63 protein-coding genes and 1 riboswitch (1 of these 64 only partly in view) are annotated in these 57,671 nt (G+C 41.2%); of the genes, 7 read left to right on the top strand and 56 right to left on the bottom strand.

Going from position 1 to position 57,671, the window contains the following annotated elements; translation table 11 throughout:
* Positions 1 to 217: 217 nt before the first annotated feature.
* The 18 genes from ACFX4I_RS04670 to ACFX4I_RS04755 form a co-directional block, all read right to left on the bottom strand.
* Positions 218 to 1,399, bottom strand: coding sequence for an ABC transporter substrate-binding protein (locus ACFX4I_RS04670; protein ID WP_377419397.1), 1,182 nt, complete (start codon positions 1,397 to 1,399; stop codon positions 218 to 220).
* A 22-nt stretch (positions 1,400 to 1,421) separates the two neighbouring features.
* Positions 1,422 to 2,129, bottom strand: a complete 708-nt coding sequence (locus tag ACFX4I_RS04675) for an ABC transporter ATP-binding protein (RefSeq protein ID WP_214746594.1) — start codon at positions 2,127 to 2,129, stop codon at positions 1,422 to 1,424.
* Entirely contained in the window at positions 2,122 to 2,886 is a 765-nt protein-coding gene (locus ACFX4I_RS04680; protein WP_137018495.1) for an ABC transporter ATP-binding protein, read from the bottom strand. The genes ACFX4I_RS04675 and ACFX4I_RS04680 overlap by 8 nt, the downstream gene beginning before the upstream one ends.
* 2 nt (positions 2,887 to 2,888) lie before the next feature.
* Positions 2,889 to 3,884, bottom strand: coding sequence for a branched-chain amino acid ABC transporter permease (locus ACFX4I_RS04685; RefSeq protein WP_377419399.1), 996 nt, complete (start codon positions 3,882 to 3,884; stop codon positions 2,889 to 2,891).
* 1 nt (position 3,885) lies between these two features.
* Positions 3,886 to 4,749, bottom strand: a complete 864-nt coding sequence (locus tag ACFX4I_RS04690) for a branched-chain amino acid ABC transporter permease (RefSeq protein WP_076371380.1) — start codon at positions 4,747 to 4,749, stop codon at positions 3,886 to 3,888.
* Between the two features lie 1,197 nt (positions 4,750 to 5,946).
* Positions 5,947 to 6,177 (bottom strand): hypothetical protein, encoded by a 231-nt coding sequence (locus ACFX4I_RS04695; RefSeq protein WP_377419401.1) that lies wholly within the window; start codon positions 6,175 to 6,177, stop codon positions 5,947 to 5,949.
* 15 nt (positions 6,178 to 6,192) lie between these two features.
* Positions 6,193 to 6,909 (bottom strand): hypothetical protein, encoded by a 717-nt coding sequence (locus tag ACFX4I_RS04700; protein ID WP_377419403.1) that lies wholly within the window; start codon positions 6,907 to 6,909, stop codon positions 6,193 to 6,195.
* A gap of 696 nt (positions 6,910 to 7,605) precedes the next feature.
* Positions 7,606 to 9,303, bottom strand: coding sequence for a sigma-54 interaction domain-containing protein (locus ACFX4I_RS04705; RefSeq protein WP_377419404.1), 1,698 nt, complete (start codon positions 9,301 to 9,303; stop codon positions 7,606 to 7,608).
* 128 nt (positions 9,304 to 9,431) lie between these two features.
* The gene (locus tag ACFX4I_RS04710; protein WP_230304153.1) at positions 9,432 to 9,674 is read right to left on the bottom strand and encodes a hypothetical protein; all 243 of its coding nucleotides are present in this window, start codon (positions 9,672 to 9,674) and stop codon (positions 9,432 to 9,434) included.
* Positions 9,675 to 9,723: 49 nt separating this feature from the next.
* The gene (locus ACFX4I_RS04715; RefSeq protein WP_230304154.1) at positions 9,724 to 10,125 is read right to left on the bottom strand and encodes a MaoC/PaaZ C-terminal domain-containing protein; all 402 of its coding nucleotides are present in this window, start codon (positions 10,123 to 10,125) and stop codon (positions 9,724 to 9,726) included.
* Positions 10,122 to 10,574 carry a MaoC family dehydratase N-terminal domain-containing protein gene (locus tag ACFX4I_RS04720; protein WP_377419406.1) on the bottom strand — a complete coding sequence of 151 codons (453 nt, stop codon included), beginning with the start codon at positions 10,572 to 10,574 and terminating at the stop codon, positions 10,122 to 10,124. Before ACFX4I_RS04720 ends, ACFX4I_RS04715 begins: the two co-directional genes overlap by 4 nt.
* Positions 10,575 to 10,592: 18 nt before the next feature.
* Positions 10,593 to 11,357: an SDR family oxidoreductase gene (locus ACFX4I_RS04725; protein ID WP_377419408.1), complete on the bottom strand. Its 765-nt coding sequence runs from the start codon at positions 11,355 to 11,357 to the stop codon at positions 10,593 to 10,595.
* Between the two features lie 20 nt (positions 11,358 to 11,377).
* Complete coding sequence (locus ACFX4I_RS04730; protein ID WP_283932955.1) at positions 11,378 to 12,553, bottom strand: acyl-CoA dehydrogenase family protein; 1,176 nt, start codon at positions 12,551 to 12,553, stop codon at positions 11,378 to 11,380.
* Positions 12,554 to 12,579: 26 nt separating this feature from the next.
* A complete protein-coding gene (locus tag ACFX4I_RS04735; protein ID WP_377419410.1) occupies positions 12,580 to 13,731 on the bottom strand; it encodes an acyl-CoA dehydrogenase family protein in 1,152 nt (383 codons plus the stop codon).
* Positions 13,732 to 13,769: 38 nt separating this feature from the next.
* Positions 13,770 to 15,371, bottom strand: a complete 1,602-nt coding sequence (locus ACFX4I_RS04740; protein ID WP_230302662.1) for a long-chain-fatty-acid--CoA ligase — start codon at positions 15,369 to 15,371, stop codon at positions 13,770 to 13,772.
* A 335-nt stretch (positions 15,372 to 15,706) separates the two neighbouring features.
* Positions 15,707 to 18,151 (bottom strand): DNA topoisomerase IV subunit A, encoded by a 2,445-nt coding sequence (gene parC / locus ACFX4I_RS04745; RefSeq protein WP_098371899.1) that lies wholly within the window; start codon positions 18,149 to 18,151, stop codon positions 15,707 to 15,709.
* Positions 18,141 to 20,126, bottom strand: coding sequence for a DNA topoisomerase IV subunit B (parE, locus tag ACFX4I_RS04750; RefSeq protein WP_133345813.1), 1,986 nt, complete (start codon positions 20,124 to 20,126; stop codon positions 18,141 to 18,143). Before parE ends, parC begins: the two co-directional genes overlap by 11 nt.
* Positions 20,127 to 20,511: 385 nt before the next feature.
* Complete coding sequence (locus tag ACFX4I_RS04755) at positions 20,512 to 20,922, bottom strand: CoA-binding protein (protein WP_377419412.1); 411 nt, start codon at positions 20,920 to 20,922, stop codon at positions 20,512 to 20,514.
* 492 nt (positions 20,923 to 21,414) lie between these two features.
* Here ACFX4I_RS04755 and plsY point away from each other — a divergent pair, with 492 nt between their 5' ends.
* Positions 21,415 to 22,002, top strand: a complete 588-nt coding sequence (gene plsY / locus ACFX4I_RS04760) for a glycerol-3-phosphate 1-O-acyltransferase PlsY (protein ID WP_096338559.1) — start codon at positions 21,415 to 21,417, stop codon at positions 22,000 to 22,002.
* Here plsY and ACFX4I_RS04765 read toward each other — a convergent pair.
* Entirely contained in the window at positions 21,965 to 22,348 is a 384-nt protein-coding gene (locus ACFX4I_RS04765; RefSeq protein WP_377419414.1) for a hypothetical protein, read from the bottom strand. The genes plsY and ACFX4I_RS04765 overlap by 38 nt on opposite strands.
* A 254-nt stretch (positions 22,349 to 22,602) precedes the next feature.
* Here ACFX4I_RS04765 and ACFX4I_RS04770 point away from each other — a divergent pair, with 254 nt between their 5' ends.
* Positions 22,603 to 22,746, top strand: a complete 144-nt coding sequence (locus ACFX4I_RS04770; protein ID WP_230302660.1) for a YycC family protein — start codon at positions 22,603 to 22,605, stop codon at positions 22,744 to 22,746.
* Positions 22,747 to 23,251: 505 nt separating this feature from the next.
* Here the strand turns inward: ACFX4I_RS04770 and ACFX4I_RS04775 are convergent.
* Complete coding sequence (locus tag ACFX4I_RS04775) at positions 23,252 to 23,740, bottom strand: NUDIX hydrolase (RefSeq protein WP_230302659.1); 489 nt, start codon at positions 23,738 to 23,740, stop codon at positions 23,252 to 23,254.
* 90 nt (positions 23,741 to 23,830) lie between these two features.
* On the opposite strand from ACFX4I_RS04775, the gene ACFX4I_RS04780 reads away from it, so the two are divergent.
* The gene (locus ACFX4I_RS04780) at positions 23,831 to 24,127 is read left to right on the top strand and encodes a HesB/YadR/YfhF family protein (protein ID WP_230302658.1); all 297 of its coding nucleotides are present in this window, start codon (positions 23,831 to 23,833) and stop codon (positions 24,125 to 24,127) included.
* Positions 24,128 to 24,165: 38 nt separating this feature from the next.
* On the opposite strand, the gene ACFX4I_RS04785 is transcribed toward ACFX4I_RS04780, so the two are convergent.
* From ACFX4I_RS04785 to acnA, 7 genes are all read right to left on the bottom strand, one after another.
* A complete protein-coding gene (locus ACFX4I_RS04785; protein ID WP_230302657.1) occupies positions 24,166 to 24,459 on the bottom strand; it encodes a hypothetical protein in 294 nt (97 codons plus the stop codon).
* Between the two features lie 25 nt (positions 24,460 to 24,484).
* Positions 24,485 to 24,916 (bottom strand): acyl-CoA thioesterase, encoded by a 432-nt coding sequence (locus ACFX4I_RS04790; protein ID WP_137018482.1) that lies wholly within the window; start codon positions 24,914 to 24,916, stop codon positions 24,485 to 24,487.
* 152 nt (positions 24,917 to 25,068) lie between these two features.
* A complete protein-coding gene (gene tlp, locus ACFX4I_RS04795; RefSeq protein ID WP_377419417.1) occupies positions 25,069 to 25,314 on the bottom strand; it encodes a small acid-soluble spore protein Tlp in 246 nt (81 codons plus the stop codon).
* A 58-nt stretch (positions 25,315 to 25,372) separates the two neighbouring features.
* Positions 25,373 to 25,516 (bottom strand): acid-soluble spore protein N, encoded by a 144-nt coding sequence (locus ACFX4I_RS04800; protein ID WP_230302655.1) that lies wholly within the window; start codon positions 25,514 to 25,516, stop codon positions 25,373 to 25,375.
* Between the two features lie 138 nt (positions 25,517 to 25,654).
* On the bottom strand, positions 25,655 to 25,783 hold the full coding sequence (locus tag ACFX4I_RS04805; protein WP_230302654.1) for an FbpB family small basic protein: 129 nt from the start codon (positions 25,781 to 25,783) through the stop codon (positions 25,655 to 25,657).
* Between the two features lie 286 nt (positions 25,784 to 26,069).
* Positions 26,070 to 26,603: a TlpA disulfide reductase family protein gene (locus ACFX4I_RS04810; protein WP_230302653.1), complete on the bottom strand. Its 534-nt coding sequence runs from the start codon at positions 26,601 to 26,603 to the stop codon at positions 26,070 to 26,072.
* Between the two features lie 206 nt (positions 26,604 to 26,809).
* Positions 26,810 to 29,521 (bottom strand): aconitate hydratase AcnA, encoded by a 2,712-nt coding sequence (gene acnA, locus ACFX4I_RS04815; RefSeq protein ID WP_377419419.1) that lies wholly within the window; start codon positions 29,519 to 29,521, stop codon positions 26,810 to 26,812.
* Between the two features lie 385 nt (positions 29,522 to 29,906).
* On the opposite strand from acnA, the gene sspO reads away from it, so the two are divergent.
* The gene (sspO, locus tag ACFX4I_RS04820) at positions 29,907 to 30,059 is read left to right on the top strand and encodes a small acid-soluble spore protein O (protein ID WP_377419421.1); all 153 of its coding nucleotides are present in this window, start codon (positions 29,907 to 29,909) and stop codon (positions 30,057 to 30,059) included.
* 155 nt (positions 30,060 to 30,214) lie between these two features.
* On the opposite strand, the gene ACFX4I_RS04825 is transcribed toward sspO, so the two are convergent.
* Positions 30,215 to 30,478: a hypothetical protein gene (locus ACFX4I_RS04825; protein ID WP_063593346.1), complete on the bottom strand. Its 264-nt coding sequence runs from the start codon at positions 30,476 to 30,478 to the stop codon at positions 30,215 to 30,217.
* Positions 30,479 to 30,591: 113 nt separating this feature from the next.
* Here ACFX4I_RS04825 and ACFX4I_RS04830 point away from each other — a divergent pair, with 113 nt between their 5' ends.
* Positions 30,592 to 30,735 (top strand): small acid-soluble spore protein P, encoded by a 144-nt coding sequence (locus ACFX4I_RS04830; RefSeq protein ID WP_083450736.1) that lies wholly within the window; start codon positions 30,592 to 30,594, stop codon positions 30,733 to 30,735.
* 169 nt (positions 30,736 to 30,904) lie between these two features.
* On the opposite strand, the gene ACFX4I_RS04835 is transcribed toward ACFX4I_RS04830, so the two are convergent.
* The 9 genes from ACFX4I_RS04835 to tenA are packed head-to-tail and all read right to left on the bottom strand — an operon-like array spanning position 30,905 to position 38,231.
* Positions 30,905 to 31,924, bottom strand: a complete 1,020-nt coding sequence (locus ACFX4I_RS04835; protein ID WP_377419423.1) for a thiazole biosynthesis adenylyltransferase ThiF — start codon at positions 31,922 to 31,924, stop codon at positions 30,905 to 30,907.
* Positions 31,921 to 32,688, bottom strand: a complete 768-nt coding sequence (locus tag ACFX4I_RS04840) for a thiazole synthase (RefSeq protein ID WP_230302648.1) — start codon at positions 32,686 to 32,688, stop codon at positions 31,921 to 31,923. Before ACFX4I_RS04840 ends, ACFX4I_RS04835 begins: the two co-directional genes overlap by 4 nt.
* 1 nt (position 32,689) lies before the next feature.
* The gene (thiS, locus tag ACFX4I_RS04845) at positions 32,690 to 32,893 is read right to left on the bottom strand and encodes a sulfur carrier protein ThiS (RefSeq protein WP_230302647.1); all 204 of its coding nucleotides are present in this window, start codon (positions 32,891 to 32,893) and stop codon (positions 32,690 to 32,692) included.
* Between the two features lie 14 nt (positions 32,894 to 32,907).
* Entirely contained in the window at positions 32,908 to 34,032 is a 1,125-nt protein-coding gene (gene thiO / locus ACFX4I_RS04850; protein WP_230302646.1) for a glycine oxidase ThiO, read from the bottom strand.
* Position 34,033: 1 nt separating this feature from the next.
* Positions 34,034 to 34,645 carry a thiamine phosphate synthase gene (locus ACFX4I_RS04855; RefSeq protein ID WP_230302645.1) on the bottom strand — a complete coding sequence of 204 codons (612 nt, stop codon included), beginning with the start codon at positions 34,643 to 34,645 and terminating at the stop codon, positions 34,034 to 34,036.
* A gap of 40 nt (positions 34,646 to 34,685) precedes the next feature.
* Positions 34,686 to 35,462, bottom strand: coding sequence for an energy-coupling factor transporter transmembrane component T family protein (locus ACFX4I_RS04860; RefSeq protein ID WP_230302644.1), 777 nt, complete (start codon positions 35,460 to 35,462; stop codon positions 34,686 to 34,688).
* Positions 35,463 to 35,478: 16 nt separating this feature from the next.
* A complete protein-coding gene (locus tag ACFX4I_RS04865; protein WP_377419426.1) occupies positions 35,479 to 36,936 on the bottom strand; it encodes an ABC transporter ATP-binding protein in 1,458 nt (485 codons plus the stop codon).
* A 12-nt stretch (positions 36,937 to 36,948) separates the two neighbouring features.
* Positions 36,949 to 37,533 carry an ECF transporter S component gene (locus ACFX4I_RS04870; protein ID WP_230176404.1) on the bottom strand — a complete coding sequence of 195 codons (585 nt, stop codon included), beginning with the start codon at positions 37,531 to 37,533 and terminating at the stop codon, positions 36,949 to 36,951.
* A gap of 14 nt (positions 37,534 to 37,547) precedes the next feature.
* Positions 37,548 to 38,231 carry a thiaminase II gene (gene tenA, locus ACFX4I_RS04875; protein WP_377419428.1) on the bottom strand — a complete coding sequence of 228 codons (684 nt, stop codon included), beginning with the start codon at positions 38,229 to 38,231 and terminating at the stop codon, positions 37,548 to 37,550.
* Positions 38,232 to 38,364: 133 nt separating this feature from the next.
* Positions 38,365 to 38,493: riboswitch (TPP riboswitch) on the bottom strand.
* A 254-nt stretch (positions 38,494 to 38,747) separates the two neighbouring features.
* Here tenA and ACFX4I_RS04880 point away from each other — a divergent pair.
* Complete coding sequence (locus ACFX4I_RS04880; protein WP_377419430.1) at positions 38,748 to 38,915, top strand: hypothetical protein; 168 nt, start codon at positions 38,748 to 38,750, stop codon at positions 38,913 to 38,915.
* Between the two features lie 73 nt (positions 38,916 to 38,988).
* Here ACFX4I_RS04880 and ACFX4I_RS04885 read toward each other — a convergent pair whose 3' ends face one another.
* Genes ACFX4I_RS04885 through ACFX4I_RS04940 form a run of 12 tightly spaced genes read right to left on the bottom strand, consistent with a single transcriptional unit; the run spans position 38,989 to position 50,214 of the window.
* Positions 38,989 to 40,350: an MFS transporter gene (locus ACFX4I_RS04885; protein ID WP_377419432.1), complete on the bottom strand. Its 1,362-nt coding sequence runs from the start codon at positions 40,348 to 40,350 to the stop codon at positions 38,989 to 38,991.
* Positions 40,351 to 40,375: 25 nt separating this feature from the next.
* Positions 40,376 to 41,149: a 2-keto-4-pentenoate hydratase gene (locus ACFX4I_RS04890; RefSeq protein ID WP_377419434.1), complete on the bottom strand. Its 774-nt coding sequence runs from the start codon at positions 41,147 to 41,149 to the stop codon at positions 40,376 to 40,378.
* Entirely contained in the window at positions 41,146 to 42,165 is a 1,020-nt protein-coding gene (gene dmpG / locus ACFX4I_RS04895; protein ID WP_230302639.1) for a 4-hydroxy-2-oxovalerate aldolase, read from the bottom strand. Before dmpG ends, ACFX4I_RS04890 begins: the two co-directional genes overlap by 4 nt.
* A 34-nt stretch (positions 42,166 to 42,199) precedes the next feature.
* A complete protein-coding gene (locus ACFX4I_RS04900; RefSeq protein ID WP_377419436.1) occupies positions 42,200 to 43,081 on the bottom strand; it encodes an acetaldehyde dehydrogenase (acetylating) in 882 nt (293 codons plus the stop codon).
* A gap of 16 nt (positions 43,082 to 43,097) precedes the next feature.
* Positions 43,098 to 43,880 (bottom strand): 2-keto-4-pentenoate hydratase, encoded by a 783-nt coding sequence (locus ACFX4I_RS04905; RefSeq protein ID WP_230302637.1) that lies wholly within the window; start codon positions 43,878 to 43,880, stop codon positions 43,098 to 43,100.
* A gap of 17 nt (positions 43,881 to 43,897) precedes the next feature.
* Entirely contained in the window at positions 43,898 to 45,373 is a 1,476-nt protein-coding gene (locus ACFX4I_RS04910; protein WP_377419438.1) for an aldehyde dehydrogenase, read from the bottom strand.
* Between the two features lie 45 nt (positions 45,374 to 45,418).
* A complete protein-coding gene (locus tag ACFX4I_RS04915) occupies positions 45,419 to 45,880 on the bottom strand; it encodes a RidA family protein (RefSeq protein WP_377419440.1) in 462 nt (153 codons plus the stop codon).
* Complete coding sequence (locus tag ACFX4I_RS04920; RefSeq protein WP_377419442.1) at positions 45,843 to 46,883, bottom strand: amidohydrolase family protein; 1,041 nt, start codon at positions 46,881 to 46,883, stop codon at positions 45,843 to 45,845. The genes ACFX4I_RS04915 and ACFX4I_RS04920 overlap by 38 nt, the downstream gene beginning before the upstream one ends.
* Positions 46,874 to 47,434 (bottom strand): 3-hydroxyanthranilate 3,4-dioxygenase, encoded by a 561-nt coding sequence (locus tag ACFX4I_RS04925; RefSeq protein ID WP_230302633.1) that lies wholly within the window; start codon positions 47,432 to 47,434, stop codon positions 46,874 to 46,876. Before ACFX4I_RS04925 ends, ACFX4I_RS04920 begins: the two co-directional genes overlap by 10 nt.
* Positions 47,435 to 47,472: 38 nt before the next feature.
* The gene (locus ACFX4I_RS04930; protein WP_230302632.1) at positions 47,473 to 48,222 is read right to left on the bottom strand and encodes an IclR family transcriptional regulator; all 750 of its coding nucleotides are present in this window, start codon (positions 48,220 to 48,222) and stop codon (positions 47,473 to 47,475) included.
* A 31-nt stretch (positions 48,223 to 48,253) separates the two neighbouring features.
* Entirely contained in the window at positions 48,254 to 49,735 is a 1,482-nt protein-coding gene (locus ACFX4I_RS04935) for a 4-hydroxyphenylacetate 3-hydroxylase family protein (RefSeq protein WP_230302631.1), read from the bottom strand.
* Between the two features lie 11 nt (positions 49,736 to 49,746).
* On the bottom strand, positions 49,747 to 50,214 hold the full coding sequence (locus ACFX4I_RS04940; protein WP_377419445.1) for a flavin reductase family protein: 468 nt from the start codon (positions 50,212 to 50,214) through the stop codon (positions 49,747 to 49,749).
* Between the two features lie 248 nt (positions 50,215 to 50,462).
* Here ACFX4I_RS04940 and ACFX4I_RS04945 point away from each other — a divergent pair, with 248 nt between their 5' ends.
* A complete protein-coding gene (locus ACFX4I_RS04945) occupies positions 50,463 to 51,251 on the top strand; it encodes a protein kinase domain-containing protein (RefSeq protein ID WP_377419554.1) in 789 nt (262 codons plus the stop codon).
* Positions 51,252 to 51,778: 527 nt separating this feature from the next.
* On the opposite strand, the gene ACFX4I_RS04950 is transcribed toward ACFX4I_RS04945, so the two are convergent.
* The 7 genes from ACFX4I_RS04950 to ACFX4I_RS04980 form a co-directional block, all read right to left on the bottom strand.
* Complete coding sequence (locus tag ACFX4I_RS04950; RefSeq protein ID WP_098371861.1) at positions 51,779 to 52,051, bottom strand: HU family DNA-binding protein; 273 nt, start codon at positions 52,049 to 52,051, stop codon at positions 51,779 to 51,781.
* Between the two features lie 149 nt (positions 52,052 to 52,200).
* Positions 52,201 to 53,718 carry a cobyric acid synthase gene (locus ACFX4I_RS04955; protein ID WP_377419447.1) on the bottom strand — a complete coding sequence of 506 codons (1,518 nt, stop codon included), beginning with the start codon at positions 53,716 to 53,718 and terminating at the stop codon, positions 52,201 to 52,203.
* Between the two features lie 13 nt (positions 53,719 to 53,731).
* Positions 53,732 to 54,268 (bottom strand): cob(I)yrinic acid a,c-diamide adenosyltransferase, encoded by a 537-nt coding sequence (locus ACFX4I_RS04960; protein WP_377419449.1) that lies wholly within the window; start codon positions 54,266 to 54,268, stop codon positions 53,732 to 53,734.
* Between the two features lie 14 nt (positions 54,269 to 54,282).
* The gene (locus tag ACFX4I_RS04965; RefSeq protein ID WP_377419451.1) at positions 54,283 to 54,846 is read right to left on the bottom strand and encodes a nitroreductase family protein; all 564 of its coding nucleotides are present in this window, start codon (positions 54,844 to 54,846) and stop codon (positions 54,283 to 54,285) included.
* Positions 54,825 to 55,634, bottom strand: coding sequence for a uroporphyrinogen-III C-methyltransferase (gene cobA, locus ACFX4I_RS04970; protein ID WP_230303210.1), 810 nt, complete (start codon positions 55,632 to 55,634; stop codon positions 54,825 to 54,827). The genes ACFX4I_RS04965 and cobA overlap by 22 nt, the downstream gene beginning before the upstream one ends.
* 35 nt (positions 55,635 to 55,669) lie before the next feature.
* Positions 55,670 to 57,064 carry a cobyrinic acid a,c-diamide synthase CobB gene (locus ACFX4I_RS04975; protein ID WP_377419453.1) on the bottom strand — a complete coding sequence of 465 codons (1,395 nt, stop codon included), beginning with the start codon at positions 57,062 to 57,064 and terminating at the stop codon, positions 55,670 to 55,672.
* Between the two features lie 16 nt (positions 57,065 to 57,080).
* Positions 57,081 to 57,671, bottom strand: partial view of a cobalt-precorrin 5A hydrolase gene (locus ACFX4I_RS04980; RefSeq protein WP_230303212.1) — the 3' portion only. The gene runs 534 nt beyond the window's last position; 591 of the gene's 1,125 nt are visible here — the last part of the coding sequence; its start codon lies beyond the right edge, outside the window; its stop codon occupies positions 57,081 to 57,083.

Below are 57,671 nucleotides of genomic sequence, written 5' to 3' on the forward strand. Positions count from 1 at the left end.
GCCAAGCGAACTCCTTATTAAATAAAGTATCCATGGCAGCTTTCTGAGTACCCGTAATTTACATAGGAGCCTACTATTTTTTGGTGTAGATTTTATCAACAATAAAAAAACGTGTACCGTCCCCAAACTTGGGTACGATACACGAACAAATAATTTAACAAAATGCTAATCTAGTATACTACACCGACCCCCGGAACACCTGCATCCCTTTACCCAGTTAACGGACAGGGACTACTTTCCCGTTTTCTACTGCACCGACGACAATAGTTGATGCAAATCCTCCATTTTCATCAATCGAGGGAATATCGTATATTTTTTGATCTGGCCCTATATTTGAAAGTCCATCTTGCATATGCTTACGGATGGCCTTGGCATCATCAACGCTGCCTGCAGATTTCATCGCTTCCACAAACGCATACATGGCGATATAATTCAATCCTACTTCTGAGCTTGGATCTTCCTTATAATTCTTTTGATATTTCTCAACGAAAGCAGGTATTGCTTCTTCATCTGAGTCCATCAGTGGCAGAACGCCAATCGAGCCTTCCAATGTTTCATATGACCCTGCAATCGGCTTCATTTGATCCAGCTTTGCTTGATCCATGATGATGAAACCGCCCTTAAATCCTAGCTCCCGAGCTTGCTTCGCTACTTTTGCCGTAGGTTCCGAAGCACCACCGATAAATAGCACATCAGGATCTTTTTTCAAGGCATTGGTGACAATCGTAAAGAAATCGGTTTCTTTGGCGAAATCAATCGAGGAATTATAAACGACTTTTCCGCCTTGCTTTTCCCAATGTGGGAGCACGGCCTCCGTCCAGTCTTTACCGTATTGAGAAGATGTTGGCAAAGCGGCAATCTTCTTGCCGAAATGTTCCATTGCATATGTTGTAAAAGGTTCAATATACCCCTCGTAATTCGGTGGAATTCGAACGGTTAATGAATTTCCGCTCTCGGTCACTGCCGGTTCACTCGTATAGGCCCCAATGATGAATTCCTCTTGTTCATTAAAAACCTGAAGTGCCAGAACACCTCCGCTATGAGGCGTGAAAATGATCGGCGTATCATATTCCTGAATTAACCGTTTAGCATTCGACCCTGTTTCATTAGGAAGGTATTTATCATCCAACGAAACTAAATTCAATGTGTATTTCTTACCATTTACTTCAAACCCACCAGCATCGTTAATTTCATTGACAGCCATTTCTACACCATTCAATGTCCGTTTCCCATACAACGCTGCTGCCCCGCTTAAAGGACCGCTAAAACCGATGTTAACGACATTTTCACTTTTGCCTTTACTGCCGCTGCTTGACACAGTGCTATCCCCCTTATTGCACCCAGTCAACACAGTGATCATTAGCAGGAGAAAAATAAATAACACTTTCAGTTTTTTCATAAAAATCCCCCATTCAATTTTTTCAGGCCCCAATATACGCTTTCCTTACTTCATCATTGGCTAATAACTCACTTGCTGTCCCTTGTACGACAATTTCCCCATTTTCAAAAACATATCCTTTATCTGCAATGCCGAGAGCAGCATTCGCGTTTTGTTCAGCAAGCAGGACCGTGATTCCTTCGCGGTTTATTTCTTCAATGACCCGAAACATTTGTTCGACAATAAGTGGAGCGAGTCCCACCGAAGGCTCATCAAGCATCAACAATTTCGGTTTCGACATCAAGGCTCTTCCAATTGCGAGCATTTGCTGTTGGCCACCGCTCAGGCTTCCCGCTTCATCATGATGCTTTTCTTTTAAAATCGGGAATAAGTGATAGACGTATTCCAAGGAATCCTTGATCTCCGCCTTCTTCTTTCGATGTACATAAGCACCCATCCTCAGATTTTCCTGGACGGTCATCTGTGGAAACAGTTTACGTCCTTCGGCACACTGGACGATTCCCTCCCGAACATTCTTATCCGGGGCACGGCCCCCTATCGGCATGCCCAGAAAATGAATTTCCCCCTTGGACAGCTTACTGATTCCGCTTATGGAACGAAAAGTGGTGCTTTTTCCTGCCCCATTAGCTCCCAACAAAACAACGATCTCTCCCTTGGCAACTTCGATATTCACATGTTTTATCGCAGTGAAACTTCCATAATTCACGGCGACATCGGTTAACTTAAGCACTGGCACTCCCTCCCAAATAGGCTTTAATCACCGCTTCATTTCCGCGGATTTCCTTAGGTGTGCCCTCGGCAATTTTTTCTCCGTAATTAAGGACCATGATGTGGTCTGCCAAGTTCATGATCATATGCATTTTGTGCTCGATTAAACAAACGGTCAGTCCCGATCGATTCAATTTTTTAATTAGTTCTGTCAATCCTTCCGTTTCATCCGGATTGATTCCCGCAGCAGGTTCATCAAGAAAGATAATTTCCGGTTCAGTCGCAAGGGCAAGGGCAATGGCTGTCCGTTTCTTTTCCTCCTGCGAGATGCTGGAGACCATTCTGTCAGCCGATTCCGTCAATCCGACAATATCAAGAACCTCCATTGCCTTATCCCTGCAAGCCGCTTCCTCCCGTTTTAAACGTTTTGTTCTTAGAATGGCATCCACCAGATTGGATTTGGTTCGCAGCCTATGACCGACAATGACATTATCCAACACGGTCGTTTGATCAAAAAGGCTTGTCGTTTGAAAGGTTCTTGAAATTCCGAGCCCCGCTATTTCATTGGCAGGAAGTTTGGTGATATCAATCCCCTTAAAAAGGACCGTCCCGGAAGTTGGTCGATGAAAGCCACTGATCAAGTTGAAAAAAGTTGATTTTCCTGCACCATTTGGTCCGATTATTGCATTGATTCTACCTTTTTCAATCGTAAAATCCACATTATTGACGGCCGCTAATCCTCCAAACCGCTTTGTCAAATTCTTCGTTTCGATTAGCAAATTCATCCCTCCTCAGCTTTTATGTGCATTTCGCTTCTCACCCTGGACAGTTCATTATCTTTTCGCTTTCTTTGCCAATCAAAGAAGGCCCCTGCGATTCCGCGCGGATAAAAGATAATGATCACCGTAAGCAATGGCCCGAATATCAACATTCGATATTCTTGAAGGAATTGCAGATTCTGCGAAAGGATTACTAACAATAATGTTCCTACCAAAGGACCTGAAAGTGTCCCGATTCCACCAACCAATAAATACATCAATAGATCGAACATTATGGCAGTTGATCCGATATCAGGTCCAATGAAACGAATGAATGAAGCATACAAAGCACCTGCCAAACCTGCAAAGAATGTGGATAGGACAAATGCGGTTAACTTATTCTTCATTGTGGAAATACCAATGGTTTGTGCAAGGTCCTCGCTGTTCCTGATGGCCATATACGTCCTGCCGGTCAACGAGCGTATAATTCGATATACGACTAAAATCACTGCAAGCAGGAAAATGAGGACTAGATAATATTGGGATGCTGCAGTATCGAATGTGATTGGCCCTATATTCCCAGGAGCAGGGATACCGATCAATCCCCTAACCCCCTCTGTAAGTCCCTCCCATTTATCGATGACCAGATATATGATGTAACCTACACATAGGGTATAAATCGCGAAAAAGTGTTCCTTTGTCCTCAGCGCGATCAAACCGATTAAAAACCCAATTGCACATGTGATTAAACATGCACATACAAGCGCCAGCCAAAAGTTCATTTCCGCTTTTACCGTCAGGAGGCCAAGTGAATATGCTCCAATCGCAAAAAATCCAGCATGTGCAAGCGAGAGATATCCAGTATATCCTGATAATAAATTGATTCCATAAACAGCTATCGCCCAGATGAACGAAAGTGTCAGCATATGGAGATAATAATCGTTTTGAGCGATAAAGGGGAATGAAAAAGCAAAGATGATAAGTGCGATAATCCCATTTCTTTTCGTTAATATCTTCACGCTACCTCTCCCCCTTGGCAAAAAGACCTGTTGGTTTCACGGTTAATATTACGACTAAAAGAATGAATGCAATGATGTCTTTATAATCATTTGAAATATAAGTTGCGCCCAGGCTCTCACTGAAACCTAGGATATATCCGCCTACGATCGCCCCCGGGATGCTCCCCATCCCGCCCAATATGATAATGACGAATGCTTTTAGGATGACTAAATGCCCCATGCCGGGAAATACAAGGTTAATCGGTGATGCAAGGGATGAAGCGATGGCTGCTAATCCACCCGATATCATGAAGGTAAGCATTGCGACTTTATTAATGTTGATTCCCACTAATGAAGCACCTTCACGGCTTTGGGACATCGCTATTATCGTCGAGCCGGCATAAGTTTTCTTTAGGAAAAGGTAAAGTAAAACCATTACTGCGATAGCTGATACGATGATCAATAATCGCTGAAGTGTGAACGTCAGGCCCATGATATTGACCACTTGGCCGTATGGAGAAGTCATTGTATGGAAGTCGGCACCCCAGACAAATTGGGCAAAGGCTTCAAGAAAAAGGAGAATTCCGATTGCCGCTATCTTATCGTGCAATGGAGGTGCCTCCCTTAACAGACGAAACACGAAACGTTCCAAAAGGACTCCCAACAAACCAACAACGATAATGGATACGAACATGGCAATCCAGTAATTGACCCCATATAAGGTCATCATTGATAACGTGATATATCCACCCAACATATATAGGGCACCGTGGGCAAAGTTCGGGATATGCAATATTCCATATACTAACGTCAATCCCAGGGCAACAAGACTATATACGCTGCCAATCGTCAAACCATTAAAAAGCTGCTGAATCAAAATTTCCATTTACTTCCTCCTTGAAAATTATTGAATTTCACTTTGCTGTTCATTCCCTTGCCTACCATCCTGTCCATATTTTGAAAGCACACCTCTGCGATGAAAAACACTTTCAATTTTTTCCCTCACAGGCTCAACCTCCTGGGGAGGAACAGTAAGTTTTATTTCACTACAAACCTACAGAGTGTAGCGAAAAAAACACCCGATTAGTTGTTAGCGCTTTCATTTATATTGACCACTTATTACAGTACATGCACCTCACGTTATTGTCCTCATTCTTTCTGCCTTATGATTCTAGGCGGTACGATTGTGCAGACAAGCAAATGCAATTTTTAGGGATAGCCAATGATTCCATCTTCTCTTTAATAACGGTTTACCCATGGTAATCGTCTGGTTTTTTCACTCCTTCCACACCACTAAAGGACCATTACGCAGATTAATTACCTGTATGTAGATTATTTCCTGTATATAAATGCAAGTGCCGTGCCAACAATAACTCACCGACAATTAGGCCATTCACCAGTAAGTGAATTCATTATTGAATTGTAAAAATCAAAAGTAACGATTCCATACGGGATGTCCGTCATTCACTATTGACTGAAAAAATCATTTTTGAATCAATAAAGAATTAAATGAAGACATAAAATGAAAAGGATTCAAAAATACCCTTCATAACTACAATGTTTTCATGCAATAGCAGGTAATCATATACAAAAAAAACAACTTTACAACCCATAATATCTTAAAGATTCTTTAAAGATTAAGTAACTCTATCTGTACTGTTTGTAAAGAAGGCTACCTACCAAGATGAGGTGATTTAATCATAAAAAAATATTACTTCGTTCTTTAGTAATGGGCTCTATATCTCTTAAGAGAATAACTCAAACCCTAGAAACACTGATATATCAGTTTTCTTTCTCTCCTGATTAGTAGAAGAATGTAAAATAACCTATCTACTGGGAGAGGGAGGTTTCAACACTTCCGTTATAAAATAAGTTTGTGGGCTGACGCTTTTTTTCACGTCGAAAAAGGGGGGCTTTTTAAAAGTCAAAGATGGTGTGGACTCGGTTGCAAATATATCGAAATGAATTGCTTACGTACAAAAAAAGGATTATGAAAAGTGTAGGAAAGCTAAATAGGAAAATAAAAGTCAAGGAAAAAACAAAGAAAAGCCCTCGTCGAAGAGGGCTTTCATTACTTATTCAACTAGTTTTTTTTATCAACATCACTATTCATGAAATATATTAACAATATAATATTAACAAATATTATACCTGCCAAAGAAAAAATCCCTTGCAATAAATATCTAATATTATAAAAAGCTTCCGTTCTATCTTCTTTAGCCAATGGATATATTGATTCTAGCAGACTAGGAATTTGCAAACTTCCAATAATTATTATAAGCATAAAAATTATAATTATATATTTTTTTTTCATTTAAGCTTCAATCCTTTATTTATAGGTATAAACTTTTTTATAAGATACACCATAAGCTTTTTTTGCTGTGCCTGTTCCTTGTTTAGTCCAACTAAAGGAATTCCATGGCATTTTATATACATCATATAGTTTAGTTTTATATACAGGATATGCTGTGAATTTTAATGATTTAACACTTTTCCCATTTACCTTACTCGGAACTTTAAATGTACCAGAAATCGTTATAGTTGTTGTACCCGTAACACTATACCCTAGAGCCCCTGATAGTGCAGCATTACTAGCACCAAAATTCGCACTAACTGTGGTAGCTACTGATTTATTCTGGCTAATATTTAATACTACTCCTGGACCACCAATAGCAGTGGCAAGTCCGCTAGATCCTGTTGCATCAGACCCTCCCCGTACATTTTGAACTTTATACTTATTAATTATAGCACGTGCGTTAGTGCTAGGGCCATTCTCTATAACATTACTCTCTATTAATAACGACTCATCAAGAACAATTAACTCATCTATATTTGGATCACTTAGATACTCATTAATTATTGAGTTTTGTTCACTAACTGTCATGGTATCGTCTAAAGTTAATACTGTACTTTCTGTACTTTCTGTACTTTCTGTACTTATTGATTCATTGTTCTCTTGGGCATGTCCCACACTCGGTAAAATTCCTCCAACTAGCATAACCACTGATAAAAGCATGATTACAGTCATCGATAATTTCTTACACATTATGTTCCCCCCTTAATTTTTTATAGTACATATGCAACACAACCTTAACAAACAATGATACATATTCCCTAAAATTTTGACTTTTCATGGTACATAAGTAATAATATGAAAAATATACAAAAAAGTAAAGGGTTAAAACGAGGAATGTTTGAGTAGAGTAATATTTTGATTGATATTGATCTTATACAAGGTGTGACTTCATGTATTTAAATGAGTTTATGAAGTTCCACCTCGAGCTCATTATTGGTCAATAGAAGCTCAAGGGGTAATCAGAGGTACGGTGACATTAACTTAAAGTTCATATGGGGGAGTTAGATTTAAAAATAGAGCATCTGAAAATTCAAAATTGACAGTTGCAAGAGTATATACATGGGTTGTTAAAGACAAATATTGGTTAGAGACTACTTATTGAAAAAAAGAAGGTGATTTCATGATTGTATATATTTTGGATAATTTAAAACCCTACCTTGATCTTGCTAACACGATAATATTTCTACTTATTTAGTTGAATATTAGAAAAAATAATAAAGATAAATTATGAATATAAACTGAATAACAATCTATAAAATGATGAAGCTTTTCCTTCCAAGCACTTAACCCCATGTAATTTTTCGCCTATCGTAATTTTTAGTCAAAAAAACAGCACCCTCCATTGTTGGATGGTGTCCAACAATGGAGGGTGCTGTTCATACTCATCTATTCTTTTCCGCTGACCTTTAATCGATATTTTTTAAGTTTCCTAACAATTGTTGCCTGGCTCGAATCAAGGGCTTCTGCGATTTCATATGTAGTTTGGTAGGTTTCCGCCGCTTTCGTCAAGATTTCCTTTTCAGCTTTTTCCACCGCTTCTTTTAGAGTTAGGGGTGAATGATAGTTCGACTGATTCAGCTTATCCGGTCGATATTCTTCCGGCAGATCGTTGATCGATAATAATTGATTATCCGTCAGCACGACGAGCCTTTCCACAATATTAATCAATTCACGGACATTCCCTGGCCAATCATGTTGATAAAAATATTCCTTCAACCGCGAATCTATTTCTTTTGAGAATTTATATTGTTCATTTGCCTTTGTTAAAAATAAGTCAGTCAATGCCAAGATATCCTCTCTTCTTTCCCTTAGAGGAGGAATCGTAATCGGAATGACATTCAGCCTATAAAAGAGGTCTTCACGAAAATCACCCGATTTGACCATTTCCGATAGATTTCGGTTCGTGGCTGCTATTATGCGAACATCGATTTTCTTTGGCTTTGTACCTCCGATTCTTTGAATCTCCCTTTCCTGAAGGGCCCGAAGCAGCTTCACTTGAAGTTGCAGGGGAAGCTCACCGACTTCATCCAAGAATAGGATACCACTCTCTGCCAGCTCAAACATCCCTGGTTTGCCTTTTTGATTGGCTCCGGTAAATGCCCCTCCTTCATATCCAAAGAGCTCGGATTCCAATAAATCAGCGGGAATTGCCCCACAATTTATTTTGATGAAATCCCCTTTTTTAGACCGGATGCTCCGATTATAAATATTGCGGGCAAGGACATCCTTTCCAACACCCGTTTCTCCCAGAATGAGTACTGTCGCATCAATATCCGATATTCTTTCAGCAATTTCATAGATCGTTTTCATTTTATCACTGACAAATACGACTCCATCCTTGCTTGTTATCTTCCGCAGTTTTTCAATTTCCAGCTTATATTGATTATTCAGCTCATTAACTTTCGTCAACTCATGCATCAGTTCATTTAAATCAGATAAATCCCTTATATTCGTAACGACTTGCTCTATTTCCCCTTCGGCATTAAAAACGGGACTTCCTGTAATCAATGTTTCCTTTCCAGCAAAATTATCCTGTACGACCGATACCGTTCGTCTCAGCTTCACTACCTTATGCGTCACCGAAGCATTCAAGATGCCGCGTTTAATCAATTGGTCCACCGATTTGCCGATATAATACTCTTTTGGTATGCCAGTGATCCGTTCAATTGCCGAATTGGTATAAAGCGTGACTCCATCTTGATCGGTGATGTATATCCCATCATAGGAATTTTCGATAATGGCATCCAGTGCGCGATTCAATTTATCCGTTTTATGAGCATCAATCAATAAATCGTCCAAAAATTCTGTTTCACTGCCTATATATAGACTATTGTCAGTATCCATATGTTTCATTAATAAAAATAAATACCGTTTATCATCCAGCCTTGCAGCTGCAAGCCTTTTATTATCGAGAAATTGCCACTCATCGAATTGTTCGGTTAATGCATTATTACCATTCTGACTTAACGATTGATTAAAATAGGTGCCCCAATCCTTTATCCGATTTGCAGAATCCACGACTAGTGCAGGAAAGGTCCACTCTTTGAGCAAATTAATCTGAGAATCCTGTTTCACTTGATTCATTACTATTCACCGCCGCAAAAGGAATTCTTTTTAAGTACAATTCTGGATAAATTTCGAAACTCCTTTAAAATTGTCGAATTTCGCTCCTAAAAAAAGTAGTGATGAAATAATTTTCATCACTACAGACTTTAGACAAATAAAAAAAAGATCAGTTTGCCTACAATTTTTTCCATAGAAAAATTCGAATTGATTTCAGAAATCCGCTCCCTTTCCGCCGACTGTCTGCCAAGCCTCATCAAAGCAAGCGTCTGTGGGGTCTTGGCTAGCCAGTTTTTCGGCAGGAGTGTCGCAAATTTCTTCAATCTAGTGAAAGTTTCATAAAACAGTAAAAACCTTGTTTTAAATTCATGGTTCGGGATGAGACCATTCAAACTCCCTTTTGTAGACAGACTGGAAGTGATGAAATAACTTTACTTTCCCTCAGTAAATCTTAAAAATAATCTCTCCACTAATCGCTTCCTTACCTGACTGGTTAGTGGCCGCTACATTGAAAAAATATCTATTCCCATTTTTTTCTTTTAGATCCGCATGAAGAGTTATGACATCATTCAAGAAAACCATTCCTTTGAAGCGAATCTTGTATTCTTCGATAAATCCAATTTCATAAAGATTACTGAAAAGCTTTGCGAGGTTTCCCATCGTCCACATTCCATGTGCGATGATGCCGGGAAGACCAGCATTTTTTGCTTCCTCATCAATCGTATGAATGGGATTGAAATCACCTGATGCGCCGGCATATTTAATGAGGTCCAATCGCGTTACAGGCGGAAGCTCGATTGAATGTAACGAGTCACCAATATGAAGTTCGGTTAATGTCGTCACTTACTCATCACCATCCTTCTGATCGTTTCATTTAAAATGACAAGCTGTTCAGCAGTGAAGACAATTTCCCCATTTGCATCCGCCCCATAATTTTTAAAGGCTAGAAATCCCATTTCCCCTTGTTTCCCTTTTTTCTCATAATAGTCTTTCACTTCCGTATAACAGGTGATTTCTTCCCCTACCTTCAGCGGCCTGTTATAGCGATATATCTGCTCACCATGAATCAATCCTTTTTTCGGGAGATTTAAACTTTCAATCGTCCCAAAATCAAAGACCCTTGGGAAAGTTGGTGGAGCTATATTCGTTCCGTACCTTGATTGCCTGCCTATTTCTTCATCAATGAAAATCGGGTGGGTATCACCAATCGATAATGCGAATTTTTTAACGGCTCCCCGTTCAACTATATTTTTAACGGGGGTGGATCGTTTTCCAATACTTTCGTTGAACATAACATCCCGCCTTTTCCCTTAATTTTTTGGACCGCCCGCAACATATAGAACCTGCCCACTAATGAATGAGGATGCTTCATCGGCAAAGAATGCAACAGCATGAGCAATATCACTTGGCAAACCGCTTCTTGAAACAGGAATACTGTTTGCCCTATCCTGGATGAATTGCTCAAAACTCACTCCCACCCGCCTAGCTGTTTCTTTCGTCATTTCGGTTTCGATAAAACCTGGTGCGACCGAATTAGCCGTTATCCCATATTTGCCAAGTTCAATCGCCAGTGTTTTTGTTAACCCCTGAAGCCCGGCTTTAGCAGCTGAATAATTAGCCTGACCGCGGTTCCCTAGGGCCGAAGTGGATGATATATTGATGATTCTTCCGTATTTATTTGCAACCATATGCTTCTGGGCGGCACGTACTGCATTGAAAGTACCTTTTAAATGCACATCCATTACCGTCTGCCAATCTGAATCGGTCATTTTGAAAAGTAGATTATCCCGGATGACCCCTGCATTATTCACGAGAATATCAAGCGATCCGAATGTATCGGCTATTTCTTTTATGGATGCTTCCACCTCTTCGGAATTGACCACATTGGCCACTTTGGTAAAAATGGTATAACCCTTATCCCTTAATTCATTTCCTGTTGATGTCAAAACCTCTTCGTTGATATCGATAATCGCCACGTTTGCGCCTTCACTGGCAAATAGTTCGACGATCGCCCGGCCAATCCCTCTGCTTCCACCTGTAACTAAAGCCGTTTTCCCTGAAAATCTCCCTGTCATAATCGTTTCCTCCTAATCTATTATAAGAATTGTCCTAATTTAACATGCCCCTTAATCAAATTTCGGGAAATGATCATACGCTGTATTTCATCCGTACCATCATAAATCCTCCAAAGCCTTGCCTCGCGGTACCAACGCTCGATGGGAAGCTCCTTCGTATAGCCCATGCCTCCGTGTATCTGCAATACGCGATCAACGACCCGATTCCCCATATTGGCTCCATAAAGTTTTGCCATTGAAGCTAAATGGCGATTGTCTTCCCCATTATCAAGTGTAAAAGCCGCATTCAATACAAGCCACCTTGCAGCTTCAATCTCTACGGCCGAATCAGCTATCTGCCATTGAATGGCCTGACGCTCCGCAATCGGTTTTCCGAATGTGACTCGTTCTTTAGCGTAATCTATCGCCATTTGCAGCAATCTTTCTGCAGAACCGACAGCGCGTGCGCCCACAATCCATCTTGCAAACCCAATCCATTCCAAGCCTAGTTTATAACCACCATGCACTTCCCCTAAGATGTTTTCTTCGGGTACCCTGACATTATCAAAAACTAAACCGGCCGGTCCCCATTCTCCCATCGTATTGATATACTCTGATCTCCAGCCCATATCACGGTCTACAATGAAACAGGTTACTCCTTCCGTTCCAGTTGCTTGATGACGTCCTTTGTCGGTTACAGCAATGACCATGACGAAATCGGCATCATTTCCTCCGGTAATGAAAGTTTTTTCACCGTTAAGCACCCATTCGTTCCCTTCTTTTACTGCCGTCATTTTAATATTTCGCGTATCGGACCCAGCCCCCGGCTCCGTCATGGCAAAACAGGACTTTTTCTCACCGTTGATCGTAGGGATCAGATATTTCTGTTTCTGTTCTTCATTTGTGTAATAAAGTATGTTATCAGCCGAACCTCCAAAGCTGAATGGTACAAACGTTTTTGATACTTCCATCAAGACAATTGCCATCATAAGCTGCCCTAAGTCTGCCCCGCCATATTCCTCCGGGGTATTGATGCCCCAAAACCCAGCCTTTTTTGCTTTTTCCTGTAAATCTTTCAATGTCCCCTCTGGTAAACTAGGTTTTCCTGCCATTTCATTGCGAAGCACTTCATTTTCCAAGGGAATCAATTCATTTTCCACGAACTTGCGTATTGTTTTTTGTACCATTTTTTGTTCATCCGATAGTCGTAAATCCATCTTAACCCCTCCACTTTCCAATTAGACTAGTTTTGATATTTTCTCTTTAATTGTCCTGTAATGATATTTTTTTGGATTTCGGACGTACCTTCATATATTCTAGTGATTCGGGCATCCCGATAGAAACGTTCAACCGGATAATCCTTCATGTATCCCATCCCGCCATGAATCTGAACGGCCTTATCAGCGACACGATTATATACTTCCGAACCATACAACTTAAGCATTGCCGCTTCTTTAATGATTTTTTCTTTCTGATCGACCATCCATGCAACCCGGTATGTGAATGAGCGAAGTGCTTCTATTTCCATTGCCATCTCGGCAATCATATGGGATACGGCCTGATGATCAATGATCGGGACATTGAATTGTTCACGTTCTGTGGCATATTTAGTAGAGAGGTCGAGCAGGTATTGACAGGACCCCAAATTACGGGCAGCAAGGCCTGCGCGGCCATTTGCAAGGATCTTCAATGCATTTACATACCCTTGGCCAACGTCCCCCAGTACATTTTCGGCAGGAACCTCGCAATCTTCAAAAACCAATTCGGCCGAATGTGAGCCTCGAAGACCCATCTTCCTTTCCAGGCTACCAACTCTAAAACCCGGAAAATCCTTTTCTACTATGAATGAGGTGATTCCTTTCGCCCCTTTATCTTTGTCCGTTACGGCCATAACCGTAAAAATATCTGCTACATCTGCATTCGTTATATAATGCTTGGTCCCATTTAGAATATATTTATCGCCATTTTTGACAGCCGTCATTTTGAGATTCGTTGCATGGGACCCCGCTGCAGGCTCAGTTAAAGCAAAAGCGCCAATTCTATTACCGCTTGCCATATCTGGTAGATACTTTTCCTTTTGCATTTCATTTCCCATTTCAACTATCCCTACCGTCCCTATACCGGTGTGGGCCCCTATCAGAGTGGTATATCCATTATGGGTTTTGCCGATTTCCTCATATAAAGCACATTTTCCCACCATCCCGATTCCGAGCCCGCCATACCTTTCCGGGATACTAAGTCCGAATAGCCCGATTTCCTTCGATAAATTTATTATGGATACCGGGATATGATCTTCATCCTCTATCTGCATGGAAAATGGATCGATTTGCTCTTCGATAAACTGGCGTATATTTTCTTTTAATAGCAAGATGTCTTCATCTAAGCGAAAGTCCATTTGCATTCCCCTTTATCTGTGAATTAGTGTTAACGCTTTCATATTTTATCCGGATAAGCGATATGTTTTTCTTGAAGTTTGCGTTTTAAGATTTTACCGACCGCCGTTTTTGGAAGTTCACTTTCAAATGTGATTGCTTTTGGGACTTTAAAGGCAGCGAGCTGCTTTCGGCAATAATCCTTCAATTCGTCTTCAGCTATTCTTTCATTCGGTTTTAGAACTACCGCAGCATGTACCGTTTCACCGCGATATTGATCGGGGACGCCAAAGACGGCAGCTTCCAGAACCTTAGGATGGCTGTATAGTATATCTTCAATTTCAATTGGATAAATATTGAAACCGCCTGCGATGATCATCTCTTTCTTCCGTCCTACAATGTAAAAGAAGCCATCTTCATCCATTTTGGCAATATCACCGGTATGCAGCCATCCGTTTTGAATCGTCTGCCGCGTCTCTTCAGGCATGCCCCAATAGCCTTTCATTACCTGTGGACCCTTTATGACCAATTCACCTGGTGTATCAACCAAGAGGGCTGGCTCCCCTGTAATACTGTCAATGATGGCGGCATCGGTATTTTGTATAGGAATTCCGATACTTCCGGATTTTTGCAGGCCCCTAACTGGATTCCGGTGCGTGACTGGTGACGCCTCGGACAGGCCATAGCCCTCTGCAATCTTTGTTCCACTCAATTCGTTGAATCTTGACAGTACATTCAATGGCAATGGTGACGAACCCGAAACGCAAGATTTCAATGTATGCAAATCAATTGGATGGGACTGGTAATATTGTAATAAAGCAATATACATCGTCGGTACCCCTGGAAAAATAGTCGGTTTAAGATTATTGATAATATCGACGATCTCCGACACCTGAAACCGGGATACAAGAATTAATTCCCCGCCATTATAAAACGTCAGGTTCATCCCTGAAGTCATGCCGTAAACATGAAATAATGGGGAAACGCCAAGTACCTTTTCCTTTCCTCTTTGAGTATTGATTCTAGAAGTGGCTGCACTTTGCAGCGTATTGGCAACAATATTACGATGGGTTAGCATCGCCCCTTTAGAACGCCCTGTCGTTCCTCCTGTATATTGGAGAACGGCGACATCTTCGGCAGGTTCAATCTCCACAGTGAAATCCGCCTCTGTTACAGATAGTAGCTTTTTTGTCATTTCACATTTGCCCATTTCCAGCGACACGCTCAACACCTTTTCAACATCGGTTTCAGCTATAACGGCTTCAACTATTGGCAATAAATCATCGAGTACAATGATGTGCCTTGCACCTGAATCTTTCAGGACATGTATTAATTCGTTCGCCTTATACATTGGATTGATTTGAACAACAATGGCTCCATTCAAAAGGGTTCCAAAAAAACCAATTGGATATTGGGGACAATTGGGAAGCATAAGAGCCACACGATCTCCCTTTTTAATACCTTCATCAGCAAGCACGCGTGCACATCTTTTCACTAACTTCCCCAACTCTGAATATGTATACCTTTGCTCCATGAATGTAACCGCTGTTTTATTCGAATATTGTTCGACTGATTGATAAAATAGTTCTGTCAAAGACATTTCAGGAATATCAATCTCAATTGGATTTCCTTGCGGGATATGCTTTTTCCAAGGTCTATCCATTGGTCCTCCCCTTTCTTCATTCAAAAAAATAAAGAAGTCATACTAAACAATATGCAAGGAGTGTGCCAAAAATAAATCGTTATGTTACATAGATTCAATTAATGGTAAAATTCAAAATTGAATTATTTGCTGTCCTCTTAATAATATTAGGTTCATAATACTTGGATTTAAATTTGACTCAATAAGTCATTTTTGAATTGAGTGATTACTTTCGTAAAAGTACTCAACTTGTAGTGCGGGGCAAATGGGGATTATTTTCTGGAAGGATATAACTAGTCATTTATAGGAAAATAAACGGGATGCTGATAAGATCAGCATCCCGTTCAAAAAATGATTCACTGCTCTATGGCGGAGTCATCTTCCAATGATATTTTCCATAATTCTTTCGCTTTTCCACTAACCGTTTCATCAAAAACAAATGATCCATTCGTATATCGATCATGATTTTTTAATGAAGCGGCATGAATCGTTTCAATCGTTCCCTTTTCAGAAAGAATGAATAGACTGTCGGTTTTGTTAATAATATCGAAACCAATGACCCTATGAGGATTCGATTTCAATTCCCTCAAGACCACGACACCGCGTTTTGCCCGGCTCGTTTTTTCAAACTCGGTTAATTTCATTTTCTTTATGGCCCCGCGCTGTGTAACGATAAAGATCGATTCTTTACTATCCTTGGCCAAAACCTTTCCGCCAATGACATAGTCATCTTCTTTCAAATTAATCCCTTTGACTCCTGCTGCCCGGACACCGACAACACTTACTTCCTCTTCATCAAACCATAAACCGTATCCGTTATGAGTGACTAGGAAAAGGTCAGCCTGTCCATCGGTATGGTGGACATCGACCAGTTCATCGTCACCTTTTAAATTGACACCAACCAGCGGTTTTGAATGACGCTGGGCTTTATAGGAAGCTAATTCTGTCTTTTTCACCATACCATTTTTCGTGATGAACACTAAGAATTCCGGCATGGTAAAATCTTTGATAGGAATCGCTTTTATGATTTGTTCTTCCCTGTCAATTGGAATGATGTTCGCAATATGCTGACCGGTTTCCTTCCAGCGAATATCAGGAAGCTGATGAACTGGACAGTATAGGTAGTTCCCTTTGGATGTGAACAGCAAGAGGACATCAGTTGTATTCATCTCCAGCCTCTGGAGCAGGCGGTCGGAATCCTTCATGCCAAAATCAAGACCCCCTGATGCTGCATAAGATCGTAATGATGTCCGTTTGACATAGCCTTCTTTCGTCACGGTAACCATCACGTCTTCACTCGCAATCAAGACTTCAAGATTGATTTTGATTTCTTCAATTTCTTTTTCGATTTTGGAACGCCGTCCGTCATCAAAGCCCTTTTTAATGAATCTAAGTTCTTTTTTAATTACTTGAAGAAGAACTTTTTCACTGCCAAGAATCTTTGTCAATTCCTCAATTTTGTTCTTCAATTCCGCTGCCTCTGCTTCAAGTGCTGTAATATCCGTATTTGTCAGCCTATATAATTGCAAGGAGACAATGGCTTCAGCTTGCGCTTCTGTAAAGGCAAATTTAGCAATGAGGTTATCTTTAGCATTGCGTTTGTCTTTAGATGCCCGAATGACAGCGATGACTTCATCTAATATGGATAAAGCCTTCACTAAACCATCGACGATATGTGCCCTGTCATGTGCCTTTTGCAACTCATAACGTGAACGGTTCACGATAACCTCTTTACGGTGTTCGATATATGCATCGAGCATTTTAGGCAGGCTCATCAATGTTGGCCGTTTTTTATAAATCGCAACCATATTGAAATTGTATGCGATTTGGAGATCGGAATTTTTGTATAAATAATGCAGGACACCATTTGCATCTGCTTCTTTTTTCAGTTCAATGACAATGCGCAGTCCTGTACGGTCGGTTTCATCCCTTACTTCGGCGATGCCTTCCACTTTCCGGTCTAGACGGAACTCATCCATTTTCTTAACAAGGTTTGCTTTATTGACTTCATATGGGATTTCAGTGATGACGATTTGCTGCTTGCCGCCCCGAATCGTTTCCACTTCCGCCAACCCGCGAATGATTATTTTCCCTTTACCTGTTTCATAGGCCTTACGAATGCCTTCAATTCCTTGAATGATACCGCCAGTAGGAAAATCCGGCCCTTTAATGACCGTCATTAAATCAGCGACTGTCGCTTCCGGCTTATCGATTCGCATAATGGCAGCATCAATGACTTCACCTAGTTGGTGTGGCGGGATTTCAGTGGCATAGCCGGCTGAAATTCCTGTAGAACCGTTTACAAGCAGGTTAGGGAACATTGCAGGCAATACAATGGGCTCTTCTGAAGTATCATCAAAGTTCGGTACGAAATCGACCGTCCTTTTTTCTATATCCCGCAGCATCTCGGAGGCAATCGATGAAAGCCTTGCTTCCGTATACCGCATCGCAGCAGGCGGATCACCATCGATACTGCCATTATTTCCGTGCATTTGGACCATGACCTTCCGCAGCTTCCAGTCTTGGCTCATCCGAACCATTGCCTCATAAACGGATGAATCTCCGTGAGGGTGATAGTTACCAATTACATTACCGACCGTTTTTGCGGATTTCCTAAATCCTTTTTCCTGAGTATTTCCTTCCACATGCATCGCATACAATATCCTGCGCTGCACCGGTTTTAAACCGTCCCTAGCATCTGGAAGTGCACGATCTTGGATAATATATTTACTATAACGCCCGAAGCGGTCACCAATTACCTCTTCAAGCGGCAAATCTCGAAACGTTTCTTCAAATACCATCGTTAATGACCTCCTCTTCAATCGACATATTTTCATTATCTAAAATATTCGATTCCTCTTCGAGACCAAAAGCGACATTGGCTTCAATCCACTTACGACGCGGTTCAACCTTATCTCCCATCAACGTAGTCACACGTCTTTCTGCACGGGCACCATCATCGATCTTCACACGTATCAATGTCCTTGTTTCCGGGTTCATGGTGGTATCCCATAATTGATCGGCATTCATCTCACCCAGCCCTTTATAGCGCTGAATCATATAGCCTTTCCCCACCTTGTCTATCGCTCCCTGAAGTTCTTCGTCACTCCAAGCATATTCAATGACTTCTTTCTTCCCGGTCCCTTTGCTCACTTTATATAAAGGGGGCAAGGCAATGTAAACTTTTCCTGACTCTATTAACGGCTTCATATAGCGATAAAAGAAAGTCAGCAGCAGCACTTGGATATGGGCCCCATCCGTATCGGCATCAGTCATGATGATCACTTTATCATAGTTAGTGTCCGGCGTGTTGAACTCCGCCCCGACACCTCCGCCGATGGCATGGATGATCGTATTTATTTCCTCGTTTTTAAAAATATCCGCAAGTTTTGCCTTTTCCGTGTTGATAACTTTACCCCGTAATGGCAGTACTGCTTGGAAACGGCGATCCCGCCCTTGTTTAGCGGATCCCCCAGCAGAGTCCCCTTCCACAAGATACAATTCATTCCGTTCGGGATTTTTCGACTGAGCTGGTGTTAATTTCCCAGAAAGGATGGCATCGGATTTTTTCCGTTTCTTCCCGCTTCTTGCGTCTTCACGTGCTTTGCGTGCCGCTTCCCTTGCTTGGAACGCTTTAATCGCTTTTTTAACCAATAGGGTACTCGTGGTTGGATCTTCTTCAAAAAAGTAGGCTAAGTGCTCTGATACGATGGAATCGACTGCAGAACGGGCTTCACTGGTTCCAAGCTTGCTCTTGGTTTGTCCTTCGAATTGAAGAAGTTCTTCAGGGATACGTACTGAAATGATTGAAGACAAGCCTTCACGTATATCGGTACCTTCGAGGTTTTTATCTTTTTCCTTTAATAGCCCCATTTTTCTGGCATAATCATTAAATGCCCGTGTCATGGCCGTTTTTGCACCAATCTCATGGGTGCCTCCGTCTTTTGTACGAACGTTATTTACAAAACTTAAAATATTTTCCGAATAACCATCGTTGAATTGAAAGGCGAGTTCGACCTCTATCCCATTTTGTTCCCCTTCCAAGCTGACTACACTATGAAGGGTCTCTTTTTCTTCATTTAAATAATCAACAAACGCTTCAATTCCATTTTCATAGTGAAAAATTTCATTATGGTCGTTACGCTCATCCGTCAATTCTATCTTCATGCCTTTTAAAAGAAAAGCCGATTCGCGAAGACGCTCACATAGGATATCATAATTATAAGTCGTCACCGAAAATATTTTTGGATCGGGCTTGAAGTGGATTTTGGTCCCAGCTTGATTGGTTTTACCGATTTTCTCCAGTGTGGTTTCTGGCTTTCCGCCATTGAAAAAACGTTGTTCGTAAATGAACCCGTCCCTTTTGATCGTCACGACAAGCCATTCAGACAACGCGTTAACGACCGAAGCACCTACTCCATGAAGGCCTCCACTCGTTTTATATCCGCCTTGTCCAAATTTACCTCCAGCATGAAGAATCGTCAAAATGACTTCAGGCGTCGGTTTACCTAATTTATGCATGCCAATAGGCATTCCGCGCCCTTTATCAGACACACTTACACTGTTATCTTTATGTATTTTCACACTAATTTGGTCTCCATATCCAGCTAAAGCCTCATCTACGGAGTTATCTACAATCTCGTACACTAAATGATGAAGTCCGCGTGCATCAGTACTGCCGATATACATACCGGGACGTTTTCTGACCGCTTCGAGTCCTTCCAGTACCTGAATTGCATCATCATTGTACTCGATTGTTTTTACTTTCTTTGCCACAGAAATTCCCCTTTCCTTACTAAACACAATTTCCGGGCCAAATCATACTGCAATGAAATGACTCACTAACTTAACAAATCCATTAATACGTTAATATCATATAAAAAGTATAATACTTTCTCGAACAAAGAACAAGTGTTCTATTTTTTCATCCTTTTTATTAGCGTTTGCACATTTGTGTGGAACAAAACGTATCATAGCTACCATTCTAATTGTAGCGGTAAATTTTCATTTGGCAAATATACTTTTATTATTTTGATCAAATTAAGCTTTAATGGCCTAAATTTTCCCGACCGCTCAATGCCCGGTATGGCTGCCTTTTAGTTTTTCTCCAGTTGAGATACAGCGATGCCTAAAAAAAAGAACGGAAGTACCGCTCTTCATTTTACTTGGTAAGGGCGTGTTCGACTTTTATGCATCGATTCATGATGACAGTATATCCTTTTTCTTTCAAAAAATTATAGGCTTCTTCATTTTCCACCCCTAGCTGCGCCCAAAAGGTATCTGCATCGATTTCTGCAAATTCCTTGGCTATCTCCGGAAGGAACTCTGAACGGCGGAAAACATTGACGATATCGACGTGCCCTTCAATATCTTTCAGGACTTTAACTGCTTTGACACCTAGCACTTCAGATATAGCAGGGTTTACCGGGATGATTTCGTATCCGCTTTCCTGCATGGCCTTCGATACCATATAAGAAGTACGCTCAGGGTTATTAGATAAACCAACGACAGCGATGCGCTTCGATTTTTTCAACATCTTTCCCATTTCTTCCCTGCTTGGATTTTCTATCATTCTTTTCAATCCCCTTTATAATAAAATGTAATATTTGACTAAAGAGTATTCCTAACAAAGGTATTTTACAGACAAAAGCTGTTTATTAACATTATTAAGAAAAACCATTATACAAGAAAGAAAAAGTTTCGAAAAGGCATGACTCACTTAACTTTCTTATGTTCATACAGACTACCACGTATTGTAACAATTTATACAAGGAGGCATCCTTCATTTTATATTGACGAAAATAAGGAAGGGTAAACCTTTCACCCTTCATGACCTTAACGTATATCAAAAGATGTAAGTTCATCAAGGAAAATTCATTTTTTTAGTGGATTTTTTTTGGACAGCCGTACCATTTTGTCACGAAAATGTTACAATAAGAGAAGCTTAACAGGTATTTTAAGGCTGTTTTAAGCTATTTCTACACGTTTATTTTTGAAAAAGGGAACAATCGACCCTTAAACGTGGTAAAAAAAGAAGATTTTTCTTAAAAGAAAGGGTAATAGAATGCTTACATTTATCACTATACTGGCTGCGTACCTGATCGGCTCGATTCCTTCCGGTTTAATAATTGGTAAAACATTTTACAAAATCGACATCCGGGAGCATGGCAGTAAAAATCTGGGCGGGACAAATACCTTCAGGACACTTGGTGTCAAGGCAGGGCTAACCGTTACTATCATGGATATACTTAAGGGTACCCTAGCAACTTTTCTGCCGTATATGCTAGGCGTGGACATGCATTTATTGCTAGCCGGAGTTATTGCAGTCATCGGTCATATGTTTCCCATTTTTGCAAACTTTCGGGGCGGAAAAGCGGTGGCAACTTCCGCTGGTGTCATTCTTGCTTATGAACCATGGCTTTTTGTCTTTGCCGTCATCATTTTCTTTATATCCTTATACATATCCAAATATGTCTCGCTTTCATCCATGATTGCTTGTCTACTTGCTCTCATCTACAGTTTAGTTTTTCATATTAAAAATTTGCCGCTCATTATTGTAATCAGTATAATAACGATCTTCATTTTTTACCGGCATCGCGCAAACATCAAGCGGATTATCGATAAAACTGAACCGAAGGTAAAGTGGTTGTAAGAACATGCGCATATCCAAGTGAAAATAGGCCCGTATGCATGGGCCTATTTTCCATTCTACAATTCATTTGCCGTGTTATTCTGGCATGCCTCGAAACCTTTTCAGTAGCATTTCCGATTTCCTGGATGAATGACACTAATCCCTGATTTGATGTTTGCACGATTGCATCTATTTCAGCTATTGATTTTTTATTCTGTTCAGCAATATTCCTGACTTTATTCGACAAAACCGCAAATCCATTACGATAAGCCATCTGTTTCTTTTGCTTTTTGAAACCAAATTGCTTTTTCCGGTTTCGCTTTCTTGAAAATCCCCATCTCCCACTCCCCCTGATTTTGTAACTCACATAAGGCGCATCCAAGATATCCCATCAACTTGACATGTGTCTATATATCCATTTAGACTACGTATATTTTTATTCTGGCCTCATTTTAATTTTTTCGCCAAGGTGAAAGGACCTAGATCATTTCCACATTAACTTCCCATGAAAGGAATAGTATGGATTTCGTTTAATGGAGAAATGGTCAAGTAAGGATTGAATAAAAGTAGAACAGAGGCTACACTGTAAATAGTTATTAAATATCGTTAGGAGAAAGTGCCATGAAGCCATTGCAAATATCACCGGAAACCGCTTTAAAGTTATCAAAGTCACTAAACTTGCCTTTAGAGCAAATCATGCATATGCCTACACCCATCTTGCTGAAAAAGCTTGCCGAGGCAGAAGCAAAAGAAAATACAAAATAGCTGCAGGAATCTGCAGCTATTTTTGTGCGCACTCATATGTGTACGAAAAGACCCTACGGAGCATATCTTGAAAGGCGTTCCATTCTGCCCATTGATCTTGAAACTGAGCAATACCCAATTTCGTCGCATAATTATATTTCCTTTTCAGTCCTTCTAAGGAATCCTGCCGTTAACTATTTAAATGCTCTTTCTCTTCCATCCTTTTTAAAGCTGGATATAGCATGCCTTCTTTTATAATGTAAATAACCATCACTTAACTGTTTTTTAGCTGTTCGATCATCTCATACCTATACATATCCTTTTGAGCCAAAAATGAAAGCAGCACCAGCTTTTTAACAGCTCCGTTTTCCGCAAATCATCATCTCCCTCTGTATATGGAAATTAATTAGATGGTATTTCGCTTTTAGCTTTATAATTTTCAGAATCTTGCTCACCCCATTAAATATACCAATTCCCCGAATATTCTAGGAATCAAAATAGGAAAAAAAACCGCACATGGCGGTTTTCAATTGGTGAAGATCAATTCTTTTGCCAAATCAGGCAAATGCTTCTTTTTGACTGTTATTAAGTGTTCATTTTCATAGGTACAGGCAAACTCTAGTGGTGGTTCATCCTGTAATATATCTTTTAGATAATACTTTATGTTGGACACAACTTCATTTGACTCCAAAACCCATTTATATGGCTTCCAGGCAAGTTCCCCTTCATCACAGGCAGATAGACCGCCCCCTGCCTCTTCAGCTCTGTAAACATACATTCCGCCCGTTTGATTCCATGTCACGATCCCTCGAAAGGCCATCCCCCTTACCTTCAATCCAGTTTCTTCAAGAATTTCGCGTTCCATCGATTCATCGATGGTTTCACCTTGTTCTATTTTCCCGCCTATACCATTCCATTTATGCCTATTCGGATTCTTTTGGCGAAATAGCATCAACACTTCAACTTCGTTGGATCTTTTTCGAGTTATGAAACAAATATTATATATAATATCCATGGTTGTTTCCTTTCTTAAACGCACATTATTCGCATCTACTTCATAATTACTTTATACTTAAATAACGAACCTCTAGGAAGGAGAATTAATATGAAATTGACCATTTCCGATCAAGCAGCTAAGTGGTATATTGATGAGCTGGGGCTTCAAGAAGGCTCTCATTTGCGCTTTTATGTAAGATATGGTGGGCATAGTACCGTCCAAAGCGGCTTTTCATTAGGTATCATGCAAGAAGAACCTGAAACTGCAGCAGCAGTAACAACTATGAATGAGATTAATTTTTATGTAGAAGAAAAGGATTTATGGTATTTTGATGGTCAGGATTTACGTATTACTTTTAATGAAAAATTGACTGAACCGGAATTCCACTATGAAAAGAGTGCTTGACAATAAAGCAGCGGTGTTAACTGCTGTTTTTTTCTTGTTCAATCGAGCAGGCGCTCTTTTATATCTTCCGCCCTTAAAATTTCCGCTTGCTTGTCCCCTAAAAGATCGAAATGAGAATAGCCATCCTTCCTGTGGTGAATCCACTCTTTTTTAAGCCCGTATTTCTTACCCCACTCCGATAAACGCAGTAAATCTTTGCATCCCACTTTTGTAACCGTCTTACAACCAGGAAATCGGTCATCTAGCCAATAATGAGTTAAAAAAGCTATTTGGCCTTGATCGATTTTCTGCTTCCAGGCTACTACGTCTCCCCGTTTAATCCCAAAAGCCATTTCTTGATCACCTCAATACATATAATTAAACCAATTCATCTTGCTTTTTATTTTTCTCATAGGCCTCATGCCATTCAGGATACATGCGTTTAATGGATATCGGGCGGAAGCTCTCCTTTTTAACGCAAACGTGGGAAGAATGACCTGTGGCCGCCACTTCATTTTTCCCATTAACGATCTCATACCCATAAATGACCCGTAAGCCGTCATACTTTTCAATCCAGGTTTTAACTTTGACCTTATCACCATATCTAACAGGGGTTTTATACGAAGCCTGAATATCCATAACAGGTGAGAGGATGCCATCCGCTTCCATATCAGCATAATAAAATCCTAAATCATTTATCAATTTTGTCCTGCCTAGTTCCATCCATATAAAATAATTCGCATGGTAAACAACACCCATTTGATCTGTCTCTGCATACCGCACTTCAATTTCGTTTTCAGCTATGAACATTTTGTTTCCCCACTTTCATTTCTATTGCAATAAACATTCTACCATAACAAATGTGCCAATTTCATTTAAGCTGTCTTGATTGACTGCCTCCCTGTCATGAAAAACAAAGAGGAGAAAGATTTTGCGTCTCTTTCTCCCCTTTACTTAGTCGTTTAAATATTATCGTTACTATAACCGCTTTCCCGAGCTTCTTGTTCATCTTGCATTTCTTCTTTCATTCCTTCAATGCTCTTTCTTCTTCGGTCATTTTTGGCCTCAATTGCCTGTTTCTCCACATCTGAAGAGAATGATAACGTTTCATTTGCAGCGGATATGTTTTCTTCTGTATTTTGAATCGCATCCTGAATTTTTTCAACATTATCCAAACGGTTATCCTGATTGTGTTTATAAGAGCCCATTAATTTCACCTCATGAATTTTTATTTACATAATATTATTACGACTTCTTTATTAAGGATTACTCGCCTTTAGTTTGAATGACCTGAGCATGTTTGCCGGATTTGTCCTGCATTTTCTTACCGTTATTCCCACCCGCTGCTATTGGCTGTGTCCCATGATGGCTCGGTCTAAAGTGTTTGGAATCTTTTTTTGGATTACCCATTTTATCGCCTCCTTCTCTTATCATGGATAAAAAAGAGGAAATTCATGAATGCCAGTTTTTGAAAGCCATGAAAAAAGAGCCAGCACTTTGAAGGGACCTTCATGGCACTGGCTCTTTTTAATATATCTTTTGCAAAATTTATTCAGCCTTTTGCATATGTTTTTTTTCAAGACGTTCTTCAAGTCTTTCCATTTGTTTAACGTCCATCAATAATTCCTTTTTGTTTTCTTTAATTAATTCTTCAAATGACCTTTTTCTTTTTTTCATGCTTTTCACCTACTTATTTTAATATACTATTCAGTATTGCCAAATTAACGTAAAATTATGACTATATGGTTTCCATTCCTAAAATTGTCACAATTATCAGATTTTTAACCAGATAAAGTTCCCTTTCTCCACTCTCTATACTTTAACCCTTTTTTCCTAAACATTAACCATAATTTTTTAAATTTTTTGATTTTTTCATTAAAATTTGACAACTTTGTTAACAAACAATAAAACGGAACCTCATAAAGGTTCCGTCCGTCTGTCTGCCGACTTCATAAAGGTTCCCCTACTGCATACTATTTATGTTTCGTTCCATATCCTTAAGTTGCATGGCTGAAATTACCTTATTCCTGATAATGCCTTCTTTGTCGATGAAGTAAGTTGTTGGTATGCTAAGAATCTTGTAACGCTCATTCACTGGATTCTTGGCACTTTGACTGTCCAGCGGTATTGTAAAAGTAATTCCATTATCCTCTACAAAGGATTGTACATCATTTTCGGGGTCAATATTGACAGCAAGTACGACGACATCATCACCAGCTTGCTGTGTATATTTCTCCATATCCGGCATTTCCTTCTTGCAAGGCGGACACCACGTTGCCCAAAAATTCAGCATTACCTTTTTACCCTTATAATCAGATAATTCAACTTGTTTCCCATCCAAAGTTTTCAGGGAGAAATTTGGTGCTTTAGCTCCAATTTTCAATCCGCCCAAAGCATCTTTTTCGTCATTTCCCTTTGGTTCATTATCCATCGCCTGCACGATTGCTACCGTAATAAGTGACAGTAAGGCCACCGAAGCAATAATTTTTTTAAGCATACTCGTCCTCCTAGTCCCATTACAATAAAAATATTAGTCCATTTCCAGAAATAGAACAACTTCCCTATTCCATCTTAACAATAAAAGGACATCCGGAAAAGTGTAATTCCTTCAAATCATATCATGATATCGCTTTGTTTCAAAAACTTGACACAAAAAAAGCGGTAAACCTGACAAGTAGGTTTACCGCTTCCTAAAAGCTGAAATTAGCCTTTTAATTTATTACGTAATACCATTTGAAGGATACCACCGTGACGGTAGTAGTCGATTTCGATTTCGGAATCGAAACGAACAAGTACATCAAATTCTTTTACGTTTCCAGCTTCATCAGTAGCTGTAACTGTTACGATATCACGAGGTTTAACTGTTTCGTCGATTTTAACTGCGATCGCTTCTTTACCAGTCAATCCAAGTGTTTCAGCGTTTTCGCCTTCTTTGAATTGAAGTGGTAGAACACCCATTAATGCAAGGTTAGAACGGTGAATACGTTCAAAGCTTTCAGCGATGACTGTTTTGATGCCAAGAAGGTTAGTACCTTTCGCAGCCCAGTCACGAGAGCTTCCCATACCATAGTCTTTACCAGCGATTACTGCAAGACCTGTTCCATCAGCTTTATATTTCATACAAGCATCATAGATAGCCATTACATCGCCTGTTGGCCAGTATGTTGTGTATCCACCTTCTGTACCTGGAGCAACTTGGTTACGGATACGGATGTTTGCGAACGTTCCGCGCATCATCGCTTCATGGTTACCACGACGAGAACCGTAAGAGTTAAAGTCACGTGGTTTCACACCGTTTTCACGAAGGTAGATACCAGCTGGTGTATCTTTACCGATTGCACCTGCAGGAGAAATGTGGTCAGTTGTAACTGAGTCACCGAATTTACCAACTACACGCAAACCGGAAAGTGGGTTAACTGAACCAGGTTCTGGTGATAATCCTTCAAAGAATGGAGGATTTTGAATGTATGTTGATTTAGAATCGAAAGCATAAATCGCTTCGTTGCTAGTTTGGATTTCGTTCCAACGTTTGTTATCGTTGAATACCGTTTCGTATTCTTTACGGAATAACTCAGGTGTAACTGTTGCTTTAACAGCAGCGTTAACTTCTTCTTGTGATGGCCAGATATCAGCAAGGTATACATCGTTACCATCTTTGTCTTTACCAAGTGAATCGTTGTTTAGATCAAAGTCCACAGTTCCAGCAAGAGCATAAGCTACAACCAAAGTAGGCGAAGCAAGATAGTTTGCTTTCACAAGTGGGTGAATACGCCCTTCAAAGTTACGGTTACCTGAAAGTACTGATGTTACCAGAAGATCTGCTTCAGCAACAGCTGCTTCGATTTCGTCAGCCAATGGACCTGAGTTACCGATACATGTAGTACAACCGTAACCAACTACGTTGAATCCTAATTGGTCAAGGTACGGTTGAAGACCAGCATCACGAAGGTAACCAGTAACAACTTTAGAACCTGGTGCCAACGATGTTTTTACATATTCCGGAACAGTCAAGCCTTTTTCAACTGCTTTTTTAGCAATAAGACCCGCTCCAAGCATAACATATGGGTTAGAAGTGTTCGTACAGCTTGTGATTGCAGCAATGGCAATCGCACCTGTTTTCATTACCGTTTCTTTACCATCGGCAAATTTAACAGTTACTTCTTTATCCAATTCAGCATTGTCCATGCCAAAACCTTGGTTGCCCATAGGTGCATTGATAGCGTCATGGAAAGATTTTTTCATTTGAGAAAGTGGAATCAAATCTTGCGGGCGTTTAGGGCCTGAAAGGTTTGGTTCAATTGCTGAAAGGTCGATTTCCACAACATCATTGTATGCTGGATCTTCGTTTTCAGGTGAGTAGAACAATCCATTTTCTTTGCAGTATGATTCAACGACTTTAATTTGTTTTTCATCACGGCCTGTTAAGCGCATGTAATCGATCGCTTCTGCATCAACAGGGAAGAAACCAACTGTAGCACCGTATTCAGGAGCCATGTTAGCGATTGTTGCACGGTCAGCAAGTGGAAGGTATCCTACTCCTGGGCCGTAGAACTCAACGAATTTACCAACTACGCCGTGTGCACGAAGAACTTGTGTTACTTTCAATGCAAGGTCAGTAGCTGTTGTACCTTTAGGAAGTTCGCCAGTCAGTTTAACACCAACCACTTTTGGAACTGGGAAGTAAGAAGGCTGTCCAAGCATGCCTGCTTCTGCTTCGATACCGCCGACACCCCAACCAAGAACACCAATACCGTTGATCATTGTAGTATGTGAATCTGTACCGAAAACAGAATCAGGGAATACTTCGAAGTCGCCGTTTGGAGTTTCAACAGCATGAACCACATTTGCAAGGTACTCTAGGTTAACTTGGTGAACGATACCAGTTGCCGGTGGAACTGCACGATAGTTGTTGAATGATTTTTGAGCCCAGCTTAGGAACTGGTAACGCTCTGCATTACGTTCGAATTCAAGATCCATATTGGCATCAAGGGAATCCATTGTACCTGCTTTATCAACTTGTACAGAGTGGTCAATTACAAGGTCAACCGGGATTTCCGGGTTGATTTTGTCAGGATCTCCACCAAGTGCTGCGAAAGCATTACGTAAAGAAGCTAAGTCAACAACAACGGGAACACCAGTGAAATCTTGTAGGATTACACGTGATGGCTTGAACGGAACATCTATATCTTGTTGCTCGCTTGTTCCCCATTTAGCAAGGTTCGCAACGTGTTCTTTTGTGATTACTCTTCCGTCCACTTGGCGAAGTACCGCTTCAAGTAATACTTTAATGGAATATGGAAGGCGTGATACTTTGCCATCCCCTGCTTTTTCAATAGCGTCTAAGCTGTAGTAGTTGTAGCGTTGCCCTTCAATTTCAAAGGACTTACGCGCTTGGTATACGTCATTTTTCGTCATGAATATTACCCCCTATTAAACTGTCAGAACTTATTCTGCACATAAAAGTAAAACCTGGTTCACTGAAACCATGTTTACTATAAATATAAGTAAAAAAGTTAGTTTGTCGAATTTTCTCTCTCTTCTCCCACCCTAACTCTTCCTTCAACTTAATACTAATATAGAAACGAGTATAAGTAAATAACAAGAAAGTTATTGTTTTTGATAAGTTTCTCTTATAGAAAAAAATTCCCCACATATTAAAGTGCATTTAGGAAGCCTTACTGATATGGATTTTATTGAAAATACCCCAATTTGTAGCCTGATAAATTATTCCAGCAAAACATATTAGCACTTCATACATAATCATTCAACATTATCGCATTCTATGGGTGGAGGTGTCGAAATGACAAAACAAAAGGCAAATCATGTTATACCAGGTATGAATGCTGCAAAAGCGCAAGGTAATGGAACAGGATACAATGATGAAATGGGAAATGAACCGCCATTATCGGAAATGCAAAGGCAAAATAATAAAAAAAGAAAGAAAAACCAATGATTTCCCTCATTCCTAGGCTTTAAATAGGATAGGCTTTTTGAAATGGCAGATGTACTGCATTTTTCAAAAAGCCTATTCCATTCTAAAAACGCATAAGTAAAACGCGAAATACTCACGAGTAAAGCGCCTGAACTCACGATGATGGAACCTGTCACTCAATAGTCCTCTGAATTGACCTCATTGACGATTGCCTGAATATCCTGTTCAAATTTTTTCAATTGTTCTTTCTGATGTTCGGAAGCGGTGACTAAAGCGGATTGTATTTGCTGATAGGCCTCGTTCACTTCCTGCTTTACGTGTTTCAATTCCGTTCCGTAATTCGGTGCGTTCTTCTCAATGGATGAGTATACATCAAATACTTGTTGATAACTTTGCTGGGCTTCCTGGAAAGTCCTTCGCTTATCCTGTTTATCCTGCATTTGTTTCAGCTCCTTAATTAGTGTCCATCCATAGCATGTACGAGGTTTGCAAATATATGTATGTGAATAAAATTTCACGGACTGATTATCTTAAGAGATAGGAGGGATCGCACATGAACAAAAACGATGGTAAAGATATTCGAAAAAATGCACCTAAAGGTAATAACCCAGGTCAGCCTGCACCGTTAAGCGGTTCACATAAGGTAAAAAACAGACAGCACTCCCGTCAGAAGCATAATAGCAGTCATGATATGTAGGCAGCTTTTATAAACATTCCAAAACAAAGCGGTGCCGCCCAGTAAAGGCAGACACCGCTTTCGTTTCATATTTGTGCAGCAATGAGCCACAAGAAAAATGTTCGATACCTTCCTATTATAAGGGCCACGGATTTTAACGTTTAAGTCTTTGTCATTCCATTATTACAGTTCAGCCAATATAACGATGATATAACGTTTTTGCTTCTGCAATATCTTTTGTTCCATGAATCAACGCCCGTCCATCTTTAAAAACGACCAACCGATGGGTTCCGATCGTAAATGAAAGTAAATAAGGATTCCTATCGATCTTACCACCTTGTGCGAGAAGATTTTTTTCGATTTCCGCTAAGTCTCTTTCAAGATTCATCGCCGGCCGAATCTGGACAGAATCCCTTCCGCATAAAACGGCTGTTTTCGTTCGATTTGAATAGGAGAGATGGGGGTACGTTCGATTTGACCCGCATGACAAACAAGCATCTTTTTTTAATTGCGCTACATTTATGGATGAATGTTCATTTTTCCAAAGATCAAATGAAACGATTTTGTTTCTTAGTGATTCATAATCTTCCACAAGGATTTTCAATGCTTCCGTCATTTGATGGGCAACGACCGTTTGAACAGCAGGGCTGATGATTCCCGCCGTATCACATGTCAGCCCTCCCATTGGAACCGTTTCCAGCAAACAATTCAAACATGGGGTCGCCTCTGGGATCACCGTGTAACTTATCCCATAACTCCCTACACAGGCCCCGTAAATCCAAGGTATTTTATATTTTTGCGCAGTATCGTTTATAAGCATCCTGGTATCGAAATTATCTGTGGCATCCAATATTAAATCCACGCCTTCAACAAGCTTCGCCAGTTCATCAACCGAAACATCCGCCACATGCGATTTTACGATAACGTCCGAATTTAGCGCAATCAAACGATTCTTCGCTGCCACTGCTTTCGGTATTCTTTTTTGTGCATCATCTTCACAATAAAGCTGTTGTCTTTGAAGGTTGCTCCACTCTACATAATCTCTGTCCACAATGGTGAGTTTCCCAATTCCTGCTCGTACAAGGCCTTCTGCACTTCCCGTACCGAGAGCACCCGCTCCAATAACCAAAACGTGTTTTTTGCGAATTTTCAATTGCCCTTCTTCCCCTATTGGGCCAAAAAGTTCTTGACGTGAATAACGTTCATTCATCCAATGCTCAATCCTTCAACTGGGCTGCTTGCTATCGCGTAATCATTTTTTGCGATTCTTCCTGCTTCATACCCTAATCGACCTGCCTCAATGGCAAGTTTCATTGCTTTCGCCATTTTGACGGGGTCTTTTGCGCCGGAAACAGCAGTGTTAAGCAATACGCCATCCGCCCCTAATTCCATGGCGATTGCCGCATCGGAGGGCGTTCCAATCCCTGCATCGACAATTACCGGAACCTCTGATTGTTCCATGATGAATCGTAAGTTCAGTGGGTTTATAATGCCTTGACCAGAGCCAATTGGTGAAGCGCCAGGCATGATTGCATGGCACCCCACTTCTTCCAGGCGCTTAGCGAGCAACACGTCATCCGAAGTATAGGGCAAAACGGTGAATCCCAGTTTCACTAATTCTTCAGCAGCTTTTAAGGTTTCAATCGGATCAGGCAGCAGTGTTTTTTGACAGCCAATGACTTCTACCTTAATCATGTCACATAAGCCAGATGCCTTTGCAAGATGGGCAATGCGCACTGCTTCCTTGGCTGTTTTAGCTCCTGCTGTATTGGGAAGGAGTGTGTATTTTTTCAAATCAAGTTTTTCTAAAAAATTGGGCTGACTGGCTTCAAAAATGTTCATTCTCCGGACCGCAAACGTTAATATTTCCGCCTCCGAAACCTCCACTGATTGCTTTTGAACATCGAAATTGGGATACTTTCCTGTACCTAATAACAATCTTGAAGAAAATTCATAAGAACCTATCTTTAACATATCATCCGCCTCCTACAAAATGTACAATCTCTACCTTGTCACCATTTGACAAAAGTGTTTCACTAAGACTTTCTTTTGCTATTATTTCATCATTCAATTCAACAATCACCACTTTTTGATGTAAATCAAAGTGTTGCAAAAGCCCTGTAACTGTTGATTCATTAGCAGGAATCCGTATTTTTTCCCCGTTAATAATCAATTCCACTTCATCCACCTCCATTAAGAATAAAGGGTCTGTATCGAACGATCCAATCGAAAAGCGGACCATTCGGCATTTGTTTTCCTTTCTAAAAGATCAGCTATAAGTAAACCTGTAATTGGAGACAGCAGGATGCCATTCCTGTAGTGCCCCGTTGCAATGAATAGTCCTTTGCATGCTGGATGTTCACCAAAGTACGGCAAGCCGTCCCCAGTTTGGGGGCGTATACCTGCCCATGTCTTTTCCAATTCGGTTCCTTTAATCGCCGGAAGCAATTGCGTTGCCTTTTCTATTAAGGTAGAGATTCCGTCAAGACTTACCTTTTGATCGAAAGTGTTCGCTTTAACCGTTGCCCCGACAATGATTCTTCCGCCAACTTTGGGAACAAGATAACAGCCATGTGAGAAGATTGTCTTTTCAAGCAATGGACGATCGGTCAGGACGGAAAAGCACTCACCCTTTACTGGATAACTGTCGAGTCTCATCCCTGATTTTTCAAGGAGGAAAGCACTCCAAGCCCCACCTGCCACGATGACATTTTCACTTGAAAATCCACCTATGTTCGTGACCACTCCCGTCACACATCCGTTTTCCGTAATTAAATCGGAGACATGAACAAATTCCTTTATATCTACACCAAGGGCAGCTGCAGATTCAGTAAAAGCGAGTGACAGCCTAGTGGCCGAAACTTGTCCATCCTTCGGAATGAACATGGCCCCCTTAATCTCATCCGATAGAAGCGGTTCCGTTTTCCTTATTTCGGCAGTCGATAGCCATTCAGCCTCAAGTCCCGCATCTTGCTGGACTCTGATCATGTTCTTCAACTCGGCTACCTGATCTTTCGTTAGCGCCACCTTAAACATGCCCTTGTTCACTAATTCGATGTCTATTCCACTTATGTCTTTTAATTCTTCCGCCAGTGCAGGAAACATCCCCCTGCTTCGGCTTGCCAATGTAAAAAGCGGGTTATCAGCATCCAACTCGGCTTGTGCCCCTAACATCCCGGCTGCAGCACTCGATGCTTTACTGGCAAGTCTATCCTTTTCCAATAAAAGGACCTTTTTACCTCGCTTGGCTAATTGAAAAGCGATAGATCCACCTATTACTCCTCCCCCAACAATGATTGCATCATATATGGAATTCATCTTATGTCTCCTTTCCCAAAGACTTCGAATATTCTTTAACGGCTCTAACCGGATTTTCAGCTTCAAGCACACCTGACATGACGGCAATTCCGCGTGCCCCCGCATCCAGCACGACTTGGCAATTGAAAGGTGTTATTCCGCCTATCGCAATAATCGGAAGATTGACACTTCTTGTGATTGCATGAAGCTCCTCAACTCCCTTAGGAGGAAGTCCGATTTTTGAATCCGTTTCAAAAACATGTCCATAAATCGCGGAATTGGCCCCTTTGCTGAATGCGGCTTTCGCTTCATCCATGGAATGGATCGAACAGCCGACATTCATCCCTGGAAAAGCTCCTTTTACGACTCCCGCATCTAAACTATGAAAAGCCAATTGCACACCAAATACTTTGTGTACCCAAGCTACATCCACCCGGTCATTAATGATGATCTTAGAAAGCGGAATCTTATTATCATGTAATAGGGTCACTGCTCGATAGAGTTCCGATGCACTCATATGCTTTTCCCTTAGATAAAAGAAATCAACATGTTCCTGAATGTTTGAAGCGATTTCCACAAACTTTTCAATTGGCTGTTTCCCAGTAGAAATAATATGCAATTCATGTGCAATCATACTAAGAACCCCTAACTAGTAAAGTTACAATCTCATAAAATCAAATAGATACTAACGGGAATTGAATCGATAGATAAAAGCCGGCCAACAGCAGGATGATAAAATACAAAATGAAACCATGATCCTTTTTTGAAAATCCAAATTCATAATAGTATGTTCGATCCCGAGTGTCTGTAAATCGCTTTGCCTCCATCGCAACCGCGATTCGGTGAGCACGTCTGATGCTTCCCGATAACAACGGGATGGAATAGGCTTTCATTTTAAAATATACCGATCTTATCCCTTTTCCCCTTTCGAAACCGCGTACCTTCATCGCGTTTCGTATCGTTTGGAACTCCTCCATCATGATGGGAATCAGCCTTAATGCCGCCATGAAACTATAGGCATATTTCGGTTTAAGCTTAACTTGCTGCATTAACGAATAAAACAAGTTCACTGGCCTTGTCGTTAAGGAAAAAGTTAAACCAAGGGCCGCAAAGAACAAAGCTCGAAAGCCCACCAGTAATCCCCTCATGAAACTTTCTTCCGTAATCGATATTAGGCCCCACTCAAACCAAAGCGTCTCACCTTGCCCGAATAATATCATTGCAGAAGAGGTGGATATAAAAATGAAACAAAAGGGAATCGACAAAAGTAAGATTCGTTTTATCGAATGCCCGGTAAAAAACAAAAATAAAAGTAATACGCCAATGGTGATATTCATCATATAATTCAGGTCATGAATGAATAACGCCACGATGCATAACACAATCAGTACACCAAGTTTAAGGCTTGGATTAATTCTATGGAGCCATGTTTCTGCATTTGAAACATTCATCTACATGACACTCCTTTTATAGTGATAAAACTTTAGTCTCCAAAAATCCGGCTTGCGCAATGTTTTCATCACTTATTACGTTTCCGTCCTTAACCGTCCAGATCCTGGTTGCAAAGTTTTTTGAAATATGATCGTCATGAGTTACCATGATCACTGTTATTCCGCGTCTTCGATATTCCTCAAACCTTTCCAGTAATGCAAAGGTATTTTTCGAATCTTGGCCAAAGGTTGGCTCATCCAGGAGAATGATTTTTTTGTCTATTACGATTGAGGCGGCTACGCTTAAGCGACGCTTTTGACCCATTGATAATTGAAACGGATGTTTATCCCGATGTGCCTCCAGGCGGAACACTTTAAGCAAGGAGCGGACTCTCTCATCTATTTCTTGTTGCGGCCTTTTATCAATTCGCAATGAATAGGCAATCTCTTCATATACAGTATTTGCAACGAACTGAAACTCAGGATTTTGAAAGACAAACGTCATATGATCCGTTGGATTTTTCACCTTTTTAATCGGTGTTCCCAATAATTCATACTTACCATTCGTTTTTATGAACTGCATCAGTGCATGCAAAAGAGTACTCTTCCCCGCGCCATTTTCACCCCTGATTACAATCCATTCACCTGAATGGACCTTCAGCTCTTCAATCATGATTTTCTCCTCTTTATTCCGAAAACCGCGAAATCCTTGCACATCCATAAGGGGTGAATCATCTGTAAATGGGTGTTCCCGAATCGGTGCATACTGCTGTATATATTCATCCCAAACACCTGGGAACCAAATTCCATGTTCTTTCATTTCATTTTTATATAGTGAAAGAATGGTGTCTCTTGGACCATCAGCTATGATTTGACCATCATCGTTAAAAAGCACGATTCTTTCGATGAATTCTAAAACATGGTCAATTTTATGCTCGACGATAATAACCGTTTTGTCTCGTCCGACTTCCTTCAACAATTCCCAGATTTCTTTCGTTCCTTCCGGATCAAGCATGGCGGTTGGTTCATCTAAAAATATCACTTCTGGTTCAAGGGCCAATACTGAAGCGATTGCCAGACGTTGTTTCATCCCGCCTGATAATGTTTCAATACTTGTATGGCCCAGGTTCAATCCTACTTTACGGAAATGATTTTGAATCTTCTCTTTCATTTCTTCTTTAGGGACGGAAAGATTCTCAAGGACGAAGGCAATTTCCTCATCGGCAAATGGCATGCAAAACTGACTATCAGGGTCTTGAAAAACATACCCCCACGAAGAAGGGCATTTCAATTTCTCCGTTTTCATCGGTACTTCGATGGAATTCGGAATCAATCCACTTAACACTTGTAAAAGAGTCGACTTACCACATCCTGATGGTCCCAACAATAGCACTTTTTCTCCTTGATCGAACGATAATGATAGGTCCTTGAATATCAAAGATTCATCACCGGGAAATTTCATTCTTAACTTTTCAACAGAAACGATTGGTTCCATGGCCCTCAACCTCTACTTTTGATCCAGTTCTGCATAATCTTTATTTGAAACCGGACGCACAAGATTAGTTACTCCTGTTGCTTCCAGGACTTTAACTAGATAATAGGCAGTCACTCCTGCAAAGAATATGGAACCCACAAACCTCGCTATCATGAATAACGATAGATTCCAAGTTGAAAGCGCACCTATTTCCCCGTATGCAAAATCCATGATAACTGATGCCAGGCAGGAAGCTATCGCAGCTAAAACGGCCACCGGCATATTGAATTTTTTATATTTGAACGCCATGAACACCAGTTCCGCGAACAAACCTTGTACCACCCCATATAACAGTACGGTCAGCCCCCATGGTGAACCAAGAAAGAACTCCCCGGAAGCTGCAGCTATCTCCGCCAAAAGTGCCACACCCGGTTTCCGTAAAATTAAAAAGGCGACGGGGCCAGCTATAAACCACATTCCATAAATAAGTTGATCCAGATGTAACCCTAATGGTTTAACTGAATAATAAATCGAACCCCAAAGGATATAAACGATTCCAAATGCTACCGCAATTACGATCGTGACCAATATGTCCGTTAATTTCAATCCTTTTTTCATTGTTTCATTCCCCTTTATACTTCTAGTGTTTCCTTATGCACAGGCCATGTCTCTAAACGATAAGCCATTTCCCAAAATGAGTATTCATATTGGCTGCTGAGGATAAAATGCTCTTTCATTCTTTCCTTATCTTCGTCTGTCACTTTTTCAGCAATTTCATCAAGCCTGGCAATTTGTTCTTCCACCAAAGTACGGAACCACTCCCCTCCGTAAGCCGCTATCCATTCTTGATAAATCGGCTCTTCCGGAATGCACCCTTGCAGTCTTTCACCTATTTCATAATACAGCCAGTAACACGGCAAGATAGCTGCAATAACATCCCCTAAATGTCCCGAATAAGCCGCACGATACATGTGGGAAGTATAAGCATAAGCAGTCGGGGCAGGTTTGAAATTATCCCGTTCTTCTTTTGTGATGCCTAATCTCTCAGAAAAATTCTCATGAAGCTTCAACTCCGCTTCATATGTTCCTTGTGCATGGCCGGCAAGCCTGCTTGTTGTATGTAAATCTGTAGCTTTGACTGCCCCTAAAGCTTGAACCCTGGCAAAATGGGATAAATAATAGGCATCTTGCATGACATAAAAGCGGAAACACTCCAATGGCAATGTGCCATCTCCTATTCCTGCAACAAACGGGTGATTAAAACTAGCTTCCCAAATATGATCAGCTTCCTGACGAATTTCCTCTGAAAACTTCATGTCCATTACCTCCAAATAATATTTTTCAAGAAATGTTACGAAAAAAAACCTTTTATCCCCCTTTTTTTGCAAACAAAAAACCACTTTCTTAAACGTAAAGAAAGTGGTTGTACTTGAAAAATACAGAAACGTATTGTTCCAGACCCCACTTCCCTACGCTGGTATAAACCAGATCAGGTTCTAAGGGTCTTAAAGTCATACTTTAATCTCAGCTTCTGCGGTAAAATCAACTTTTACCTATAAAGCACCCCTAGTGGTACAAATTGTATATTTAATTTTCATTTGCCTTTATATTAACACGATAAATCCAATTGTCAAACGTATTAGAAAAAGTTTTCAATCTAATGCTTTAAATTTACTAGCCTTTCAATCTTGCATAACCACCTAACTTGATTGATTAAACCATTGTTAATCCACCATTTACGGAAAGAGTTTGCCCCGTAATATACCCTGCATCTTCCGAAACGAAATAGGCAGCAGCACTGGCAATGTAAAAGGCGAGTTAAGATTTTACTCGTGAATTCAACTGGTTTACTCGTGAGTTCAACTGGTTTACTCGTGAGTTTGGCGGTTTTACTCGTGAATTCACCCGATTTACTCGTGAGTTTGGCCGATTTACTCGTGAATTCACCCGATTTACTCGTGAGTTTGGCCGATTTACTCGTGAATTCTTTTATTTTCTAAAAAATAACCTAAATGTCAGGGAACAGTTGCATGACTGTCCGCTGACATTTAGGTCATCTACTAAAGAACAATATTATACATTCGATGTTGCTTTTAGTTTTATATTGTCCTCGATCTGCGGTTTATCATAGCTGCCATACCTTTCTTTCACAACGAGTAACGCCAGGGCAGCCATTATGCTCGGGACTGTGAAGGCCATAAATGCATTTTGTGGCGAATAGTTTGCAGCCAGCAATAATCCTATTAATGTAGGGGCAACAATCGCTCCAATTCTACCAAAAGCCAAGGCCCAACCTATCCCGGTGGTCCTTATCTCACGCGGATAATACTCGGAAATATACGTATTGGCCAAATTCATCGTGCCAACTGTACAGGCACCTCCAAAAGCGATCAGAACATATAATGCTACTGCATTTGAGGTCAATCCTAATATGACAAAACAGACCGTACCTATGGCACAGAGGGATACAAGTACTCTTCTATGGCCTATTTTCCCAACTAAGTACCCTCCAATTATCGATCCGCCAATTTGTCCTATTCCCGATATAAGATTGAAAGATAAACTGGATGAAAGGCCGTATCCGGACTGCTGCATGATTTTGGGTAACCATGTATTGAGTCCGTATACCATAAGTAAACAATTAAAGGCAGCTACCCAAAAAGCAAATGTGCTAAGAGTACGCTTATTTTCAAAGAGTTTCTTGACTGGAAAGCCCTTTGCCCTTTCTTGGACTTTGGCAAACTCATAATCGTCCGACTCTTTATAGTCGCCGTCTGGGTCAATGCGATTCAGAATTCCAGCAAGCTTTGCTCCTTGTTTTCGAATAACATAATAGGAAAGCGATTCAGGAAATTGCTTCATGAAGAATGGCAGTGCCAGTAAGGGAAGAGCCCCTATCCAATATAAAACCCTCCAACTCATTTGTTCCATCACATACATTCCAATTAAAGAAGCAAGTATGCTTCCGACAGAATAACCACAGTACATAGTGGTTACAATGAGCACCTTATTCTTTTTGGGTGAGTATTCCGCCATTAAGGAGATGACATTTGGCATTAATCCTCCCATTCCCAAGGCTGCTATAAATCGCATAACCGAGAAAAAGGCAGGATTCAGGGCAAAACTTGAAAGTAATGTAAAAACACTGAATAAACATATACAAATGGCAAGCACTTTTTTTCTTCCTAGTTTATCCGCAAGGGGTGCAAAAATGAGGGCTCCCACCATCATTCCGAACAATGAATAACTTGCTATTCCGCCAGCTTCGACGGGCGTCAAGTTCCATTCCTCCATCATCAAAGGTAAACCAACTCCGTACATGGCTATATCAAATCCATCGAAGGTAATTGCGAACAAACACCACATAAAGACCATTAAATGAAAACGGCCAAATCTACTATTACCTACCACTTCCGAAGCATTAACTTCACGCAATTAATCCCCTCCCCTTTGCCATATTTCAAGATATAACATGTAATGTCAGTTTCCCTAGTTCACCGTAATCTGCTATAATTTCATCGTTTGCCTGTATGGAAACGGCATCTGTAATTCCGCCTGCCAATACAATCATTCCAGCCTGAATGGACAGTCCTTCACGGCTTATCATTTTGACAAGTTCCACAATCGAGTGAATTGGATGATCGAGTACAGCTTCTCCAAGACCCCTCTTTTGCATTTCACCATTTTGATAAAGGGTAACTTCTGCTTGAGCCCAGTCCGTGTGGTACGGAGAATAAGCTTGATTGCTAAGCAGGATTTTGGCTGAGGATGCGTTATCCGCTACTACATCGGTAAGTGTAAAAGAAAAATTTTTATAACGGCTGTCAATAACTTCTAGTGCAAGAAATACACATTCTACAGCCGGCCAGACATCTTTCGCCGTTATATTTGCACCTTTCAGTTCGTCCTTGAACAAAAAAGCAAATTCAGGTTCCACTCTCGGATGAATGAGTTCCCTAATTTTTAATTCTGGTTTAGTTAGTTCCATTGCAGATGTCAACCTGCCATAGATTGCTTCCTCCACCCCTACTTGCTGTTGTTTGGCTTTGCTCGTCAAGCCCATCTTCCACCCGATGAATCTGTTATCACCAGTGATCGTCTCATTTATGCTCAACTTCTGAATTTCATATGCTTGATTTACTGTTAGTTCAGGATTGGATAATGTAAGCTTATCCATTTCACGTCCGCTTTTTTGCGATTCGGCTACCCGTTTTGCTAGTTGATCTAGTTTCATCTTAAAGTCCCTTCTTTCTGAAACGCCATTTGCTCAGCTACTTCAATTATGGTATCTTCCTGACCGCCAACCACTTTTTGTCGACCAAGCTCCCTCAAAATATCCCGGGCATCAACTCCATACTTTTTCGCCGCTTTATTTGCATGCAATAAAAAGCTGGAGTACACGCCGCTATAACCCATGATTAAACTCGAGTCTGTTATTTCCTGGGGCTTGGGCATGATTGTATTTCCAACTTCCTCCGAAAGATCGAGCATTTTATATAAGTCAATTTCGGTACGGATTCCCATCCTATCCAGAACGGCAACAAGCACTTCGGTCTGGGTATTACCAGCACCTGCGCCGAGACAGCGGATGCTGCCATCGATTCTATTCGCCCCTTCTTCAATTGCCATAAGCGAATTTGCCACTGCGAGCGATAAGTTATTATGAGCATGAAAACCGATATCGATATTCAGCTTTGATCTTAATAACCGGATCCGCGTCTTCACATCCTGGGGCAAAAAAGATCCTGCGGAATCAACAACATACACAGCATCCGCTCCATAGGATTCCATTAATATGGCTTGTTCAAGAAGTTTTTCCGGTGATGCCATGTGAGACATCATTAAAAACCCGATTGCTTCCATACCGAGATGTTTCGCAGCTTCCAGATGTTGCTTTGAAACATCCGCTTCCGTTACGTGGGTTGCAATCCGCGCCATTTTCGCCCCAACTTTAGCAGCTTCCCTTAATTGGTCGATCGTCCCTATACCAGGGATTAAAAGTACTGAAATAACGGATTGGCCTGCAGCTTCAACAGCGGCTTCCACCAATTCAATATCATTCACTTTTGAAAAACCATATTGTAAGGATGATCCTCCCAGGCCATCTCCATGCGACACTTCAATATAAGGGACACCTGCAGCACTAAGTTTCCCAGTCATGTTCTTTACTTGATCGATGGTGAATTGATGTGCCACTACATGGCTCCCATCCCGCAATGCAACTTCAGTCACCAATACATCTTTACGCAAATGAACCCCACCTTTACAGTTCCGATTACCTTTTTCAAACATATTGTTCGAATTGGCTTTTAGCGATTTCTTCCCCTACTTTTACTGCTGAAGCCGTCATTATATCCAAATTACCTGCATATACAGGGAGAAAATCCCCTAACCCTTTCACTTCAAGAAAAACTGTTATTTGATTCCCATCAAATATCGGCTCTGTCTTCAAGCGGTATCCTGGAACATATTCAGATACTTTTTCCGCCATCTTATTTATGGACGTTGTTAATTCTTCCACATCAAAGGAATCCGATTGAAGCAGACAATGAATGGTATCTCTCATGATGAGTGGCGGTTCGGCCGGATTTAGCAGAATGATAGCTTTTCCTTTTTTCGCTCCACCCACCCGTTCCAAGGCCCTTGCCGTCGTTTGGGTGAATTCATCAATATTGGCACGGGTTCCCGGACCGGCACTCCTGCTGGAAATCGTCGCTATTATTTCGGCATATTCGACCTGTGCCACTTGACTTATCGCATGTACGATGGGGATTGTCGCCTGACCGCCGCATGTAATCATGTTAACAACCGCCTCATTCAAATTTTCTTTTAAATTCACGGAAGGAACGATAAACGGTCCGATTGCGGCAGGTGTCAAGTCTATCAGCTTCTTGTTCATCTTTTTCAAGGCTTTGCAGTGATAAACATGCGCCTTCGCAGATGTGGCATCGAATAAAATGTCAGCAAGCTCCGGCCTTTCCAAAAAACCATCCATGCCATTTTCAATGACATGATGTCCGTACATCCTAGCCTTCTTCAAACCCTCTGATTTCGTGTCGATACCAATCATTACCGACATTTCGAGAACATCCGACCGATGAATTTTCATCATTAAGTCCGTGCCGATATTCCCTGATCCAATAATGCCCACTTTTAATTTTTTCAAGGCCGCTGGGCTCCTTTCACTCAAAATTAACCGAGACCTTTCCAAGTTTTTCTCCAAAGTCAGCAGAAAAACGGTCACCTGGTTTCGCTTCGATTGCTGCGGATAATGCACCGGACAAAATTACTTCGCCCGCCTTCAATGAACCTTTAAACCCATGCAGTTTATTTGCCAGCCAGGCTACGCACGTTGCTGGATTTCCAAGTACTGCTTCACCTGTTCCTTGGTTCATGAATTGGCCATTTTTATATAGGCTCATTCGAATGGAAGGAAGGTCGATTTCACTCAAGTGAATTTTGCGATCTCCCAAAATATAAAGGCCCGATGATGCATTATCCGCCACAGTGTCCGGAAGTTTAATCTTCCAGTCCATCACCCTGCTATCAACCACTTCGATCGAAGCAACCACATAATCAGTGGCTTCGATTACATCATCAACCGTAATATTGGGACCATGTAGATCTTTCTTTAAAATAAAAGCTACTTCTGCCTCCACTTTCGGTTGGATCAACCGCAGACTCGAAATACAGCCATCATTTTCTATTTTCATTGCATCAAGTAAATGTCCGTAATCTGGCTCATTCACTCCCAGAACCTCCTGCATAGCCTTTGAAGTCAAGCCTATTTTCTTACCTGATACTTCCAGACCGGACTGGGTTTTCCTTCGAATGGTTTCAAGCTGAATTTGGTAGGCATCCTCCACATCCAAATCCGGAATTTCATTGGTGGGGGCCGAAATCCCTATTCCTGTTTTTTCCGCATTCAAAAACCTGGCAGACCATTCTGTTAAACTAACGTTCATGTTGCTTCCCTCCTTCTTTATAATTTAATCGTGACGTTAGACAGTTCACTGTAAAATTCGAAACTATGAGAACCGCCTTCACGGCCGATGCCACTGTGCTTCATACCACCAAAAGGTGTGCGCAAATCACGCAAATACCAGGTATTCACCCAGATAATGCCCGCCTCTATTTTAGAAGCGACACGATGCGCTCTCCTTAAATCATTGGTCCAGATCGTTGCCCCCAGTCCGTAATGAGTATCATTAGCATGCTCCAGTACTTCTTCTTCCGTTTCGAAAGGCATGACCGTTACCACAGGACCAAAAATTTCTTCCCGTACACAACGGGATTCACGCGTAACTCCGGCAATAATTGTCGGCTCAATGAAAAAACCTTTGTCAAACTGTCCGGCTCTTCTTCCTCCAGTTAATATTTTCGCTCCTTCTTCTTTCGCCAGGTCAATGTAACTCATCACTTTTTTATAATGTTCTTTTCCTATTACAGCTCCTACTTCCGTTTCGGAATCAAACGGATCCCCGACTTTTAATTTTTTTGTTCGCTCGACCATCTTTTCTAGGAATTCGTCATACAATCCCTGCTGAACATAGATTCTTGATCCACATAAACAAACTTCACCTTGGTTCATGAAGCTTGATTTCAATGTCGTTTCGATTACTTCATCAAGATTCGAGTCTGCAAACACAATATTCGGATTTTTCCCGCCCAGTTCAAAAGAGATTTTCTTCAACGTGGGCGCGGCAGCTTTCATAATCGCCGTTCCCGTTTTTGTTTCCCCAGTGAATGTTATCGCATCGACGTCCGGATGCTCACTGAGAGCAGCCCCAGCTGAATTTACACCATATCCATGCACAAGGTTGACAACTCCATCGGGAACTCCCGCTTCCTTACAAATTTCCATTAACTTTGTCGCTGTCATCGGTGTCAGTTCAGCCGGTTTCATAACCGCTGTATTGCCAGCTGCCAGGCATGGTGCCAATTTCCATGTCAACAATAGCAAAGGTAAATTCCAAGGATTGATCATTCCTACCACTCCTACGGGTCGCCTAATGGAATAATGAAGTGCAATGTTGTTCTGATTGAAGGATTCATTACCAAGTGTAGTGATATAGTCCGCAAAAAAGTGGAAATTGTGAGCTGAACGCTTGATATCCATTTCCAGTGCAAGGCTATATGGTTTCCCTGTATCAAGGGTTTCCAACATTGTCAGTTCTTCTTTCTTTTCCAAAATGAGATCGCCGATTCGCCTTAGAACCGCAGAGCGTTCATTATCGGTAAAAGATTTCCAAGGACCTTTAAGCGCATGCCTTGCTGCAGAAACAGCCTGATTCACCTCCTCTTTTCCTCCTTCTGCAACCCATCCAAGTATTTCTTCCGTTGCGGGATTGATATTGTCAAAAGTCTTGGATTGATCTGGATTCAGGAATTCCCCGTTAATAAAGTGCCGGCAATCTATTGATTTAGTTGTATTTATACTATCTTTTGCTGCTTGCATGAAACATCCCTCTCCCTTTTGAGACACCCGCTTAGTTCAAGTGCCTCAATCTTGTATTTCCACAATCATTTCAATTTCAATTGCAGTGTTATTTGGAAGCTGGGCCATTCCCACTGCTGACCGAGCATGTCTGCCCCTCTCTCCAAATACGGCCACAAGCAGGTCTGATGCGCCATTCAATACTTTGGGCTGTCCTGTGAAATTTTCGGCTGAATTAACCATTCCGAGAATTTTGATTACCTTCTTCACTCTGGATAGTTCTCCAAGCTCATCCTTCAGTACCCTCAGAAGATTAATCATTGACTGCCTCGCTGCCTGATACCCTTCCTCTTCCGTCAGCTCTTTGCCAAGCTTGCCGTGATATTCATCAACACCTTGTCCGGATGTGAAAATCAAATTTCCCACCCGGACGTGGCTAACGTAGTTGCCGACCGCTTCCCTTGGCGGCTCAAGCTTGATTCCAAGTTCTTCAAGGACTTGTTCTGGTGCTTTTATCTGATTTTCCATGCTTCTCCCCTCGTGATTCCAAATTTAAAAACCTCAATGCATTTCTCCCTAGAAGATTCGCTCTTACTTCATCTGATAGATTTAGAGTGTCATCAATCACTTGACCTGGAGGCTTTTCTCTCAATAAAAATGGATAGTCGGAACCCATCAGCACTTTCTTATATCCAAAACGGTCAATCAGATACTGGATATTCCGGGTATCATAGTTCAGTGAATCGAAATAAAACTTTTGCGCATAATAGCTTGGCGGCATTGATGTTTTTCTTAAATCAGGCCATACTTCCCATCCCTGATCGATCCGCGGTAATATATATGGAAATGAGCCTCCGCCATGTGCAAAACAGATTTTCAGATGCGGGAACTTTTCCATGACGCCACTCCATAAAATGCTTGCTGCCGCCAATGCCGTTTCACTCGGCATCGCCACTGTATACATGAGGTTATGCCGTTCCGTTCGGTCTTTTGCCATTGTCTCCCATGGGTGTATAAACAGTGGGACATTCCACTTTTCAGCCATTTGGAAGAACTCCAATAAAACAGGAGAATCCAGATTTTCTCCATTTACGTTAGTACCGATTTCGATTCCCGCCAAGCCAAGCTCAAATTTACAGCGTTCCATTTCCCCAATTGCCACTTTCAAATCCTGAAGCGGTACAGTTCCGAGACCGATGAACCTGTCTGGATGCCTGTTCACAGTCTCAGCAATGAAATCATTCTGGAACTGGGACATGTATAGCGCCTGGTCAATTGGCGCCCAGTATGAAAAGGTCACTGGCACAGGTGAAAGAACCTGCATATCGACTCCTTCCGCATCCATATCCTGAATGCGTTTTTCAGGGTCCCATACCTGGTCAGTCACTTTCCTGAACAGCTTTCCGCTAACCATGATATCCGCACCGCAAGAACATTTCTGCTCTAGCACTGGCCAGCGACCCTGACCAAATTCACCGGTTAAGTCGGGCAGGTCCAACGGAAGAATATGTGTATGAAAATCTATTCGCATTTCCAAGCCTCAACGTTTTCTGACATAACATGACCGCATTCACTACAGGTGCGAAGTTCCTTACTTCCGTTAAAAGCCTCGATCGCCTCTTTCACCTGGACCTCAATATTCGTCAATTGGATCGTAACTTTGTGCATCTCATGGTTACAATTCCCGCAGAACCAAACAAAATCTTCAAGCTCATCTTTAGCACGCTTACGCTCTATGACAATGCCGTAAGTATCAGATACACGATGAGGAGAATGAGGTACATCTGCTGGCAGCATGAACATTTCCCCCTCTTTCACCTCCACTACTTCACGCTCCCCGCTTTGGTTGATGCATTCTACATAGCAAGAGCCTTTTATCTGATAAAACAACTCGTCAGAAGGGTCTACATGAAAATCACGCCGATAATTCGGACCACCAAGAAGCATGACAATGAATTCGGAATCTTCCCAAAGCACTTTGTTATTAACCGGCGGTTTCAATAAATTTTTATTGTCTTCAATAACTTTTATTAGATTTAATGATCTAGCCTGTAATTTTGAAGATTGAGCATATCCTTTCATAAATAACTACCTCCATTTTTTCTTAATAGCCCGAAAATTCACATTAACGACATATAACCAACCTGTTTTGAAATCATTTGTGCCGATCGGATCACAGACTGAATAATTCTCGTTTTTTCTTTCCCAATCATATAAGTTCGATCTCCGACAAGGTTAAGTGCTGCAATAACTTGTCCATTATAGGATTTAATGGGTGCTGCAACGCCATATAAACCATAATCATTTTCATCATCACTAATCGCAAATCCTTGTTTGCGGATTTCCTTTAATTCTTCATTCAATTGGTTGATGCAAGTAATCGTGTTAGTTGAGTGCTTCAATAACCCTTTTGCAAGCGTAGGCTGAATAAAGGATGGGTTAAAGGCAAGTAATACTTTCCCGCTGCTCGTACAATGAGCTGGTTTTCTTGCTCCTATATATGTGGTCATATGCTCGGCATGAGGGGACGACATTTTCATCACAAACCTGACTTCTCCTTCGTGAAACATACCGATGTGAGAATTACCTTTAAATTGCAGGACAAGATTACTGATAATTGGACCTGCCTCATAATGAATATCCTGCTGATACATGACTCTACTGCTCCACTCAAGTAACTTCCATCCAAGCCGGTACTTTCGATCTTTGCCTTGGATCAGCATCCCTTCCTTGCACATCGTTTTCACTAGATGATGAGATGAGCTTGGACTCATATTCAATTTTTCAGCTATTTCCTTATTTCCAAGTGCGGGTTCTTCATTAGTGAATAAATCAAGTATCTTTATAAGCTTCTCAACGGATGAAATCATGACGGCCCCCCTCCCCATTCAACTATTAAAATTACTGTTTAACCGCATCGATGGCTACTTGCATCGGTTTGTTAAGCACTTCATCAACCATATTAAAGTTCTTGTTTTTCTTATATTTATTATAAAAAATGGCTCTTTTCCGTACTGGATCTCCCGTGTAATAGCGCTCGTATTGAAGGAGGCGCTGCCCAAACGCTTCACCGCATAAATCCCAAGCAAGTTTAAACACCCTTACCCGCTCTTCCGCTGAAACCCCGCTACGTCCTCCATAATATTTATCGATATCACTGCGCAATTCGGGATTATCAAAGTCGGCGCCTGTCGGAGACATCAACAGCCCTCCAGCTCCAATGGTCTGGATAACCTCTATGGCACGCGGATACATCTCCGGTAGGAAACCGCGAATCGTTTCCAATGCATCCGGATTTGGCCGGGCCTCACCGTAGTCATTAATCGTGTACTCATATTCCGCTACCCGAAGCAGAGAACGGATGACTTCCACAGATTGAACAAGTTCACCCAAATCACGCTGTACATGCAGGAATCCATCGACTCCGATAGAGTCTGCCACTTTACAAGCGACTTCAACGGCAAATGCCAGTTTAATATATCCACGCACTCCTGATTGGTGAGCAGGCTGTTCAGCGATTCCCGTCATTGGATACAAGCGGTTTGCCGCCTCCACATTGTTGTATAAGAAGACACGATTCCAAGGAACCAGAACATCATTAAATATAAGCAAGGCATCCATTTCCTCATAGCGGGAGGCAAGTGGATGGTCAAACATCGAGCGTGTTCCGTCCTGCATTGGTTCCCGGCAGATTATGCGCAGTCCAGGCGTATCGATCGGCAGTGCAAATGCTACCGCATGACGTTCATCCCCTGGTGTGAATCCTGGGAAAGAATAGATAATCACCTCATCTGTAATCGGTGCCAGGGTTGCTAACATCTTTGCACCGCGTACAAGTATTCCTTCTTCTCTTTCCTCAACGGTCCCTAAGTGGGTATATGTTTCTTTTTGTTCATGAGATTGCTTGCTTCGATCATTTTGAGGATTAATGATTGCATGCGTCAAGAATAAATCGTTGTCACGAATATAGGCATAATAATCCTTGATGTTCTTAGACCAGTCTTTGTTGTATTTATCAAGAAACCAGGCATTATGTGCCATGGAAGTGACCACGACATTTAAAAAGTCAGGCGTTCTTCCCATTAGTCCATATGTCATCCTTGCATACACTTCAAATAATTTACTTCTTTTTTGCAGATCCTCCGATGTCTTCGGGAATAAGAAAGCATTGTTGACACGTTCACCGGTTTCTTTGCAAATGTGGGTGATTTCATCTTGATATTCCGGGTCATGTTGAATGTCATACAACTTCGCAATTTCTTGTATCGGCTGCTTAAAAATTGGCTCATTATAAATATCCTCAACCACTCTTCCACCAAGCCAGACTTCTGGCTTTCTGGATTTAATTCTATTAATATATTCTTCACCGGTTTTAATGCCCATAAGAATCCCCCTCATTTTACAAGTTGTTTAGCAGACCCCATTTTCCCTTGATAAAAAGTAAGCGCTTCCAAATCTTCGGAATGTAACTCCTGGATCTCACCGATGAACAATACATGATCACCAGCCTCATACTCTCTCCATGGTTTACATTTCATCCAAGCAACACTCCCATTTATTTTTAGCGAAATCCCGTTTTTATCCCAGTCAATTTCAAGTGTTTCCTGTTTACTGCCCGCAAATTGCCATGCAATGGATTCTTGTTCATCCGACAAAATATTAATGGTAAAAGATTTATCTTTCATGCTAGTGCAGGCTTTTGCTTCTTTATGAATCGATACTAAAGCAAGCGGGGGATCCAAGGAAACCGAGGTGAATGAATTCACAGTAATGCCCTTTTGAACTTTCCCATCAAACCAGCTCACTATCGTGACTCCGGTTGGGAATTTACCAAAGCAATTTCTCAACTCACGCCCATCCATCTTATCACCTCCTACTCTTTTATTATGAATTCATTATAGTAAACTTAATAATTTAAAAAATCATATAATTTCATAATATGAAATTTAAGGAAATTTTTTTAATAGTTCTTTTTAATTGTGTAAAAAAGACTTTCATTACCGCATTACCAAAAATCAGTGTTAAACTATCCATGATCATTCATATTACCAGCTTAATGAATAATGGTCTTTTTCGACTCGAATATATGAAAGTGGTGAGGGAAGTTTCAATTTTGCGTTCCTTAAGAAAGATCTACCAATTTTTTGTGGATATTCCTTTAAAAAAAGGAGTGGTTTTGAATGACCGTTACGAGGTGAAAACTGTAATCGGTACAGGAAGTTACGGTATTGTTTACCTTTGCACTGATTTGAAAATGAATGAAAATATAGTGATCAAGCAGCTCCGGAAAAGTAAACGCCGCAGCAAAAAAGAACTGAGACAGTTTGAAAATGAAATCTCCATATTACGAATGTTAAACCACAAAAACATCCCCAAATTTCACGAGAAATTTTCACATGATGGAAATGTTTATTTTGTGATGGATTTTATAGAAGGGGATAATTTAGAAGACCATATTTTCTTGAATCAATTAACGTTCAATGAGAAAGAGTCTCTATTTTTTCTGGATGAGCTGGCCGGGTTAGTATCTTATCTGCATGACCATGACATTTGCCATCAAGATTTACGTATTCCAAATATTTTACTTAAGAACCATCAGCCCATTTTGATAGACTTTGGTTTGTCTATAATGATCAATTCGGCCGATTTCGCAAAAGACTCCATTTTGCAGCTGAAAAGGCAGGATTTTTACGACTTGGGGGAAATACTTCTATATGTACTTTATACGACGTACGCTTCCAAAAGTAAAAAGGCTCTTCCTTGGACAGAAGAGCTTTCGTTAGAAAAAGAAACCGTGCATATACTGAAAAGGTTATTAAGCATCCAAGAACCTTATTCAGATATTAAAGAAATCTCAATGGACCTGCAGGCTGCATTGAAGTCAAAAAAATTGAATTAGCTGCTGCTGCCACGCCCCTTTCTCTTGTAGCGGTCACTTCCACTCATGGGATACCTTTTATACCCTCGGCTGCTGCTGCTGCTGCCTCGGCGATAATGACCATGTCTTCGCTCACTGCTTCCTTGGGAAAGTTGTTTGATTTTTTTCATTATTTTCTTCAGCATATCTTTCACCTCTTTTATTATGGTTTTAAAGCTTGTTATTCATTTAGCCTAACATAGTCACAGTATAATCCTTATTAATAAGTACTATAAATTTTTTTCATTTGTGTTACATTCCATTACTGCTTATTTTTTCATGGAGTGGGTATAATTCATTGTTGATCAAATGAGAAAATGGCATAAATAAAAACAACCAATTAAAGAGACTCATAATGGCCTTTTCAAAAAAATTTCATGCTCACCTGATGACAAAACGTTTTTTTAATCTTTCCATTAAAGATTAACCGGGTTAATTGAAAGTACAGTAAACAGAAAAAAACCTGGCGAGCATTGCATCGCCAGGTTTTTTTCTTCGTCGTTCATCATTTATTTTACAGCTTCTTTTAATTCCTTACCTGCTTTAAAAGCCGGTACTTTACTAGCTGCAATTTGTATTTCTTCGCCAGTTTGCGGGTTTCTTCCTGTACGGGCAGCACGGTCACGCACTTCAAATGTACCAAAACCAACTAATTGGATTTTTTCTTCTTTAGCAAGTGTAGCCGTGATTGTTTCAAACAATGCATCCACAACTTTTTTTGCTTCATCTTTTGTCAGTTCAGCTTGTGCTGCAACACTGCTCACTAATTCTGTTTTATTCATATGAACACCTCATCCTTTTATTTTGTATAAAGTATGTAGAGAAGACAACATAACATATCTTGTATGCCTCTGTCACTTATTATGGCTAAATAAAAGGAATTGTAGCTCCAAATTGATCTTTTTTGAAGTTAAAAGGGCTTTGATTAACATTAACTTTCTGCAGTTTCCAGCTGCAGCCATTGATAGATGGTATCCATATCAATGTTTTCCTCCAAATGGGAAGCCAAGAGATTGTACGCTTCCTCCCTACGCTCCGAGTCGCTTTGGACGTTTTCCTTCACTTCTTCCAACCCCTTGTTCCGTCGAATTTGGTTAACTAGTAATCTAGTGAACAGGCGATTATGGAATATCCCATGAAGATATGTTCCCATTACCTTGTTGTCATTGGAAATGGCTCCATCCTCTCTTCCATCCTTCAATAAAAGAAAGGGCCTTACTTGCGACTTTAATGTCGTTCTGCCTAAATGTATTTCGAAACCGTTAAGATTCATTTGACCTTCCATTATCCCGGCAGAAAGGGCACCTTCCATTTGCACCGTTTTCTTTTCTGCTTGAAAAACGGTTTCCACCGGAAGAAGCGAGAGCCCTTCTGCGTTCTCACCGTCACCTTCGACCGCATCAGGATCGAAAAGTTTAGTCCCTAGCATTTGAAAACCGCCGCATATGCCAAATATCATCGTACCTTGTTTCCGCAGTTCATTGATGGCCCGATCCAACCCCATACGATTCAACCACTCTAAATCTTCCATCGTGTTTTTTGTACCAGGCAAAATTAGCAGATCGGGATTACCTAACTCATGGACACTGCTTACTAGGCGGACACCTACTCCGGGTTCATCAAAAAAAGGATCCACATCTGTAAAATTGGAGATCCGCGGAAATCTCAGGACGGCTACATCGATTGGAAACTCAGCCTTTTTAGGTTTTTTAAAACGTAAGGAAGAGAGTGCAAGTGAATCCTCCGCTTCAATATTCACGTCAAGATAGGGCAGCACCCCGAGAACCGGAATCCCGGTTTCCTTTTCCACCCAATCAATGCCATCGTCCAACAGTTCACGCATGCCCCGAAATTTATTGATGATGATCCCCTTTACACAATCGCGTTCATCTTTGTCCAATAAGGCAAGTGTCCCGATGATTGACGCAAATACTCCACCACGGTCAATATCTGCCACCAAAATGACAGCCGCATCCGCGAGTTTTGCCATTCGCATATTCGCAATATCCCGGTCCTTAAGGTTAATTTCAGCTGGACTTCCTGCGCCTTCGAGTACGATGATGTCATAGTCTTCTTGAAGTTTTTCGACAGATTTACGGATGATGGGCATGGCTTCCTGGACAAATTGATTCCGATAGCTTTTTGCATTCATATCAAGAAAATGCTTTCCGTGCACGATGACTTCCGAAACCATATCCTGCTTCGGTTTCAGTAATATCGGATTCATATCGGTCGTTGCCGTGATCCGTGCTGCTTCCGCTTGCACTCCCTGTGCCCGTCCGATTTCACCGCCATCCAAGGTTACATAAGAATTCAAAGCCATGTTTTGTGATTTGAATGGGACGACACGTAATCCTTTATTGGAAAATACCCGGCAAAATGCCGTACAAATCAAACTTTTCCCTACATCAGATGACGTCCCTTGTATCATGATGGATCGTGCCTTCATTACGCTCACCCCCTTAAAACTCTAATCCTTTGACAGCGCCGATGCCCTCGTCATAATAATGCTTGGCCGCCTCAATCGATGAAACTAAATCGGCCAGTTCCATAAGCTCTGGCCTGGCATCCCTGCCGGTAATGACTACATGCATATGAGCTGGACGATTTCGAATCGCATCGATGACTTCAGTCAATGGCAAGACATCTTCAATCGGGAATTTGGAAATCGCTAATGCATTGTTCAACTCATCCAAAACAAGTAAATCAATGCCGGGATCACTAAGGGCCAGCCTCGCCTTTTCCCAAGCTAACGATAATGCGTTGCGATGTTCTTCTGGAGTTTTGGTCCATGTAAAACCAATACCTAGCTGTTCCATTTCAACTCCTAATTTTTTCAAAGCTAAAGCTTCCCCATATGTACGCTCTGGAGATTTTATGAACTGAAGGTATTTGACATTCATTCCTCTGCCTATTGCCCTTAAAGTTACCCCTAATGAGGCAGTCGTCTTCCCTTTCCCGTTTCCTGTATAAATAAGCATTAATCCTCTGCGTGCCACTCACTCACCTACCTTCATAGCCAAACTGTTTTTTCTATGTATGAAGTCCTTTTAGTAGCAGGAGCCGGTTGATCGCCTTTAGGGTATCCGACAAAAATGGTGCCGATCACTTTTTTGTTTTCCGGTGAACCGATAAATTCGTGCAGGCGTTCATCCCTGACAAGCCCCACTCCTCTAGTGCGCCAAACGAATCCGAGACCAAGTTCTTTTGCGGCAAGCCACATCGAATGGACGGCACAACAAGAAGCGAATACATTGTCTTCGGATGAATCTGGATCATCAGGCAAAATATCGGAAGTCACGACAATGATAAGCGGTGTCGTCTTTACAACTTCCAGTGAACTTTCAATCAATTTTGGTTTGGTCGGGAAGCGTTCATGTAAATACCTATCTGCCAATCTTTCATAACGGTGCTTCGCTTCTCCCTTGATTACATAAAAACTCCAAGGTTCACGCAATCGGTCGTTAGGGGCATAGGTAGCAGCTTCCAATAGCTGCCTGATTTTTTGGTCTTCCACTTCTTTTTCTTCGTAATTCCTTATTGCCCGGCGTTCCTTCAATTCTTGAATGATGGACATTCCGACTCATTCCCTTCAATTATGGACTCTGATTCAATCACTCTTTCAAACCATTGGATTTTTTCTCTTAATTGGACGACATCCCCTACTAGAAAGATTGATGGATTTTGAATTTCTTCTTTTATTGCCTTCAAAGAAATCGAACTCAAAGTACCGGTAATCGTCCTTTGTTTATCTGTCGTGCCCCATTCAATGACAGCCACTGGCGTATTGCCATCCCTGCCGTGCTCCATCAATTTTTCACAGATAAACGGCATATTACCTATTCCCATATAAAAGGCGATGGTATCGATGCCCTGAGCCAATGCCTGCCAATTCAGGTTATCCTGCCCCTTGTAATCACGGCCATGGCCTGTCACAATGGCATAACTTGAGGCATGATCACGGTGGGTCACCGGGATGCCCGCATAAGCCGGAGCTGCGATTCCCGCTGTGATTCCTGGGACGATTTCATATTCAATCCCGTTAGCAGCCAGTATCTCCGCTTCCTCACCGCCCCGCCCAAAGACAAACGGATCTCCACCCTTCAGACGGGTGACGTTTTTCCCCTGTAAGGCTTTTTCCACAAGAAGTTCATGTATTTCATTTTGTATGAGATGATGTTTCCCTGGTGATTTTCCGCAATACACCAGTTCTGCATCTTCTTTTGCATAAGTTAATAATTCTGGATTGACAAGCCTGTCATATGCAATGACATCCGCCTTTTGGATACATTCCAGTCCATATACAGTAATCAGTTTCGGATCTCCGGGACCCGCACCGACCAGATGAACTTTTCCCGGTTTCATGCTCGCGCCTCCTCTTAATCTTCAAAAAATATCTTTTACTTGTTGATAGTTTCATGGCCAGATCTGTTTTTTTGTTTTAAGCAAGCATCGATCCAGTTCTTTGCAAGTGTTGGATTGGAAGCAAAATGAAAGTGAGTATACCCTGCAACAAGGTTACCCAATACACACCCCTCTTGTTTCGAACCGAATCTGCCTTTGGCTTCATAAGCATGTGTAAGTTCATCATCCGCTTCGAATGTCGAGTAGTGGAATTCATGTCCTTTTGCCTGCTCCATTTCATTGATCAAAAAATTGCCTGGAGTTCCTGTAATTTCTCGATACCCAAGTGCTGCAAGTTTTTTCTGCATTTTTATCCTGCCCGGTATAATTCCTGCCATCTGATGCGTTTCTTTGGAAGTTGTTTCAATCGATTTGCTCAAAAACATGAAACCGCCACATTCCGCTAGAGTCGGCATCCCCTTTTCAATGGAGCTTCTGATGGATTTGATAGCACCCGCGTTACCGGAAAGTTCTGCTGCAAATTCCTCAGGAAAACCGCCTCCAAGGTATAAACCATCAGCATCCAATGGAACTTCATCCCCTTTTAATGGAGAAAAATACTTGATGTTCGCCCCAAATGCTTCAAGCAACTCAAGGTTTTCCTGATAATAAAAATTGAAGGCTGCATCTTTTGCGACGGCAATGCACACTTCCTTATCATTTTGGGTTTGAAATATATTTGAGTTTCCAATGGAAACGGAGCTTGTCTTGGATAAACGGTACAACTGATCGATATCGATCGTTTCCATGACTAATTGTGCCAGCTTATCGAAAAACGGATTTAGTTCCCCGCGTTCAATAGCAGGAATTAAACCCAAATGACGGCTTGGAATATCAATATCCATTTCCCGCTTCATATAACCCAGCACCGGTACATCGCATTCTTGCTCAATGGCTGATTTGACAATTTTGTAATGCCCTGCACTTCCCACTTGATTGGCAATTACACCAATGATGTTCGGTCCGGCCGAAAAGTCCTGAAATCCTTTTACGATTGCAGCTGCACTCCGTGCCATGCTGGCACAGTTGACTACCAACAGGACAGGGCTTTGCGTGATGATGCTGATTTCAGCCGTCGATCCTGTATTTGATAAAGGACTTTTGCCATCGAAGAAGCCCATGACGCCTTCGATGATCGAAATATCAGCTCCGGTACTTGCTTTGGTAAGAATTTCTCGGACAGTGTCATGTTCGAACATCCAACTGTCAAGATTGCGTGAAATCCGTCCTGTAACTGCTGTATGATAAGTAGGGTCAATATAGTCAGGACCGCATTTGAACCCTTGGACCGTATAGCCTTTCTTCTGGAGGGCCGCCATGATTCCGATGGTCAATGTCGTTTTACCGACACCGCTTCCGGTACCCGCAATTACCAATCTTCTATCGTTCATATTTACTTCTCCCTCCTTAAAAAGGAATGATCCCAACTGAAATGGTTACGTTCCCCGATTTTTTCTTAACCAGCTCCAATTGTTCAGCTTTAGTATAAATCCTCACAGCCGGTTCACTCACACCATATGCACCCGTGTATTTAAATACTGTTTCCGATGGCGCTTCGATTTTTGCTTGATTAAGCTCTTCCGGTTCAAAATGCACGAATTCCCAGCCATATTTTTCAACCACTTCAATCAAGCCGATTTCGTCTTTCTTTAAGGAAATTGTACAGATCGCTTTAACGCTTTTTAAGGAAAACGATAATTCCGATAGTGTTTCTGCAATTACCTGCTCAATTTCAGTTGCCGCTGTTCCCCTATTGCACCCGATACCGAGAGCAATGACTTTTGGACGAAATACGATCCCATTTTCAAGGATCCTCTTTTCCGACTGGCTAAGAATACGGTGAGTTACGACCAGCGCTGCTTGCGGCTTTGCTTGAAGCGCTTCTTCAATGGATGGGTATACGATTATTCGTTCAGGTAATGCCGTTTCATAAGTCCACCAATTTCGTTCACCTGATTCCTGTATAACGGCAACATGCTCTTCATTTACAACGGACGC

Origin of the sequence: Peribacillus sp. YIM B13472 (genome assembly GCF_042788005.1) — a bacterium.
Taxonomy (GTDB): Bacteria; Bacillota; Bacilli; order Bacillales; family DSM-1321; genus Peribacillus; species Peribacillus simplex_E.

Bases quoted from the DNA above. Each gene is read 5' to 3' on its own strand.
- ACFX4I_RS04785 (WP_230302657.1), bottom strand. From the start codon at position 24,459: ATGGCTTTTGGGATTAAACGGGGAGACGTAGTAGCCTGGAAGCAGAAA.
- ACFX4I_RS04730 (WP_283932955.1), bottom strand. From the start codon at position 12,553: ATGGATTTACGACTATCGGATGAACAAAAAATGGTACAAAAAACAATA.
- ACFX4I_RS04950 (WP_098371861.1), bottom strand. From the start codon at position 52,051: ATGAATAAAACAGAATTAGTGAGCAGTGTTGCAGCACAAGCTGAACTG.
- ACFX4I_RS04690 (WP_076371380.1), bottom strand. From the start codon at position 4,749: ATGGAAATTTTGATTCAGCAGCTTTTTAATGGTTTGACGATTGGCAGC.
- ACFX4I_RS04930 (WP_230302632.1), bottom strand. From the start codon at position 48,222: ATGATTTCATCCGTTGAGAAGCTTATAAAGATACTTGATTTATTCACT.
- ACFX4I_RS04755 (WP_377419412.1), bottom strand. From the start codon at position 20,922: ATGATAGAAAATCCAAGCAGGGAAGAAATGGGAAAGATGTTGAAAAAA.
- ACFX4I_RS04865 (WP_377419426.1), bottom strand. From the start codon at position 36,936: ATGGAACCAATCGTTTCTGTTGAAAAGTTAAGAATGAAATTTCCCGGT.
- tlp (WP_377419417.1), bottom strand. From the start codon at position 25,314: ATGGGCTCTTATAAACACAATCAGGATAACCGTTTGGATAATGTTGAA.
- ACFX4I_RS04695 (WP_377419401.1), bottom strand. From the start codon at position 6,177: ATGAAAAAAAAATATATAATTATAATTTTTATGCTTATAATAATTATT.
- ACFX4I_RS04830 (WP_083450736.1), top strand. From the start codon at position 30,592: ATGAACAAAAACGATGGTAAAGATATTCGAAAAAATGCACCTAAAGGT.
- ACFX4I_RS04840 (WP_230302648.1), bottom strand. From the start codon at position 32,688: ATGTTAAAGATAGGTTCTTATGAATTTTCTTCAAGATTGTTATTAGGT.
- ACFX4I_RS04955 (WP_377419447.1), bottom strand. From the start codon at position 53,718: ATGAAGGCACGATCCATCATGATACAAGGGACGTCATCTGATGTAGGG.
- ACFX4I_RS04920 (WP_377419442.1), bottom strand. From the start codon at position 46,883: ATGCGAATAGATTTTCATACACATATTCTTCCGTTGGACCTGCCCGAC.
- ACFX4I_RS04910 (WP_377419438.1), bottom strand. From the start codon at position 45,373: ATGCAAGCAGCAAAAGATAGTATAAATACAACTAAATCAATAGATTGC.
- ACFX4I_RS04925 (WP_230302633.1), bottom strand. From the start codon at position 47,434: ATGAAAGGATATGCTCAATCTTCAAAATTACAGGCTAGATCATTAAAT.
- ACFX4I_RS04935 (WP_230302631.1), bottom strand. From the start codon at position 49,735: ATGGGCATTAAAACCGGTGAAGAATATATTAATAGAATTAAATCCAGA.
- ACFX4I_RS04805 (WP_230302654.1), bottom strand. From the start codon at position 25,783: ATGAAAAAAAGAAAAAGGTCATTTGAAGAATTAATTAAAGAAAACAAA.
- ACFX4I_RS04860 (WP_230302644.1), bottom strand. From the start codon at position 35,462: ATGAATGTTTCAAATGCAGAAACATGGCTCCATAGAATTAATCCAAGC.
- ACFX4I_RS04800 (WP_230302655.1), bottom strand. From the start codon at position 25,516: ATGGGTAATCCAAAAAAAGATTCCAAACACTTTAGACCGAGCCATCAT.
- ACFX4I_RS04740 (WP_230302662.1), bottom strand. From the start codon at position 15,371: ATGGATAGACCTTGGAAAAAGCATATCCCGCAAGGAAATCCAATTGAG.
- ACFX4I_RS04725 (WP_377419408.1), bottom strand. From the start codon at position 11,357: ATGACAGGGAGATTTTCAGGGAAAACGGCTTTAGTTACAGGTGGAAGC.
- ACFX4I_RS04870 (WP_230176404.1), bottom strand. From the start codon at position 37,533: ATGAAAAAAGGATTGAAATTAACGGACATATTGGTCACGATCGTAATT.
- ACFX4I_RS04770 (WP_230302660.1), top strand. From the start codon at position 22,603: ATGAAGCCATTGCAAATATCACCGGAAACCGCTTTAAAGTTATCAAAG.
- ACFX4I_RS04940 (WP_377419445.1), bottom strand. From the start codon at position 50,214: ATGGATGGGCGTGAGTTGAGAAATTGCTTTGGTAAATTCCCAACCGGA.
- tenA (WP_377419428.1), bottom strand. From the start codon at position 38,231: ATGAAGTTTTCAGAGGAAATTCGTCAGGAAGCTGATCATATTTGGGAA.
- ACFX4I_RS04835 (WP_377419423.1), bottom strand. From the start codon at position 31,924: ATGAATGAACGTTATTCACGTCAAGAACTTTTTGGCCCAATAGGGGAA.
- sspO (WP_377419421.1), top strand. From the start codon at position 29,907: ATGACAAAACAAAAGGCAAATCATGTTATACCAGGTATGAATGCTGCA.
- ACFX4I_RS04720 (WP_377419406.1), bottom strand. From the start codon at position 10,574: ATGTTCAACGAAAGTATTGGAAAACGATCCACCCCCGTTAAAAATATA.
- ACFX4I_RS04810 (WP_230302653.1), bottom strand. From the start codon at position 26,603: ATGCTTAAAAAAATTATTGCTTCGGTGGCCTTACTGTCACTTATTACG.
- ACFX4I_RS04915 (WP_377419440.1), bottom strand. From the start codon at position 45,880: ATGGAAAATCAGATAAAAGCACCAGAACAAGTCCTTGAAGAACTTGGA.
- ACFX4I_RS04705 (WP_377419404.1), bottom strand. From the start codon at position 9,303: ATGAATCAAGTGAAACAGGATTCTCAGATTAATTTGCTCAAAGAGTGG.
- ACFX4I_RS04855 (WP_230302645.1), bottom strand. From the start codon at position 34,645: ATGATTGCACATGAATTGCATATTATTTCTACTGGGAAACAGCCAATT.
- ACFX4I_RS04670 (WP_377419397.1), bottom strand. From the start codon at position 1,399: ATGAAAAAACTGAAAGTGTTATTTATTTTTCTCCTGCTAATGATCACT.
- ACFX4I_RS04825 (WP_063593346.1), bottom strand. From the start codon at position 30,478: ATGCAGGATAAACAGGATAAGCGAAGGACTTTCCAGGAAGCCCAGCAA.
- acnA (WP_377419419.1), bottom strand. From the start codon at position 29,521: ATGACGAAAAATGACGTATACCAAGCGCGTAAGTCCTTTGAAATTGAA.
- ACFX4I_RS04905 (WP_230302637.1), bottom strand. From the start codon at position 43,880: ATGAACGTTAGTTTAACAGAATGGTCTGCCAGGTTTTTGAATGCGGAA.
- ACFX4I_RS04775 (WP_230302659.1), bottom strand. From the start codon at position 23,740: ATGGATATTATATATAATATTTGTTTCATAACTCGAAAAAGATCCAAC.
- ACFX4I_RS04890 (WP_377419434.1), bottom strand. From the start codon at position 41,149: ATGAAACTAGATCAACTAGCAAAACGGGTAGCCGAATCGCAAAAAAGC.
- thiO (WP_230302646.1), bottom strand. From the start codon at position 34,032: ATGAATTCCATATATGATGCAATCATTGTTGGGGGAGGAGTAATAGGT.
- ACFX4I_RS04965 (WP_377419451.1), bottom strand. From the start codon at position 54,846: ATGTCCATCATTCAAGAATTGAAGGAACGCCGGGCAATAAGGAATTAC.
- ACFX4I_RS04735 (WP_377419410.1), bottom strand. From the start codon at position 13,731: ATGGACTTTCGCTTAGATGAAGACATCTTGCTATTAAAAGAAAATATA.
- ACFX4I_RS04975 (WP_377419453.1), bottom strand. From the start codon at position 57,064: ATGAACGATAGAAGATTGGTAATTGCGGGTACCGGAAGCGGTGTCGGT.
- ACFX4I_RS04780 (WP_230302658.1), top strand. From the start codon at position 23,831: ATGAAATTGACCATTTCCGATCAAGCAGCTAAGTGGTATATTGATGAG.
- plsY (WP_096338559.1), top strand. From the start codon at position 21,415: ATGCTTACATTTATCACTATACTGGCTGCGTACCTGATCGGCTCGATT.
- parC (WP_098371899.1), bottom strand. From the start codon at position 18,151: ATGGTATTTGAAGAAACGTTTCGAGATTTGCCGCTTGAAGAGGTAATT.
- ACFX4I_RS04790 (WP_137018482.1), bottom strand. From the start codon at position 24,916: ATGTTCATAGCTGAAAACGAAATTGAAGTGCGGTATGCAGAGACAGAT.
- ACFX4I_RS04700 (WP_377419403.1), bottom strand. From the start codon at position 6,909: ATGTGTAAGAAATTATCGATGACTGTAATCATGCTTTTATCAGTGGTT.
- cobA (WP_230303210.1), bottom strand. From the start codon at position 55,634: ATGAAACCGGGAAAAGTTCATCTGGTCGGTGCGGGTCCCGGAGATCCG.